Genomic DNA, 55,670 nt, shown 5'->3' with positions numbered 1-55,670 from the left:
TGGTCCTGCACGGCCTGCAGTTCAGCTTTGTAGGCGTCCCCGTTGGCTTTGAAGGCGTCGGCGTTCTCCGGGTCCAGTTCCGTGAAGGCCTTCACCATGTTGTCCACGTAAATCTGCACGTTCACCGGCGACATCCACGCATGGGGGTTGGGCTTGCCCTGGTAGGAGTCCTCACTGATGGGCATCACCTGCACGCCCTCGCTCACCACGGCGTGCAGCACGTCGAGGCCTTCGACGAACTGCCCGAACCACGCTTCCAGGTTAAGCCCGTTGTCCAAAATGAGGTCCGCTTTGGAGGCCTTCCGGATGTCCCCCGGGGTGGGTTCGTAGCCGTGGATTTCCGCGCCGGCCTTGGTGATGGACTCAACCGTTAGCTTGTCCCCGGCCACGTTCCGCGCGACGTCGGCCAGCACCGTGAAAGTGGTGAGGACCACCGGCTTGCTGTCGTTTCCGCTACCTGCGGCGCCCTCCCCGCAGGCAGTGAGCAGAAGGGAAAGAACGACGGCGGCTGCCGCAGCGGCACATAAGCGCACCTGGGGAGAGCGGCTTCTTCGGGCGGCTACTTTGGCGCACCGAAACGGAAGTTTAGGCATACCGAACATTCTAGGCGAGGCGCGATTCCCCCGGCAACGCCGGATAGGCTGAAACCATGGCCATCGCACACCGGATACCACCCCCGCCACAGCCGCAGCTCTACCGGTTTTCAGCCCTGGATGTGGTGGCTATCGTCCTTTACGTGGCTCTTGCCGGGTTCTTTACCCTTGCCGGTGAAGTGCTCGCCCCCTTCCTGCGGCAGGTAGCCCCGACACCCGCAGCGGCCTCCTACGCAACCAACCTGCTCTTCTATGCCTCGGTGGGCCTGTTGGCATTCGTGGCGGCCCGCCGGGTGGTGTGGCGGGACCTGCGTGTGCTGGCGACCCGTCCGTGGTTCACGCTGCTGATGATTCCGGCCGCAATTATCGCCATGATGATCCTTTCCGCTGTAGCGGTTGCGGTGTCCGGCAACGTCCAGACCTCGGAAAACCAGGCCGGGCTCCAGGCGTTGATGCAACAGGTGCCCGCGTGGCTGATGGTCCCGCTGCTGGTGGTGGTAGGCCCGTTCGTGGAGGAGTTCATCTTCCGGCACCTGCTGATCGGCAAGCTGAGCCGGCGTGTGAATATCTGGGTGTGCTGTGTTTTGTCCGTGGTCCTGTTCGCTGCCCTGCACATCGTGGGACAGGAAGAGCTGACGCTCACCGTCCTGATGCCCTATCTGGCCATGGGCGCAACCCTGGTGTTTTTGTATGTCTGGACGGGCAGGAACCTGATGTTTGCCTACTTTGTCCATGCCGCGAAGAACCTGCTGGCTGTGCTGTTTATCTACGCCATCCCACCGGAGTTCTACGAACAGCTCCAGCAGGTTCAGGCCTGATTGCCACCTACCGCAGGAGCACCTGCCACCGTACCGTGGTGGGATGGGACTGAACATCCAGATTGTCGTTGACTGCAGGGATCCGCACTACCTCGCCGAGTGGTGGGCGGAGTCGCTCGGGTGGGCGGTGGAACCGCAGGATGAGGGCTTCATCCGCTCCATGATCGACCAGGGTTTCGCCACGGAGGACCAGACAACCGTCCACAACGGCAAGCTGGTGTGGCGCACCGGCTGCGCGATCCGGCCGCCCGAGGAACTTGAAGCAAAAGCCCCGGAACGGCGGCTCCTCTTCCAGACGGCGCCCGAGGATAAGACGGTCAAGAACAGGGTGCACTGGGACATCAACCTGGCGGGCCGGGACAAGGACGAGGTGCGCCGGGAACTAGAGGCCCGGGGCGCCACGTTCCTCTGGACAGCCAACGAGGGCCCACATGTCTGGCACACGATGGCGGACCCCGAGGGCAACGAGTTCTGCATCAGCTGACCTCGATTACTAGACTTGGACGGTGAACAACCAAATTCCCGCCTCGGTGTCCGACGTCTTCGATCCAACCCGCTGGCGCGTTGTGTCCGGCTTCGGCGACTTCCAGGACATGACCTACCACCGGCAGGTGGAGCGGGACGCCGACGGCGGATGGGTGCGTGACCTGCCCACGGTGCGGATTGCTTTCAACCGCCCCGAGGTCCGCAATGCTTTCCGGCCGGGAACAGTGGATGAGCTCTATCGGGCCATGGACCACGCACGGATGTCCCCTGACGTCGCCACGGTGCTGCTCACCGGGAACGGCCCCTCCCCCAAAGACGGCGGCCACTCCTTTTGTTCGGGCGGGGACCAGCGGATCCGGGGCCGGGACGGCTACCGGTACGTAGTGCAGGATGAAGCCAACGGCGAGGCCCGGGAAAGCATCGACCCCGCGCGGGCCGGGAGGCTTCACATCCTGGAGGTCCAGCGGCTGATGCGCACCATGCCCAAGGTGGTCATCGCCGTCGTCAACGGCTGGGCGGCGGGGGGCGGGCACTCCCTGCACGTCGTCTCCGATCTCACCATCGCCTCCCGCCAGCACGGCAAGTTCAAACAAACGGACGCCACCGTCGGCAGCTTCGATGCAGGCTACGGCTCCGCCCTGCTGGCCCGCCAGATCGGGCAAAAGGCCGCCAGGGAGATCTTCTTCCTGGCCCGCGAATACTCGGCGGAGGACATGGTCCGGATGGGCGCCGTCAATGAGGCCGTGGACCACGAACGCCTTGAAGAGGTGGCCCTGGAATATGCCGCCGATATCGCCCGGCAGTCTCCGCAGGCAATCCGGATGCTCAAATTCGCCTTCAATCTTGCCGACGACGGCCTGGCGGGCCAGCAGGTATTCGCAGGCGAAGCCACCCGGTTGGCTTATATGACGGACGAAGCGGTGGAGGGCAAGGAAGCGTTCCTGGAGAAACGCGATCCCGACTGGTCCAGCTTCCCGCACTACTTCTAAGGCAGGACCGGCGATGACCACCAGGCAACAAAACACGGAAGCCCAAAACAACGAACCGCTTCGAACAGGCGCACCCAACAGCGGCATCCTTGATATCGACCCTGCCCTGAAGGCACTGGCCGCCGCCCTCCACGGCGAGGGCCCCGCCGTCGAACTGTCCGTTGGTGAGAACGGCGCCCTGGTTGTGGGCCATGTCGAAACTCCAGGCTGTGATGACGCCGTTGCCGTGGTGCGCACCTCCGGTTCCACGGGAACGCCCAAAGCCACTGTGTTGACGGTGGAATCTCTGGCCGCGTCCTCGATGGCAACTGCCCTGGCGCTCAAGGGTGAGGGCCAGTGGCTCCTGGCGCTGCCCGTCCAGTACGTTGCGGGCATCCAGGTGCTGGTGCGTTCGCTGTTCGCAGGCACCCGCCCCTGGGTAATGGACATGTCAGGCGGCTTCACGCCCGAGGCGTTCACCGCCGCCGCGCAGGAACTGACGGACAAGATCCGCTTCACCTCCCTGGTTCCCACGCAGCTTCAGCGCCTCCTCGACGCGCCGTCCCCGGAGACCCTCGCAGTGCTCCGCCGCTTCAACGCCGTCCTGTTGGGCGGCGCTCCTGCCCCGGCCGCGCTGCTGTCCGCGGCCAGGGACGCCGGCGTCAGGGTTATCACCACCTACGGTTCGGCCGAGTCCTGCGGCGGCTGCATTTACGACGGCTTCCCGCTTGAAGGGGTGTCCGTCCGCGTTGAGCAGGACGGCCGCATCCTGCTCGGCGGCGACACCATCGCCGCCGGCTACCTGGAAGCGCCGGACGAGGCGGGCAGCACCTTTTTCGAGGAGGACGGCGTGCGCTGGTACCGCACCAGCGATCTTGGCAGCATTGACGACGACGGCCGGCTCACCGTCCTGGGCCGCGCCGACGACGTCATTATCACCGGCGGGGTCAAGGTTTCCGCGGCGCATGTGCAGGAGGAGCTGGAAAAGTCCGACGCCGTCGCCGCGGTCTTTGTGGCCGGCGTCCCGTCCGCGGAATGGGGCCAGGCCGTGGCGGCCTACGTTGCACTGGCCAACCCGCGGGCAGGCACCGGGGAGCGCACTGACCCCGCGGCGGGCCGGGAACACGCCGTCGTCCTTGAACAGGAATGGCGCCGGACACTCGGCATTCTGGCGCCCAAAACCGTCCTGGCCGCGTCCTCGCTGCTGATGCTGCCCAACGGCAAACCGGACCGGCTGGCCATGGCCGCTGAACTCAACGCCCTGCACCAGGGAAAGTAAAGTAGACCTGCACCACGTGGCAGGACCCCTCTCCTGCCGCCTTCCCAAAGTAACGCGAGGTACTGACCGTGGCTACAGCCGCACAATGGATCCAAGGCGCCCGACTCCGAACACTGCCGGCCGCGATCGCGCCGGTACTGATCGGTTCCGCCGCTGCGTATGAAATGGATTCGTTCCTGCTTTTCAACGCCATCCTCGCGGCTTTGGTGGCCCTGCTGCTCCAGGTGGGTGTCAACTTCGCCAACGATTACTCTGACGGCATCCGCGGCACGGACGACGACCGCGTTGGCCCGCTCCGGCTGGTGGGTTCAGGAGCCGCAAGCCCGGAACACGTGAAGCGGGCGGCGTTCGGCGCGTTTGCTGCCGCCATGGTCTTCGGGCTGATCCTGGTGGTAACCACCCAGAGCTGGTGGCTGATCCTGGTGGGGCTCGGCTGCGTGATGGCCGCCTGGGGCTACACCGGCGGAAAGAACCCGTACGGCTACATGGGCCTGGGCGACGTTTTTGTGTTTGTGTTCTTCGGCCTGGTGGCGACGCTGGGCACCACGTACACGCAGGCCGGGCAAATCAACCTGCCGGCCATCATCGGTGCTATCGGCACAGGGCTTATCGCCACCGCCCTGCTGATGGCCAACAACGTCAGGGACATCCCCACGGACACCCAGGCCGGCAAGAAGACCCTCGCCGTTCGGCTGGGTGACAAGCACGCCCGGGAGAGCTATGTGCTGATGCTTGCCGTGGCCATCATGCTGGTGGTGATCCTGGCCCCGGGGCGGCCGTGGATGCTGATCGTCCTGCTGCTGATTCCGGCGTGCCTGATGCCCGCGTGGCTAATGATCAACGGCCGCAAGCGCAAGAGCCTCATCCCGGTCCTGAAACAGACCGGCCTGATCAACCTCGGATACAGCCTGCTGTTCTCACTGGGCCTGGTACTGAGCCACGGCTTCTAGGTTGCCGGCCTGCCGCTGTAGGCGTTTGGGGTCCGTCGCGCTAGGAGCGTTTCGGGTCCTTGGCATCGTTGCTGATGGCGATGTCCGGATTGGCGTCCAGGAGCGCGTCCTCCGCGTGGGCGTCCTGGACCTCGCTGGCTGAACGGATCGGCTTGGCCTTGCCGGAGAAACGATGGTGGATGGCTGCGGCTGCCTCGTCACGCTGCTTCTGGAAAAACAGGTAGCTGACGGCGAATGCGATCAGTGCTGCACATATGACGGACATCAGCGCGCCCAGCTGCAACAGCATAAAAACCACGAACAGGGGCACGAACAGAGCAAGGCGGATCAGGGAATATTTCAAAAAGGCCACTATTCCAGTTTAGCCACCTCCCGCCCGGGGCCCCCGCGCCTGCTGACGATAGACTTATTTGCATGCTCCTCCGTGTGGCTTTGGCCGTCGCAGTCCTCGTCATCTTTGTGTATGGCCTTGTGGATGTGATCCGCACTGATGGACGCCTCACCCGGGGGATCTCCAAGCCGGCCTGGATTGTGGTCATGATTGTCCTGCCGGTACTTGGCGCCATTCTTTGGCTTCTGATTGGCCGCCCGCGGGGAACTTCCGGCCAGCAGCAGAGCCGGCGCCATCCCACCGCCCCGGACGACGACCCGGACTTCCTCCGCAACCTTGAGGCCCGGCGCCGCCAGCAGGCAGAGGCGGAGCGGCTCAAGAAGCTCAAGGACGAACTGGACGCCAAGGCGAAGGACCACGACGGCAAAGGCAGCGGCAAGGACAAGCACGAGACCGACGAACACGATACCGACGGACTGAAGTAGGAGCGTATGGCCCAGGAACCTGACGGAGAAGACCGGCTGCGGACCGCAACCCAAGGGGCCGCAGCCCCGCCTTCACCCGCAGGCCCGCCGGCGCCGCCGCCAAGGCCAGGGCTGTCCTACTCCGCACCGGCGCCCATCGCCGTGGTCCCGGCAGCTCCCCGCAGCATCAAGAATGCACGCACCCTCTGGCTCCTCAGCTTCGCAGCCGGGCTGGCCGTCCTGGTGGGATCCTTCCTCACCCGCGATTCGCATCTTGAACGCCTGCGGACGGTGGTGGAGCAGATGGCCCCCGGCGGCGACGCCGAAGCGGTCACTACGGCCACCGGCATCGTCTTTTGGGGCAGCCTGGCAGCTGTCCTCCTGGTGATCCTGCTGGAAGCCGCTATGCTCGGCGTCGTCATGGGACGGCAAGGCTGGGCCCGCTGGGCTCTGCTGCCGCTCCTCGCCGGGCACGTCATCGTCCTGGTACTGGCCTCCGCCTTCCTTGTTCCTGAAGGCGACGCCGGCAGTTATGTGGTTCTGCTGTGGGGACTCCAGCTCCTGCTGGCGCTCGTTGGGCTGGTGCTGTTCTTCATGCCTTCCGCCAACGCCTGGTTGAAATCGGGCCGGGATTAAGCCCGGCGCGGCCCGCCGTCCCGTTATGCGGGCTGGCGGGCCAACGGCAAGGCAGACTGGGCAACAATGCCCTCGCAGCTGCGGATAACCACCCGGCACGTGTCAAGGGCTGAACGGTCAGTCAACGGGTTTTCGGCCAGAGCCCGCCACCGCCCCAAGTAGTGCCGCGCCTCCGCCGCCAGTTGTTCCGGACCCGCATCCGGGTCGAGGCCAAGGCGGATGTGGGGTGCTGCGCCCCAGCCTCCAATGAGGCCCTCGGCTTCGTTCGCCAGCTCCGGGTCGAGCGCTACACCAGTGGTCCGAAGGGTTGCCAGCAGCCGCAGTTCCCGGAACTCATGGGCGTTCACCTGCAGCCGTTCGAGGGCAGCGGCCAGATGCCCTGTCCCCTCACGCGGGGATGTGCGCAGCAGGGTTTCCACCCCCACCAAAGCGGTCCTGGCCTTCAGTGCCTCGGCGCGGGCCTGGAACTGCCGGTTCAGCATCTCAAGCAGTGGATTCAGTCCGCTGCGCCGGGCCAGCTCGTGCGCCAGGGGCGTGGGCTCGGCAAATCCATTGCGGATGAGGACCACGGCCAAGCGGATGCCGAACAGGCCAAACCTTTCCAGCAGCGAGGCGCGGGCCGCCGTCGTCAGCCCTTCCGGGCAGGCGGCGGACCGCACAAACCGGTCCGCCGAGAGCAGCAGCTTTTCCCGGTCCACCCGTTCCATCCCGGCCAGCAGCTGCAGAGCCTCGAAGTCGGACTGCCGCAGGCTCCGTGCGCTTTGCGCCAGGAGCCCGGCCACGGGGACCACCCCCAGCGCCAGCTTCCGCAGGCTGTGGTCCTGGCGGTACCTGTCGGCGATCTCCCCGGCGGAGAGAAGGGAGTCAATACGCCCTGCTCCCACTTCATCGGCCCGGGAGAGAACCGCCAGGGCGTTGACTGTCCCGGACCGCCCTGCCTCGGTGTCCTTGAAGGATTCGAGGAAGCGGAGGTCGGAGGCGTGCATGTGGCGCATCAGGTAGATGATGGCGTCCGCCTCTGACGGGGTGTCTTCCGGAGTCAGGAAATTAGTGGACCGGGCAGACACGTCCCCGGAGAGCGAAGCTATGCCAGGGGTATCTATCAAGGTCATGTCCCGCAGGCCCGGGGAGGGCCACTCGACATCCAGCCTGTCCACCTCCTCGGCCAGGACGTTGCCCAGCACAAACACCAGGCGGCCGTCCACGCGCTTCACCGGGAGGCTGCGCGGTTCGCCTTCCACTGGGTACAGCGTGATCCTGGGGGTGTGGCCGTAGCGGTACCACGTAACGATGCGCGTGCACTCCCCCGTGTCCGTGGGAGCTATCTCTTCACCGAGGATGGCGTTCAACAGGGTGGACTTTCCGGCTTTCACCATCCCGGCAACGGCGATCCGAAGGGGTTCGGCCAGCCGCCGGGCATAACCCTGCAGGGCGGCCACAGCTGCAGGATCCTCACGGTAAACCTCCAGCGCCTCCTGGACCAGGTCCGCCGCTCCCGTGATTGTTGATCCCGTCATCCCACCGCCGCCACGGCCGAGGGCGCCGCGATGCGGGCTGCACCGGTTGATCCTGCATCGCCGGGACCGGCACTGTCAGCGCCGGCAGTGTCTGTGCTTCCAGTGTCCGGGCTGGCAGTGTCCGGGCTTCCAGTGGCCGGGCCGGCAGGCCGGAGGGCTTTCGCTGCGCTCGAGGCGACCTCGGCAGCCACTGCTTCGGCCGCCCGCGACAGGGCATCCACATTCTTAAGTTCTGCCTTGATCTCGCGGATGCGTACGTCCTTCTTCAAAGCGTACGTCGTGGCAGCCTTTTGGGCCGCAGCCACGGAATCCTGCAATGAGCGGTGGTGCTCGTCCGCGATCTCGGTGAAGTGGTCCCGCGTGGAGCGCTGGACCAGCCGCAGCCGGTCCTTCAACTGCTTGCCCACCTGGAACGTGACGTCATCCAGTTGCCGCCGGACCAGCGCCTTTGCCTCGCCCTGCCGGCGCTTAAGCCGTGCTTCCTTGTCCTCCCGGTAGGCCTTGCGGCCCAGCAACAGGCCGGCGCCCACGGAGAGCGGGTTGATCAGGGCCATTCCGAAGATGCCCGTCAGAAGGCCAAACATGAGCACGCCGCCGTAGGAGCCGCGCATGCCGATCAGCACCTTCTGCGCGGAGTTGATGCGGCCGTCATCGAGGACGGGCATGTCGTCCACGGGGTCCAGGGCGTCTCCGGTGTCGGAGACATGAAGGACGGGCAGGGTCACTTCCTCTGCGGCGAAGTGTTCGGCAACCTGGGTGGCCAGCCATTGGGCGCGCTCGTTGGTCCACACAAACGTGTCCGAGATGGCGGCCGCGGCGCACTCCTCCAGCCACTTCGAGAACTGGGGCCACGCGGGGCCGGGGTCGCCCTGGTCGATGGCGGTTTCAGCTTCGCGCTGGATGCGGCGCAGGCGGTCCCGAAGGTCGTACTCCATGTCGGCAATGAGGTCGCTGATGCCGTCGTTGAGCGTGATCTGCCACCGTGCGGAGCGCTTGCGGAGGTCGTCGGCTTCGGCCCGGGCCGCCTCGAGGCCGGCGATCATTTGCGGTGTCCGCTCCGGGTTTTCCAATGCTTCCAGCTCGGACTGCAGCGACAGGCGGAGGTTCTCGCACACAGAGAGCAGGTCCTGGCTGACTGAGCGCCGCTGAAGGCGCTCCGCCTTGCCCACAATCTCGTTGCGGATGTGGGTTATCAGCCCAGGGAAGCCGGACTCCGCGTTCAGTTCACCGTCCTGGAGGCGTGCCGCCTCGAGCCGGAGGTCGGAGGAAACCGAATACAGGGGGATGTCCTGGGCAACCTGTGCCAAGTGCCCCCGGTCAATCTCTTCGACGCGCCGCCAGTCCGGGTAGAGGTCAGTCTTGGACAGGACACCCACAACGCTGGGGGTGATCCGCATGGCCTGGCGAAGGAAGCGCAGTTCCGGTTCCGTGTACTCCTGCGAGGCATCGGAAACCAGCAGCATGGCGTCTGCAGTGGGAAGGGCAGTAAGGGTTGTCAGCGTGTGGGACGAATTAAGTCCCCCCACGCCCGGGGAGTCAATGATTGTGAGGCCGCCCGTTAGCAGCTTCCGGGGCAGGTAGACCTCACCTGCAACGAGTTTCTTGCTGTTTCCGGGGTTGCCCCGCTCGGAAACATAGTTGGCGAGATCCGCAATGGGAACAGGTTGGCGTTCGACGCCGGCCTCGTCGCCGGCGTCCGCGTCACCTTTGGGGACCAGGATGGCGGCCGACGCAGGGTCTCCGTAGCGGACAACCGTGGGGACTGAGGTGGCAATGTCGTCATCGACAGGACAGACCGGGGCATTCACCAGCGCGTTGATCAGCTTGCTCTTGCCTTGTTTGAATTCACCAACGACGATGACCCGGACACTGGGGTCCTTCAGCCTTCCCATTGCCTGGTCAAGGCGTTTGCGGAGATCGGCGCGGTCCCCCGCACCCACCAGCTCAAGGCCTTGCTGCACCAGCCGTACGAGTTGAGCCGCCGTCATCGGTGCCGACGGTCTTGCCTGTCCTGCTTCTGCCACAGCGTGTCCTTTACGTCAGGTCATGATCGGGAACGAGAGGTAAACCGAGGAGAGCCCGGCAGGAGGTGGATGCCTCCTGCCGGGCGCTTACTGTACCTCGGAATTGCTAGCCTGCGAAGGCGTCGTCGCCGGCGACTGCGATCTCGTTGTCCTCAACGTTCACGTCCACCTCGGTGTTGGTGGAGTTGTCCTCTGTGAAGGTGAGTTCGTTGTCAGCCACAACAACGTTGTCCTCGACGTTGGTGTAGTCGACGGTGTTGTCGGCAACCACCACGTTGTCCTCGATGTTGGTGTTGGTCTCAGTGGAGTTGTCCTGGAACGAATCCTGGATGTCAACGTCCACGTCGGTGTCGACGGAGTTGTCGTTGAACGAGTCGTTCAGCTCCACGTTGGTTTCGGTCTCGTTGAACGAGTCCTCGATCTCGACGTCGGTGTTGATGGAGTTGTCCGAGTTGTCCGTCAGCTCAACCGAGTTGTCGTTGAAGGAGTCCTCAATTTCGACATCGGTCTCGGTGGAGTTGTCCGAGTTGTCGTTGAACGAGTCATCGATGTCGGCATCAACATCCACATCGGTGTTGAAGGAGTCGTCGATCTCCGTGTTGCCGATATTGACGTCGCCGCCGGCGTTGACGGAGTTGTCCGTCGAGTTATCCGTCTTGGTCGAGTTGTCCGTGTTGTAGGAGTCCTCGATGTTGTTGGAGTCTTCTACGTCGGCGTCGTCGCCGGCAGCGATTGCGCGGTCACCGGAGGCAACGACGGAATCATTGTCGAACCACTGGTTGACGTCGCCGTCAGCCCAGATGTTCTGGTTGACGGACTGGTCGGTGATGGTGTCGCGGTCATCAACCGTCGTGGTGTACGAGTAGTTGTTGACAACGTGGTGAAGCTGCTGGACGGCGTGAGCGTGATCGTCGCCACCGGTGTTTCCGCCGCCGGTGTTTCCCCCGCCGTGGTGTCCGCCGCCGTGGTTGCCGCCACCCGTGTTTCCGCCGCCGGCGTTGGGTCCGGTCCAGGCCGTGTTGCCACCGGTGTTGTACTCACGGTCGAATGAGGAAGCGTTCACGGTGACCGGAGCGTAATCCAGAACAACCGGCATTGCGGCGTCCACGTCGGCTGAGCAAACCTTGCCCAGGCCGTGGTCTTCCAGAACCTTTTCCGGATCATCCAGGAAGTCCTGTGCAGCCTGACGGTCGCCGAAGAGGTGCATCAGGAACTGGACGAGATCGTTTGCGAGTGTCATTGGAATGTCCCCTAATTTCTTTGAGTTGCCCTTGGCCCGACTTCGTTGCCGGGCATGAATCAAACGTACGGTTCCCCTCCGGGACCGGGCATCGGGCCGTTTCCCCCTGCCGGCGGATACCCTGCCGGGGAACCGCCGGCCGTGCGATTAGGGGTATTAGGGGTTTAGTCCTGTTGGGGATTCTCGGCACCCAGGGCCAGGCGCAGCCTTGCCAGGAGATCCGAACGGTTCTCTGCACCGAGCCGGCGGCGCATCCGGGCAATGTGGTGTTCGGCAGTCCGGGGAGAGATGTAAATCGTCTCCCCGATCTCCCGATACGTTTTGCCCTCAAGGACCAGCCGGGCCACTTCCTTTTCGCGCTCGCTCAGCCCGGAACCGTCCGGCTGCATGCCGGTGGCCGGTTCGTTGCCGGACGCAGTCTGGGAGTCCTGCGCGCCGGAGGTTCCGTTGCCCGCCGAACTTCCCTGTGGGTGAAGGTCCCTGGCGCAGGACAACAGGCGCACCATGTCCTTGCGCTCCTCCGCACGGGCAGCAGCGTGTCCGGCCAGCCTTGCACCTTCCCAAGGCATTCCCACCCTGCCGAGGCCCCGCGCAGCCATTTCGACGTCGGCGGGCTGGAACCTGCGCGCCAGCACCGAAACCCACGCCTTGCCGGCGGCAGCAAGCACAACAGCCAGGTGGCTGTGCTGGGCGGCCCGCGCGAGTGCCGACGCATGCGGGGCCAGCTCCGCCGGGCTTTCACCCAGCAGTGCAGCCTGCACGCCGGCCCAGTGGAAGGGCACCGCCCACAGCGGTGGATCACCAAGGCGCTCCAGCAGCCGCTTGGCCTCGTCGAGGTAGTGCGCCACACGGCGGGTCTCGCGCAGCCGCGCAGCAGTGATCATCAGCTCACCCCACGGCAGCAGGCTGTACAGGTCTACGGACGTGTGCAGCATAGCCTCACGTGCCCGTTCCCAGGCCACAACCAGTTCAGCTATCTCGCCGTTGCGCCGGGCAAGGCCCACTTCCAGCGCTGCCCGCAGGAACTCATCCCTCGGCACCAAAGGCCAGTGGTTGGCTTTTGACGCCTCATTGATGGCCAACCTGGCGTCCTCGAGTTTGTCCTGCTGCATGGCCGACCACGCCTGAAGCAGGAAGAGCCGCGGCTTTGCGGCGTTACCGCCCTGCCCTGCAGCGGCTGCCGAGCGGCATACGGTTTCTGCCAGGTGCGGCTCGCCGCTGTGCAGGGCCATCAGCGCTGCGAGGGCGGCAGGAGTATCCGGAAGAGGAAGGGCTGTGCCGGTGGCATTGAGCATGTCAGAGGCATGGATCAGCAGCGGGAGCGCCTGCTGCGGATCCTGCCCCAGCGACTCGAGGATGCCCTTTCCCGTCTGGGTCAGCGCGGCGGCCAGCAGTGTCGGGGATGCCGGCGCATCGCTTTGGAACAGCGACTCCGCTCCGGGCCGGTTGCCGCAGCCAATCATGGCGACGGCGGCCAGCGGCGCCGAGGGTCCCAACCTGGAGGCTCCCAACCAGCTGTAGGCGTCGGCACTGCGTGCCAGCATTCCCCGCTGCGCCCAGACTGCTGACGCGACGTCCACTCCGCGGCGAACGTCCGGCGGTTCCGGACAGACCAGGAGGCTGTCAATGATGCGGGTGGCAGTGTCGAGGTCGCCGTCGGCCGCGGCCGCCTGGGCACGGCGGGCAGCGGTTGCTATCTCGTCAGCTCCGGCCAGGAGTGCCTCTCCGTAAAGCTGTGCGGCCAGAGCAGGATCATGCTCCAGAGCCTTGTCACCCCCGTGCTCCAGCTCAGCGGCAACGTGGGGGTCCGCCAACCCACCGCGGGCCAGCTCGCGGGCCAGGTCCCCCAGTGGCTGGCGGTCTGCCACATACAGGGATACAAGTTCACGCTGCAGTGCGTGCACCCTGGTAGTGGGCGCTACGTTCAGCAGGGCGTGCTGTGCCGGTCCCACGACGCTTCCGTCCGGAGAAAGCAGCCCGGCAGACTCTGCCCGTGCGGCCAGGGCATCGACGCTTTCCACCTCGCCGCCGTCGATTTTCCGCTGCAAATCTGCAGGCAAGGGTCCGGGCAGCACAAACCCAACCGACAGGGCCAGCAGAAGCTCGCGCACTGCTGCGTTCTCGCCCTTGAGCTGCCGGGCCATCTGCTCGGCAGCCTGGGGGCTTTGATGGTTCAGCTCCGGGTGGAACAGACCATGCACTTCCTCGCGCGTTTGATGACCAGCCATCCTAAACCGCCGGCTCGGAGTTGGTGATCGGCGCAGAAGCGGGAACCGTTTCCGCCGGAGTTACAGGGTCCGCAGGAGGCGGGTCCACCGGTGTCGGGTCCGCAGGAGGAATCGGAGTCGTTGCCGGAGGTTCTGTCACCACCGGAGGGTCGGTCACCACCGGCGGTTCAGTGACCACCGGCGGTTCTGTCACCACCGGAGGGTCGGTCACCACCGGAGGGTCGGTCACCACCGGAGGATTGGGGGTCGTCACCGGATCCGGAGTCGTCACCGGCGTGCCGGGGTCAGGAGTGCCAGGACCTGCCGGTGCCGGCTCCCCGGTTCCAGGGTTCGTTACGGGCGTCCCGGCGGGATCCTGAGTCCCGGCAGCTGCTCCGCCGCCGGCTGATCCGGTTGTACCGCCACCTGCAGCAGGGGCACCCGTGCCCGAACCGGCAGTTGCACCGCCTGTGGACCCCCCACCGGCTTGGCCGGAGCCTGTGCCGGCGCTGGACGACGGGCGGCTGGTGGGCGAGGCCTCCACGTCGAGGCCTGCCCCGCCTGCGGACGCGGCTTTCCTGTCCACGCCTGCTTCAATGCCGGCCACCGGTGCCCCGCCAGCTGCTGCAGCTCCCTGGCCCGGCCCGCTTCCCCCACCTATACCACCAGGGCCGGAATCGGTCCCCGGCGCGGCTTCCGCTTGCTGGCCGAGGATTGATGTGAGGCTGCTCAGGCCTCCCGGGCTCTGGGCGGCGGTGGCCGTGAGGACAGACACCAGGGCAGCCGCGGCTGCTATGGCCGTCAGCCGGACGGTTGGCTTTGGAGCATGCGCACCGCCGTGGGCGTGCCCATGGGCCGGTCCGGCAACCGCACCGGCGGCCGTCGCGCCTTTGCGTGACCAACTGGCCCGGCGTCCCGGCTTGTGATCGGCCGCGGCAAGAATCCCGACGGCGGTAAGGCCGGCTTCCGCAGGGCCCTTGCCGGGCGCCGCTTCCGGCGTCGGTTCCTTGGCTTCGGGAACTTCCGCACGTGCCAGAACTGCTGAAACTGCGGCGCCAAGGCAGATGGAAGACTTCGGATCGGCGTCGACGGCGATGGGCCGGTCCAGCTGTTCCGATATCAGCTGCGCCACGAGGGGAATCCGCGATGATCCACCGATGAGCAGCACGGCGGTCAGGTCCGCAGGCTTCAGTTCCATCTGGGCCAGTGATTGTTCCAGCGCGTCCACGGTGTCGCGGATGGGTTCCTCGATCAGCGCCTCGAACTCGGACCGTACCAGGCGGACCTGCTGCTGGACGCCGGGAAGAAGGACGGAGATGTTAGCCTCGCTGTCCGCCGAAAGCGCCTCCTTGGCTTCGACGCACTCCCGCCGCAGCCTGGCCAGCGCCCCGCGGACGCCCGCGTCCTCAGTGCTGAGCTTCGATAGGGCATCTCCGGTGTGCGCGGCGACGTAGCGGAACACTTCGGCGTCAAAGTCGGCGCCGCCCAGGTTCTCAATGCCCTCGGGGCGCCCCACCAGTTCAAATCGGCTGCTGCCGGCCTTCCTCAGTACGGCGGTGTCAAAGGTACCTCCGCCGAGGTCGTACACCGCGATGGTACTGCCGTCCTCCACCCGGACCTGGGAGGCGTAATAAAGTGCCGCGGCTTCCGGTTCGGTGACGAGGGTGACGTTCTTCAGGCCCCTGGCGGCCATGGCAGCGAGGATGACCGAGGTGCGGTGGCTGCCCCAGGCGGCAGGATGTGTGAGCACCACCGCCGACGGCGGCGCGCCCTCGCGCTCCTCGGCCAGGTCTGCCACCCAGCGGGCCATGGTGGCGAAAACATCCTCAGGGGGAAGTGACAGCTCCCCTACGGAGATTGGTACGGAGTCGCCCACCCTGCGCTTGAATTCGCGGACCACCCGCGCGGGTGAATCGAGGCCGCGGCGTTCTGCCGCCTCCCCCACCAGGATGGGCCCGTCCTCGGGGTAGTAGATAACTGAGGGCACCGCTGCCCCGCGGAGGCCCAACGGCAGGCCCTCAGGGGCAGGGGAAGATCCCTGGTCAAGCCGGGCAATCGCGGCAGCAGTGAAACTGGTGCCGACATCAATGGCGAGCACGTAGCTCATGGGTACCTCGGTGAAACTGGTGTTTCGCCTGCAAGCTTCATCACGGGCGGACTTCACCAAGGTAGCATCACGGCAGGACCGCGAACAGTCCTATTGCTACACCGAATTGTTATTCACGGAAAGTGTCCTTGCCCCTGGTGTTAAAGCCCTGTTCAGAGCCCGGAGTACGAATGCAGCCCGTTGAAGAACTGGTTGACAATGGTGAAATTGAAGATGACGCAGAGGTAGCCAACGATTGACAGCCAGGCTGCCCTGGTGCCTGTCCAGCCCCGCGTTGCCCGGGCGTGCAGGTAACCTGCATAGACAACCCAGATGACAAACGTCCACACTTCCTTCGTGTCCCAGCCCCAGAACCGGCCCCAGGCTTTTTCGGCCCAGATGGCCCCGAACATCAGGGTGAAGGTCCAGCCGATGAACGCGATGGCGTTGATCCGGTACGAGAGGTTTTCCAAGCTCAGGGCGGACGGCACCAGGCGCATGAAGCCCAGTTTGTCCGCACCGCCGGCGGCAACGGTCCTCAGCCGGCGTGCCTGCACGAGCTGCAGCGCGGACATCGCAAACGTCAGGGTGAACAACGCGGAGGAGAGCACCGCGATCGACACGTGGATGATGAGCCAGTAGCTCTGCAGGGCGGGAACCAGATGGCCTACAGGCGTCCAGTACGCAACGGAGGCGGCCACCAGCATGATGATGACCAGCCCCACCACGAACGTGCCGAGGAAGCGCAGGTCGCGGCGGATCAGCACCAGCAGGAACACGGCCACGGCCACGAAGGCGCCGGTGGTGAGGAATTCATACATGTTGCCCCAGGGCACCCGGCCCGCTCCCAGCGCGCGGGTCAGCACGCCGGCGCCGTGGATCAGCGCACCCAGGACGGTGAGGGCCACGGCCACCCGCGCGGGAGCACGACGCTCGCCGGCGTACCGCATGTCCGCGTCGGCGGTAACCACTCCTCCGGCCCCGCTGCCGCCTGAGCGGGCTGCGGACGACGTCGGGCGTTCAGCCCTGCCCGCAGGCCCGGCGAGCTGGGACTCAGTGCGGTCCCCGGCAGAGGCGCCGGCCGGCACCCTTGCCGGCTCTTCTGCCTGTGCCGCCTTCAGGTCAATAGCGCGCAGCGCCTTGCTGCTCTTGGCCAGGTCCCAGGCGAAAGCGATGAAGGCCACCGTGTAGGTGCCGGCAGCCAGCAGCATAAAGAGCTCGCTGTACTGGCCCATGGTCTCGTTGATTCCGTACGGCATTACTGGTCCTTTTCGGGCCCGGCGGGGCCTGCTGTGGTGGTGGCTCGGCCTGCAGTCGTGGCAGGGCCGTCGTTATTATCGCGCGCGCTGCTGGGAGTTTGTTGTGCGGATGCCGGTCCGGCCGCGGCGGGGTCGATATGCCATTCACCGGACAGCAGTTTCCGCACTGCTTCGGCTTCGGCGGCAAGCCGGTGGTCCTCACCGCGGGCCAGGAGCCCGTACTCCACCATGGTGGAGCCGTCTGCGTTGGTGCCTGTGCGGACCCAGACGCGGCGGCGGTTGACGTAGAGCGAAAGAATCAGGCCTGCGACGGCGAAGAGCGCGAAAATCAGGGCGTAGAGCTGGCCGGGGTTGTGGTGGATGTCCACGCCGATGTAGCGCTTCACGCCGTCAAAGCTGATGCTGCCTTTGCCGTCGGGCAGCGTGTAGCTGCTCCCCGGCGCAAGGGTAATGCCGCCGGCGTCGAGGTTCCTTGCGTTAAGGGGGGTCAGGTCCTGCACATCCAGCTCGAAGACGTTCTGCGGGGAGCCGTCGTTCAGGCCAAGGTCGCCGTAGTAGGAGTTCAGCGTCAGCTGCGGGTTGAAGAGTTCGGGATCGCCGCTGAAGGACACCCCCTGATCCGAAATGAAGGCCGTAGGCAGGAAGAACCCGGCAAAGCCCAGCTGGTCCGGCTTGGCGTCCGGCACCTTGATCACCACTGAGGAGTAGTAGTTGTCCCCCTGCAACTTAGCCACCACCGGACCCTGCATGGCCACGTTGCCTTCACCGTCCCGGATGGTCACTACGGGAGCGTACCCATTGCCGGTCAGGTAGATGCTGGTGCCGCCCAGGGTGACGGGATCGTTAACCTTCAGGATCTCTTTCCGGGCAGGCGCGTCGGGGTTCTCCTTCGTGGTTACCGCGGCGGAGAAGTCGATGGGCTGGCCCACCTTGCCCTCGGACTCGCGGTCGAACGTGATGTCGAAGTTATCCAGCTGCACTGAGTAGGGCTCGAGCTGGCCCGACTGGAAATTGGTGCCCGGCGTGAACTGGTCATAGCCCACCAGGGTGTTCACAAACGTGTCGCCCTCCACCAGGATCCGCTGGCCGCTGTAGCCGAACAGGCCACCGACGGCCACGGACACCAGGACTCCGATCAGGGACGTGTGGAACACCAGGTTCCCCACTTCCTTCGCGAAACCGCGCTCGGCGCCCAGCGAAGGACGCTCGCCGCCGCTGTCCCGGACCTCCACGCGGTAGCCACGGTTCTTCAGCACCCCGGCGGCGCTGTTGATGGCGTCCGACGCCGGGATCCCGGCGTCGGACGGAATGACCAGGGTGCCGTACTCCGGGAGGCGGGACAGCCGTTGGGGGGTCCGCGGCGGCTGGGAGCGCATTGCCTTGTAGTGGGCGATGGCCCTAGGCACCACACAGCCGATGAGGGAGATGAACAGCAGCAGGTAGATGGCTGAGAACCAGGCCGAGGAGTAGACGTCGTACAGCTGGAGGGTGTCCAGCAGCTTGCCGTAGTCCGGGTTGTCCTTGATGTACTGGGTGACCACGGACGGGTTGGCCGGCCGCTGCGGGAAAAGCGAGCCCGGGACTGCGGCGACGGCGAGCAGCAGCAGGAGGAACAGTGCTGTGCGCATGCTGGTCAGCTGGGTCCAGGCCCAACGGAGCATGCCCATCGGCCCCAATACCGGCAGTGCTGCCCCAGCCTTGGCCTCTGACAGCTTGGCGCCACCCACCGGGTCCGAAGTCTTCTTCTCTACGTTCACGCGCTCGCTCATCAGATTGGCAACTTCACATCGGTTTGGAACCAGTACTGCAGGCCGGTCACCCAGGTCCCCCAGACGCCGCTGGCCATCAGGAGCCCAAGGACCACCAGGATGCCGCCGCCTATGCGCTGGATGGCGAGGCGGTGCCTGCGGAAGAACGCCATGACACCCATCCCCCGGCGGAGCGCCAGGGCAATGAGCAGGAAGGGAATTCCCAGCCCGAGGCTGTAGACGAACGCAAGGAACGCGCCCTTGGCGGCGGAGGACCCGCCGGAGAGGCTCAGGAGCTGGACCGCTGAATAGGTGGGTCCAATGCACGGTGCCCAACCGAGTCCGAACGTCAGGCCCAGAAGCGGCGCTCCCCACAGTCCGGCCGGCGGTTTGGCGTGAATTTTGGCGTCGCGCTGCAGCCAGCTGAAGCCGCCCATGAACACCACACCCATAACGATCACCAGGATGCCCAGCACCTGCGTGATCCAGGCATTCTGCGAGCCGGTAATCAGGGTGCCCAACTGCCCGAACGCCCCGCCGAGCAGGACAAAGATCACGGAGAAGCCCAGCACGAACAGCCCGATCCCAGCCAGCATCCGGCCGCGCTTTTGCTTCTCCAGGTCCACACCGCTCAGGCCGGTGACATAGCCGAGGTAGCCCGGAACCAGGGGCAGGACGCAGGGGGACAGGAAGGAGACCAGCCCGGCCAGCAGCGCCACCGGAATGGCAAGGAGGAGCGAGCCGTTGAGGATGGCTTCGGCGAAGGGGCTGTTCACGGGTCCGCCGCTACTCTGCCACGGCTGCAGCGATGAGGGCTTTCAGGGTGCCCTTTTGGATTTCGCCCAGGACGCGGGAAGCCACGCGCCCCTGCTTATCCAGCACCAGGGTGGTGGGGACGGCGCCGGGGGGAACCAGCCCGCTGACGGCCAGCAGGACGCCGCCGTCCTTGTCGTCAAAGCTGGGGTAGGTCAGGTTGAAGGACTTCTCGAAAGCTTCCGCGGTGGCCTTTTCGTCCCGGAGATTGACCCCAAAAAACTGCACGCCCTGGGGTTTGAATTCCTGGTGAAGTTCCTCAAGGATGGGCGCCTCCACCCTGCACGGTGCGCAGGCGGCGAACCAGAAATTCAGGACGGTGACCTTGCCCTGAAAGTCGGCAGGCGCAACCGCCGTGCCGTTGAACAGCGTGCCGTTGATCTGAACGGCAGACTTCCGGTCGTCACCAGCGAACTCCGTGACGGAGCCGTCGCCAGCCACGTAGTTCTTGTTGTCCCCGGCCCTTGCCTGCTCTGCGAGGGCGTCCTCCTGGGCACAGGCCGAAAGGCCCAGGGTGAGCGCGGTCAGGGCGAGGCCACCGGCAGCGAGTACGCTGCGGCGGGAGGTGACGGGCAGTCCGGGCCTGCCCCTGGTGGTGGAACTGTCAGTCACTTCTAGGCTCCAGGGGTGCTCGCCGCACCGGGAAGAAGGGACGCCGCGGGTTCGCTGTATTTGACGCGCACAAGGGTGCCGTCGTCGTCGAACACCAGTGACGTGATGGAGGTGAGCGTGCACTCGCGCTTGCGCGGATCGTGCCACAGCGGCTTGCCTTCCGCGCTGAGCCGGGTAGCCCAGATGGGAAGCTGGTGGCTCACCATAATTGCTTCCGGGCCTTCTACCCCGAAGTCGCCGGCAGCCAACTCGATAGCACGCAGGCGCGCTTCCTGCGCCGCTTCCATGACTCTTGCCGCCTGCTGCTTGTAGGGCTCGCCCCATGATGGCCGGAGGGGGTTGACCAGCCGCGGCCAGTGCTTGGGCCTGCGCAGTTCGGCCTTGGAGACCTTCATGCCCTCGAAGTAATTCTCTGCCTCGATGATCCGCTCCTCCGTATGGATTTGCAGGTGCAGGGCGTCCGACGTCGGCCGGGCAGTTTCCTGCGCACGGTCCAGCGGCGAGGCGGCAAGGTAAGTGATGCGGGCACCGTTGTCGGCGCGCTGCCGGAAGTGCTCAGCGAGGGTGCGTGCCATCTCCTGCCCCAGTTTCGAGAGGTGGAATTCGGGCAGCCTTCCGTACAAAACGCCGTCGGGATTATGGACCTCGCCGTGGCGGAGCAGGTGGACAGTGGCTTGGGGCATGTTTACCAGTTTCTCAAAGATGGCGTGCGATCCGAAATCTTCTGCGCATGCTTTCTACAAAGAGTAGAACCGAAGTTCTTGAAGAAATGTTCCGAAGCAGGGAACAAAAGATGCAAATGCATGTTTATACTGGATGCAGCAGTTAGTTGATACTTCAACAGATGAAGTTTCAACACCTCGGAACCAGCGAACACCTCAAGGAGCAACATCATGGCACTTCCCGCAGACGTCACCACCGGCACCTGGACCCTGGACAATTCCCATAGCGAAATCGGCTTCACTGTCCGCCACGCCGGAATCAGCAAGGTCCGCGGCCAGTTCAAGGAAGCAGCAGCAACCCTGGAACTCGGCCAGGACGTGGCAGACACCAGGATCAACGCCACCATCCAGACGGCAAGCTTCGACTCCGGTGACGCCAACCGCGACGGCCACGTCCGCGGTGAAGACTTCTTCGATGTCGAGACGTTCCCCGAGATGTCCTTCGTCTCCAACGGACTCGTCGCCAAGGGCAACAGCTACGAACTGACCGGCGACCTCACCATCAAGGGTGTCACCCGCCCCGTCACCCTGGAGACCGAGTTCAACGGTGTGGCCGTGGACCCGTTCGGCAACACCCGCGCCGGTGTCTCCGCTGAGACCACCATCAGCCGCAAGGACTTCGGCCTGACCTGGAACGCCGTCCTCGAAACCGGCGGTGTCCTGGTGAGCGACAAGGTTGCCATCAATCTCGAACTCGCCTTCATCGCTCCCGCAGCGTAGTTCCTGCGCACCTTACTGACGGCGCCCCGGCACCGGCTTCAGCCGGCACCGGGGCGCTACCTTTTAAGCCCGCCCTTGCAGGCCCAGGGCTACAGTGATGGCCATGAGCAACTTTGACAGCACCAGGCCCCGCAACGGTTTCGCCGGCATGTTCTCGGTGGCCGGGCTCCCCACCGAGCTCAAAGTCTCGTTCTGGATCTGGTTCGTCGGCGGACTGCTGGGCCTTCTTGGCGGAATGCTGGGCATGCTTGCCTCGCTGGTGCTTTTTGCCGCAGCACCCGGTGCGGCGGTTGGGGTTCTCCTGCTCATGCTGCTGGCGGCCGCCGTCGGGGCCGCGCAGATCGTCTTTGCGCTCAAGATGAAAGAGGGAAAGCAGTGGGCCCGGCTGGCCCTCACGGTGTTGACGGGCGTCACCCTGCTTTTGGCCCTTACCAATGTGGCGATGGGCGTTGGCCAGGGCGGCAACTGGGCCGGCTTCCTGATCAGCCTGACGGCAACGGTCCTGCTCTGGCTGCCCAACCCGCAGGCCTGGTTTGCCGCGGTGGGAAACGAAGGCCGGGAACGCAGCCGCTAACGGGGTGAATACCGCCCTGGAATGACTCATCTGCTGCCCGTGCGGGGGTACGGTGGACTTAAGCCATGCTGGGGGTAGGGCAGAGGACCGAAACCCGGCAGCCTACCAGAACCCGACACGCCAAAGGACAGCCCATGAGTAACCCTCCCGTCCCGCCTCCCGTGCCCAACGATCCGGAGCAGGGAAACCAGCAGCCGCGTTACGGGCAGAATCCGCCGCAGTACGGCCAGAACGCTCCCCAGTACGGGCAAAACCCGCCGCAATACGGGCAGAACCCGCCGCAGTACGGCCAGTCCAGCGCACCACAGTATGGGGAAAACACTCCGCAGTATGGCCAGAACCCGCCGCAGGCTCCGGGCTTTGGCCAGCAGCCGTACGGGCAGCAGCCATACGGCCAGTCCCCCTACGCCCAGTACCCGTCGGAGCAGCCGCAGCCCACGGGCAGCAACGGAGTGCCGCAACTGGTCAACATCTCTTTCTGGCTGCTGATCGCCTCCGCCGCGATCTTCGTCATCTCCATGCTCACCGGACTCACGCAGCTGGACGACCCGGTGTTCCGTCAGACCTTTGAGCAGCAGGTGGAGGGCTCCGGAGCGGGCGTCTCATACGAGGACATCAAGGGCGTCATCGCCGGCACCCTGGTGGTGTTCGCGATCCTGGGCGCAGGGCTCTACCTGTTGGTGGCCTTCTTCATCCGCAAAGGAAAAAACTGGGCCCGCATCCTGGGTACCGTCTTTGCGGCGCTGTCCATCTTCGGCCTTTTCGGTGTCCCGAGTTTCGGAACCCTCGGCACCCTCCTGGGGATCGCCGCCATCGTCCTGCTCTACCTGCCGGCAGCCGCCCCGTACTTCCAGAAGCGGCAGCCTTTCGCCAACCCTTACGGCGGCGGCATGGGCAACCCCTACGGCCGATAAACCGCACACTTCCCGCACCAGCGGGCGTGGGTCCCGGAACCGCTTGAAGCCTAGGCGGTCTGCCCCGGGGCCTGCGCCCGCTGTGCGTGGTAAGCCAGGATCTGCAGTTCTGTGGCCATGTCCACCTTGCGGAGGTTAACCCCCTCCGGCACCTGGAGCATCACGGGCGCGAAGCTCAGGACACTGCGGACACCGGCGGCCACCACTCGGTCGCAGACATCCTGTGCGACGGCGGCCGGCAGCGCCAGCACCACCATGTTTGCCCCGGTGCGGTGCAGCACTGTTTCCAGGTCGGCCACGTCACTGACGCGCAGCCATCCCACTTCGTTGCCCACCACCATCTGGTCGGCGTCAAAGATGGCAACGACGTCGAACCCCCGCGATTCGAAGCCGCCGTACCGTGCCAGGGCCTTGCCAAGGTTGCCCGCGCCTACGATGGCGACCTTCCAGTCGTGCGTCAGCCCGAGCGCAGCGGCGATGTGGCGGCTGAGGTACTGCACCTCGTACCCGACGCCGCGGGTCCCGTAGGAGCCCACGTGGGAGAGGTCCTTGCGCAAGGTAGCTGAACTGACGCCTGAGGCTTCGGCAAGGGATTCCGAGGAGACGCGTTCCACTCCCTCGGCGAGCAGGGTGTTCAAGGCACGCAGGTAGAGCGTCAGCCGGGCCACCGCTGCGGGTGGAATCTGTTTGGCCGGCGTACCCGTGGTGTCCGGAAGATCCGGGACAGCCTGGGGAGTTGGATCCAGCGAAGCCACCAGCCCCTCCCTCGCATCGCGTTGTGACTCCACTCTAGAGCCCTCCGGCCAATGCCAACAAAGCAGCTGTCCATGGGACATGCGCGCTCACGGTACTGAATCCCTATTGCGCCATGGCCCGCTGAAGCACGCGTTCCAGCCGGACTTCATCGATCTTCCAGAAGTCCCGCTGCACGCCGTCCACCAGCACCACCGGAATTTCTTCGGCGTAGCGGTCTCGCAGTTCCGGCTGGTGGTCCACCAGCTCTTCCGTCCACTCAAGCCCCAGCGAGGCAGTCACCCGGCCGACGGCGCCGCGCGCTTCTTCGCAGAGGTGGCAGTCAGCTTTGGTGATCAGGACGACGCGTGGTGTGGCCATGGCTTAACCGTAGCCCCGTTGTCCGGGGCCGGCGACGCCGCCGCCTGCCCTCTGCCCTCTGCCTATTGACTAGACTCGGCTTTATGCCCGAGGAGAATTACGTCGCCGTAGTCACCAAGCCGGTTGTGGCGCCGCAGCCCGGCGAGGCAGCGTTCTTCGATGTGGACAACACCCTCATGCGCGGCGCCAGCCTCTTCCACGTAGCCCGCAAGATGCACCAGCGCGGAGCCTTTACGCTTGCCCAGGCCGCCGGGTTTGCCTGGAAGCAGTTCAAGTTCGTGGCCCGCGGTGAGAACATGGACGACGTCCACGCAGTCCGCGACTCCGCACTGACACTGGCCGCCGGCATCACGGTGGACGACGTCAAGGCCCTCGGCGAAGAGGTCTACGACGAAATGATCGTTTCCCGGATCTGGCCCGGCGCCAAGGCACTGGCCGAGCAGCACCTCCGCGTGGGACGGCGGGTCTGGCTGGTCACGGCGACCCCCATCGAAGTTGCCACCGTGATTTCGACCCGCCTGGGACTGACCGGAGCACTGGGAACCGTCGGGGAGATTTCCGAGGGCATGTACACCGGCCGTTTGGTGGGAGACATCCTGCACGGCTCCGCCAAGGCCCTGGCCGTCCAGGCAATCGCCGACGCCGAGGAGCTCGACCTCAAAGGCTGCTGGGCCTACAGCGACTCCTACAACGACATTCCGCTGCTCACCCTGGTGGGCCACCCGGTGGCCATCAACCCGGACGCCCGCCTGCGCCGCCACGCCCGCGACAACAACTGGCCCGTCTACGACTTCCGTTCCGGCCGCCGCGCGGCCACCTTCGGGCTAAAGGCGGCCACCGCCTGCGGCGCCGTCTACGGAGTCTGGAAAGGCTTTGGCCGCATCCGCGGCCCCCGGATCTGAGTCTTGGCCTGCCCTTAAAATGGAAAGCCCGCCGCCTCGGAAGGCGACGGGCATTTCCACGCTGTTCGAAGTATCTCTACTTCTTGTTGCGGCGCTGGTGACGGGTCTTGCGAAGCAGCTTGCGGTGCTTCTTCTTGGCCATACGCTTGCGACGCTTCTTAATAACTGAACCCACGAAAGTTCCTCACAAACTAGATGCAGTACCTGTCTGATGGAAAGTGTTCGTGGACAGAGCTACGAACTGAACAACTGACAGATTCTTACAATGACGTAAAACGTTCCTTAACAGGGTAACGCCTATCGGGAGGGGCTTCTGACCGGACGTCCTCCCATCAGCGGAAATACGGCTTTTGCGACGCCATGGCCTCAGGCGGTTTCCGTGTGCCCGTCCACTACGGCGCCTTTGAGGTACTGCTCCACGGCGGTTTCGGGTACCCGGTATGAACGGCCGAAGCGCACAGCCGGCATGTCGCCGGAGTGGACCAGCCGGTAGACGGTCATTTTGGAGACGCGCATGACCTGGGCTACTTCAGCCACGGTCAGGAACTTTGCGGTGGAAAAGTTCTGTTCTGCCGACATTTCCCTATTTTCCTTTGCTGACGGATGGACAACAGTGACCCCAGGTACGTGCCAATGCGGTGTATCCGATGCTGAGCCATCCACCAACCACTTCTAGATACTCTAGATGTTCCTGTGGCCAATGTGAAAGACTGGACACCGTCAATTTGCTCGGGCGCCTACCTCCTGCGCTTGCGCGCGGAGGCTGCCAGCCGGTCCAGCACCGAGAGCGAAACGTCCCAGTCCATGCACGCGTCCGTCACGCTCTGCCCGTAGACGAGCTCCGACCGGCCGGCTGCGTGCTCGACAACGTCGAGCTTCTGCGCTCCGCCTACCAGGAAGCTTTCCAGCATGACCCCTGCGATGGCTTGACCCGACGCACCGCCCTCCTCGAGCTGGTCGCCGATTTCCAGCGCCACCTCGGCCTGGCGGTGGTGGCTTTTGCCGCTGTTGGCATGGCTGGCGTCAATGATCAGGCGTGGGTTCAGCTGCTTGCCCGCCAGCTTCGCCGAAGCGGCCTGGACATCTGCGGCAGAGTAGTTGGGCCCCTTGCGTCCGCCGCGGAGGATCACGTGGGTGTCCGGGTTTCCGGCGGTGGCCACCAGCGCGGCCCGGCCGTCACCGTCGATGCCGAGGAAAGACTGGGCCGCCGCGGCCGCACCGCAGGCGTCGATGGCGACCTGGAGATCGCCGTCGGTCCCGTTCTTGAAGCCAATGGGCATGGAGAGGCCGGAGGCGAGCTGCCGGTGGATCTGGCTTTCGGTGGTGCGGGCCCCAATTGCTCCCCAGGAGATGAGGTCTGCCATGTACTGCGGGCTGATCGGTTCAAGGAACTCCGTGGCGGTGGGGAGTCCGAGGGCGGTGACCTGTTGCAGGAAGTGCCGTGCCGTCCGGAGTCCGGTGACCATCTCGTGGCTGCCGTCCAGCCGCGGATCGTTGATCAGGCCCTTCCAGCCCACCGTGGTGCGGGGCTTCTCGAAGTAGGTCCGCATCACGATCAGCAGGTCTTCCTTGTGCTTCCCGGCCTGGCCAGCCAGCCGCCGTGCGTACTCCAGCCCCGCCTCGGGATCGTGGATGGAGCAAGGACCCACGATCACCAGCAGGCGGTCATCCACACCGTCCATGATGGCGCGCACTTCGTCACGTCCGCGTTCGACGACGTCCGCCACCCGGGCGTCCAGCGGCAGTTCGGTAATGAGTTCCTGCGGAGTGGGCAGCGCAGTGAACTCACTGACGCGCAGGTTAGAGGTGGATTTTGCCGCGGCTTCGGGCTTGCCGGCGGTGGTGTTTGCGGGGGCTGTCGCGGTGCTCATGTTCGGGTCCTGTTCCAGATAGGAGCGGGCCCAGTCAGAACCCGCCGGAGAAACGGCGAAGGGCAGAGAATAATCTCTGCCCTGTTGGCTCTGAAGGAAAGTTGGATGCGTGTCAGTTAGACGCGGGCCCCTCCAGAGCCAACGAAAAATACGCATACCAACGGTTTATCATGCCTAGAACCATAACCGCAGGCCACCGCGGCCGACAAGTGTTACGTTGCGTCACGGGACATGCCCGCCACGAGTTCCGCGTGCTTTTGGTCAGTCAGCCGGTACCAGTACATGATCCCCACCGATGCCAGCACCAGAATTCCGGGCAGCAGTCCCGCCGCGGCCTTGATGGCCAGGGTTGCGGCGTCGGACTGCTGCGCCGTGCCCGAGGCGTAGCCGCCCCACGCCAGGGAGAAGGCTACGAGGCCGGCGCCGAAACCCATGCCCAGTTTTCTGGTGGCGGCCAGGAGCGCGTAGTTGATGCCTTGGACCCGGACGCCGGTTTTCCACTCCCCGTATTCCACGGTGTCGGCGATCAGCGCCCACGTAACGATGCTGACGGAAGCTGAAGCGAGGAGCCCCAGGACGAGGCCCGCCAGGCCGAGCAGTGGCGCGTCCGCCGGGGCCAGGAAAACCAGCACGCCGCCCAGCGCCCCGAATCCCCCGCCGACGCTGTAGACCGCGCGCTTGCCCCACCGTGCCACGGGCCGCGGAATCAGCACGGCCAGCGTAAGGGTGATGACTACTTGCGCGGCGGCCATGACGGGGAACAGGTCTACCCGGGAGAGGACATCGCGGAGGTAGTAGAACTGGGAGGCGCCGGTGGCCGAGGTTCCGGTGACAAAAAGGACAGAGCTGACGCAGAGAATCACCAGCGGGGAATTTGCCTTCAGTGCCGCAATGCTCTGGGCAAGCGTGATTTTGGGGACGTTTCCGGGAACCTGCTCAACGCAGACGGTGCCCGTGAAGATGTACAGGAGCGAGCCCAGGACGGCGAAGGCCAGGGTAAGCCACGTGAAGATCTGCTGCATGTCCTGGCCGGCCCCAAGGAGCGGCGCGACAAAGAAGCCGAGGGTGGCTCCTACCGACAAGCCGCCAATGGTCCGGGCGCCGCCGAGCCTGGCGCGGTCTTTGGCCTCCTGGGTCATGGCGCCCACCAGGCAGCCGTAGGGGACGTTGACCATGCTGTAGGTAAGGCAGACAAGTCCGTAGGTGCAGGACGCGTAGAGCAGTTTCATGGCCGGATCGACGTCCGGGACATGAAACACCGCCACGCTCAACAGCAGGGGAACGAACCCGAACATCAAAAACGGGCGGAATTTCCCCCAACGTCTACTGTGGACGCGGTCTACGATGCGGCCGGCGGCCACGTCCGTGAAGGCGTTAAATATCCGCGCCACCAGCAGCAGTGTTCCTGCCGCCGCCGCCCCAATGCCCGCCACGTCGGTGTAGTACACCAGCAGGAACATGTTCCCGGTGCTGATGATCATGCTGTTCGCGGCGTCGCCGGCTCCATAGCCGAAAACGCTGAGCCTGCTGAGTTTCTTCATTGCGTCCTTGGTCCCACCGCCCCAGAAACCGTTTTCTCGGGCCAACAGGAGGAACTTACCCCAATACTTTGCGTCGAAACAGCAGCTGCCTCGTCCGGTGGTGTTCCTGGCCGCCTTCATGGTTGTTGCGCCATCGGAATAGTGCAGGACCGCGGGGATGGATTTGTACCGGTCACGGTGGCGCGCCGGGACGGAAGAGTGGCGGCGATACCGGGGCGGGCGGTATCGCCTGAGGCTACAGCCGCGAGAGCTCCGGCACGAAGACCTGCAGAGGACTGCTGGCCGCCACCAGGGACCGGAGTTCACCAAGGCCGCCGTCAACGGCACCCGCAGCGCGGGCTTGCACCAGGACATTGCCAAGCGCCGTCGCTTCCACAGGCCCTGCAACCACCTTCCTGCCGGTGGCGTCCGCGGTGAGCTGGCAAAGCAACCGGTTCTGCGAACCGCCACCCACCACGTGCACCACATCCACAGAACGGTCAGCGAGCCGCTCGGCGTCGCGAATGGTGCGGGCATAGCCGGCGGCCAGGCTGTCCATGATGCAGCGGGTGATGGCAGCCGGATCGTCCGGCAGTACATCACCTGCACGGCGCACAAAGGCCAGGATGCGCTCGGGCATGCCGTCCGGGGCGATGAAGCAGGGATCGTCCGGATTGATTTGCGGCCCGCCCGGTGGCAGTGCGGCCGCTGCGACCAGCAGGGCGGTGAGATCGGGCCGGAACCCTTCCTGCGCCCACGTCCGTTGGCACTCGCTGAGGAGCCAGAGTCCACCCATGTTGCGCAGGTAGCGGACGGTGCCGTCCACGCCGCGTTCGTTGGTGAAGTTCGCTTCGCGGCTGGCCTCAGTGAGGACGGGGTGTTTAAGTTCGAGCCCCACCAGTGACCAGGTACCGGAGGAGATGTAGGCGAAGTTCTCCCCGTCCTTGTCCGCTGTCGCGGGGACGGCAGCAACGGCTGAGGCTGTGTCGTGCGACCCGACAGCCACCACCTTTGTGTCCTGCGGCAGTCCCACCTGGGCGGCCATGGCCGGCAGGAGGGTGCCGACAGTTTCGCCGGGCTGGATCAGCGGTGGGAACAGATCCTTCCGCAGGCCCAGGGCGGTGAGGAATTCAGTGGCCCACTCCCCCGCGACGGCGTCAAAGAGGCCGGTGGTGGAGGCGTTGGTGGCCTCGGTACGGCGGACCCCGGTCAGGAGGAAGGCAATCAGGTCAGGGATGAGCAGCGCCTGAAGGCCGTCGAGGTTCTTCTCGGCGGCCAGCTGGTAAATGGTGTTGAACTGCAGGAACTGCAGCCCGGTGGTGCCGTACAGGCGTGCAGGGTCCAGCTTCCGGTGCACGGACTCGACCGCTGCCCTGCTGCGGTCGTCCCGGTAGCTGAACGGCCGGGCAACCAGCTTTCCGTTCACGTCCACCAGACCGTAATCCACCGCCCAGGTGTCAATGCCGATGCTGGCAATGCTTTCGCCCTGCACGGCAGCGACGGCGGCCGCGGCACGGAGTCCCTCTAGCACCTCAGCGAACAGGGCGTTGAAGTCCCAGCGCAGGCCGCCGTCGATCTGCACCACGCCGTTGGGAAAGCGGTGCACAACTTCCAGGGCGACGCTGCCGCCGCTGACCCGGCCCAGGATGACCCGGCCGGAGGAGGCGCCGATGTCGACGGCGGCAAAGGTGCTGCCGCCGTCGACACCGGTGAGGGATGTGCTCATCGCAGGAAGGCTGCAGCCACTCCGGCGTCCACGGGGATGTGCAGGCCGGTGGTGTGTGACAGTTCGTTGCTGGTGAGGACGGCGGCGGCGTTCGCCACGTGCTCGGGCAGGACCTCGCGCTTGAGCAAGGTGCGCTGGGCGTAGTACTCGCCCAGCTTCTCCTCGTCCACGCCGTACACCGCGGCACGCTTGGCGCCCCAGCCGCCGGCGAAGATGCCGGAGCCGCGGACCACGCCGTCGGGGTTGATTCCGTTGACGCGGATGCCGTGCTCACCGAGTTCGGCTGCGAGCAGGCGGACCTGGTGGGCCTGGTCCGCCTTGGTGGCGGAGTAGGCGATGTTGTTCGGGCCGGCGAACACGGAGTTTTTCGAGGAGATGTAGATGATGTCCCCGCCCAGGCCTTGGGCAATCATGACCTTCGCGGCGGCCTTGGCCACCAGGAAGGAGCCCTTGGCCATGACGTTGTGCTGCAGGTCCCAGTCCTTTTCGGTGGTTTCCAGCAGCGGCTTGGAGATGGACAGGCCGGCGTTGTTGACCACCAGGTCCACACCCCCGAAGGCCAGCACAGCGGCGTCGATGGCGGCAGCAACCTGGGCTTCGTCGGTGACGTCAGCCTGGACACCGATGGCAACATCCGGGCCGCCGAGCTCTTCGGCAACCTTCTCCGCGTTCTCCAGGTTCAAGTCAGCAATGACCACGCAGGCACCTTCGGCGGCAAGGCGGGTGGCGATGGCCTTGCCGATGCCGGACGCCGCGCCCGTGACAAGGGCGATGCGGGTTGCGTGGGACTTGGGCTTGGGCATCCGTGCCAGCTTGGCTTCCTCCAGCGCCCAGTATTCGATTCGGAACTTCTCGGATTCCTCAATGGGGGCGTAAGTGGAGATCGCCTCGGCGCCGCGCATCACGTTGATCGCGTTGATGTAAAACTCGCCGGCAACGCGGGCCGTCTGCTTGTTCGCGCCGAAGGAGAACATACCCACGCCGGGGACCAGCACGATGGCCGGGTCCGCGCCGCGCAGCGCCGGGCTGTCCTGGTCTGCGTGGCGGTCGTAGTACGCCTGGTAATCCTCGCGGTAGGCCGTGTGAAGTTCTGTGAGCCGTGCGATTGAGTCCTCGACCGAGGCGTCCGCGGGCAGGTCCAGGATCAGCGGCTTGACCTTGGTGCGCAGGAAGTGGTCCGGGCAGGAGGTGCCAAGGGCGCCCAGGCGCGGATGTTCGGCGGCTTCAAGGTATTCCAGTACGACGGCGTCATCGCTGAAGTGCCCCAGCTGCGGTTTGTCTGTGGAGGCCAGGCCGCGGATGACGGGTGCCAGGGCTGCGGCCTTGGCGCGCCGCCCTGCCTCCGGCAGTGCTGCGTAGCCCGGGAGCTTGGCGCCGAAGGGCTCGGCCTTGCCGTTTTCCTCGATGTACTTCTCGGCCTGTTCAATGATCCACAGCGAGTTCTGCTCGGCTTCTTCGCTGGTGGCGCCCCAGGCGGTGATGCCGTGTCCGCCCAGGATCGTGCCGATGGCCTGCGGGTTAACTTCCTTGATCGCGGCGATGTCCAGGCCCAGCTGGAACCCGGGGCGGCGCCAGGGAACCCAGACCACCTTGTTGCCGAAGATCTTGGTGGTCAGGGTCTCGCCGTCCACAGCAGTGGCGATGGCAATGCCGGAGTCCGGGTGCAGGTGGTCCACGTGTGCGGCGTCCACCAGGCCGTGCATGGCGGTGTCGATGGACGGCGCTGCGCCGCCCTTGCCGTGCAGGCAGTAATCGAACGCTGCCACCATCTCGTCTTCACGCTCAACGCCGGGGTAGACGTTCTTCAGCGCGTTGAGCCGGTCCAGGCGCAAAACGGCAAGGTTCTCCGCCTTGAGTGTGCCGAGATCCCCGCCGGAGCCCTTAACCCACAGCAGCTGGACGTCCTCACCCGTGACCGGGTCTTTCTCGGCGCCTTTGGCGGAGGTGTTGCCACCGGCGAAGTTGGTGTTCCGCTTGTCCGCACCCAGGCGGTTGGAACGCGAAATCAGGTCTTCAACAGTCTTGTTGCCTGTGTTCTGCATGGTCATTCTTATGCGCCCCATCCGGCTTGCTGGCCGCCCACGCGGTCCTCGTTGATCTTCTTCTGGTAACCGCTGGCCTTAAACGCTGCCAGCGGGTCCGCGGGCAGGCCGCGGGATTCCCGCCACTCGGCAAGGACCGGGCGGACGTCGGTGTAGAACGCATCGTTGAAGATGCCGTTGGCGGCCAGGACGTCCCCGGAGCGCTGCGCTTCTGCAAGGGCTTCCGTATCCACCAGCAGGGCGCGGGCGGTCATTTCCTGGACGTTCAGGACCGAGCGGATCTGGCCGGGGATCTTTTCCTCCAGGTTGTGGCACTGGTCCAGCATGAGCGCCACGCCCGAATCCTGGCCGTAGCCGCCGCCCCGGATCACTTCATGCATGATGCGGAACAGCTGGAACGGGTCAGCCGCACCGACAATCAGGTCATCATCAGCGTAAAAGCGGGAGTTGAAGTCGAACGAGCCGAGCTTGCCCAGGCGCAGCAGCTGCATCACGATGAACTCGATGTTGGTGCCGGGAGCGTGGTGTCCGGTGTCGAGGCAGACAAACGCCTTCTCACCGAGCGCGAGGGTCTGGGCGTAGGAGGTGCCCCAGTCGGGAACATCGGTGTGGTAGAACGCCGGTTCAAAGAACTTGTATTCGAGCACCAGGCGCTGCTCGGCGCCCAGGGCGGCATAGATTTCCTGCAGGGATTCGGCAAGGCGGTCCTGGCGGCCGCGGATGTCATCCTGGCCTGGGTAGTTGGTGCCATCAGCAAGCCAGATCTTCAAGTCCTTCGACCCCGTGGCGTGCATGATGTCGATGCAGTCCAGGTGGTGGTCGATGGCGCGCCGGCGCGCCGTCTCGTTCGAGGACGTCAGCGACCCGAACTTGTATTCATCATCCTGAAAGGTGTTGGAGTTGATGGTGCCAAGGCCCACGCCCAGCCCCGCGGCGTATTCCTTCAAGGCGGCGTAGTCATCCACCTTGTCCCACGGGATGTGCAAGGCAACAGTGGGTGCCAGACCGGTCAGCTCGTGCACCTTCGCCGCATCCGCAAGCTTTTCCTGCACGGTGCGCGGGGTGCCGGGCGTCCCGAAAACCTTGAATCGGGTACCGGAATTTCCATAAGCCCACGAGGGGACCTCGATGGCAAGCTCCTCGAGCCTGCCCAGCGCCGTTGCTACGTTATTCATGATGGTGGTTCTTTCCCGGTGTCTTGTTGGGCTGTGGTCTGGTTGCTGTGGTCTGGTTGGTGTTGACGTTTCCCGGTGCGGTCCCGCTGCTGGAGAGCCCGGTGGTGTCAGCGAGCGGAGGACTCTGCCGCCGCCAGCTGGCTGTCGAGGTTAAAGACTTCCTCGAGGACCTGGAACCCCTCGTCGGGCGCCTGGTCGGTGTTCTCGAAAAGCTTGGCCATTTCCGCCTGCCAGCGGGCGTTGACGTCCGCGAGGGCCATGCGGGACCGGGCGGCGTCGAAGTCGTCGCATTCCAGGTAGCCGATCAGGAGCCCGTCTTCGCCGAGGAACAGCGAGTAGTTGTTCCAGCCAGCTTCCTTAAGGGCCCGGAGCATCTCCGGCCACACGGCAGCATGGCGGCGGCGGTATTCGTCCATCAACGCCGGCTGGACGGAGGAACGGAAGCACACCCTCATGTGGAACTCTCCTGAACTCGCAAATCTTTGAATCGTTTCATTGTTACGATTCAACGTACTCTTGTACTTGAGCAGGTGTCAAGCATTCCTGGCCCTGTTCTTCAGTAAAACCGGGAAGCGCAGTTGCCCGGCCCACAAGCACGGAGAAACATGAACCGCTCAGCCAGCATCAAGGACGTAGCAACCCATGCCGGTGTGGCGGTAGGCACGGTTTCGAATGTCCTGAATTACCCGGACAGGGTCTCGCAGAGGACAAAGGAACGGGTGCTGCGCGCCATCGACGAACTGGGTTTCGTGCGCAACGATGCCGCCCGCCAGCTCCGCGCCGGCCACAGCCGCACCATTGGCCTGATCGTCCTGGACGTGGGAAACCCGTTCTTCACCTCCGTGGTCCGGGCGGCCGAAGATGCCGCCGCCCTCCAGGGCAGCGCGGTGCTGCTGGGCGACAGCGGGCACGACGCCGGCCGGGAGGCCAACTACATCGACCTCTTCCAGGAGCAGCGCGTCCAGGGCCTCCTGATTTCCCCCGTGGGCGATGTCACCGAACGCCTGAACCTCCTCCGCGAGCGCGGCGTGCCCACCGTGCTGGTGGACCGGCTCGCTGACGAGGAAAAGTTCAGTTCCGTGGCCGTTGATGACGACGCCGGCGGGTACCTGGCCGCCCGGCACCTGCTGGATACCGGCCGTCGTCGGCTCGCCTTTGTGGGCGGCTCCACGTCCATCCGGCAGGTGGCGGACCGGTTGCAGGGCGCCCAGCGGGCGGTGAAGAAGGAGCCGGAGGCGACGCTGGAGGTGCTGGTCTCCGAGGGCCAGACCGTCCTGGCCGGCCGAAGCGTCGGCAATTCGCTGGTGGAGCGGGAGCGCGGCGAGCTCCCCGATGGAATTTTTTGCGCAAACGACCTCCTGGCGCTCGGCGTTATGCAGTCGCTCGCCATGACGCACACCTTCCGGATACCGCAGGACATTGCGTTGATCGGCTACGACGATATTGACTTCGCCGCCTCCGCCGTGGTTCCGCTCTCCTCCATCCGGCAGCCCACCGAGGCCCTCGGGAGGACGGCAATCGAACTCCTGGCTGAAGAAGTCGAAGCCCAGTACCCCCGGCACCGCGCGGTCATCTTCACCCCGGAACTGGTGGTCCGGCAGAGCACGGCCGCAAAGCCGGCGGGCTGACCGGCTGCTTTGGGGCGGACTAATTCAAGACACCGAGCCGGCCTGCTGCAGCCACTGCATGGAGTCCGTCCTGGAGGTGAAGAAGCGGGTGGGGCACGGCGGAACGTGCACGCCCAGGAAAAAGTTCGCCAGGATCCTGTCCACCGGGCTGGAACCCAGCAGCGCGATCCGGTTCGCCGCACAGGGGACGGAGAACACCGAACGGGCCGCCCTGGTGACGTTTTCCGTGGTGGCCATGTCCACCAACATCGGGAAAGTGCTGTCACCTGCTATCTCGTTCACAGCCGCCATGGCCGCCTGGGCGTCATGATGTTCTATGCGGACTTGCGGCTCCCAGATAAGGTGGATGACGCCATCGGAGCGCAACTCCACTGTGCCCTTGCCACCATTGACCACTACCGGCTCCATGCCAGTCTCCCTCCCAGTGCAGACTCACCTATTCTGCTCCTATTTGACCGGGCAGCGCTGTTGCCTCTTCTCACAGCCCGCCCACAGGCTCCCCGAACCGCAGGCACAGTGCATCCTTGTAAGAAAGAGACATGACACAACGAGCGAGGCGACCATCCGCCCTTATTGTCGTGCTGGGAATTGATGGTGCAGGTAAAACATCTGCCGCACAGGCAGTGAAGGAACTTTTCCCACGGACGCCCGTACTGGTCCTGGGCAACTACTCGGGGCGGAAAACCATCTCTGCCCTGGCCCACCGCTTTCACGTGCCCCTGCCTGTGCAACTGGCGGACGTCCTTGAAACCGTTGTCCGGGTCTTCAACGTCCTGATCAACCACCTGCGCGCAGCGCGCTTTGACGGGCTGGTCATCATGGACAGGCATTTGTACTGCCAGCTGGCACTGCGGAAAGCCCGCGGCATCCGTCGCCGCCGGATGCTCGAAGCCCTGCTGGGGGTACTGCCCAGGGCGCAGGCAGTGGTGTACTTCGACATTCCGGCGGAGCTGGCGTACGAACGGATTGCCCTTAGGGCTGAAGACCAGGAACACCTGGAGGACCTCCAGCGGTTCCGGAAGGCCTACCTGGAGCTGCCCTGGTACCCAAGCTTTGCCGTTATTGACGCCGGCGGCAGTGTTGCAAGCAGTGCGCAGCAGCTGCAGCAGATCATCGCCGGGGCATTGCCCTCTTCGGCGGCCCTCCCCGAGTAACGCCGCGCCGGAAATCTCTTGTGGCCAACACCGCGGCTGCCCTTGTGGCGCGGGGGTAGCAGAAGCAAGGATTGGTTATGGATGACCTGCGGCACACAGCCAGACACCTGCTGCAGCGCAAGGACCTCGGCCTGATCGATCTCTGGATCCTCTACTGGAACCACGGCGGGCACTGCCACCCCTTTGACTTTGATGCCTTCATCCATGAAGTCATGCCCGCCGCCTGGTTCGATATGGATGCCCTGGAGTCCGCGGTCCAGGAACTATCTTTGGAAGCCGCGGCCTGACCCCGGCCTGCCTTTGGAGGTTAGGGGTTCCGCCCTGCTGGGTACGTACCAGCGGAACCGTATACGTACCCGAGGCGGATTGGAGCAACACATGCAGCATGGATCAAGGGGACGGCGACTGCTGGCGGCCGCCGGCAGGGGTGCGGTGTGCGGCCTTGCCGGAGTAGCGGCGATGACAGCCGCCGAGAAGGCCGAACAGCTTGTCACCAAGCGGCCCAATTCCTACGTGCCGGCGCGGACTCTCCTCGCGCTGCTGGGCAGGACTCCCGGACAGGCGGAGAAACCTTTGGTGTGGAACCACGTCATGCACTGGGGTACCGGGGCAGTTTTGGGATCACTCCGCGGCATGTGGGCCGCAACAGGGATCCGGGGTACCCTGGCCAACACCAAGCACACTGCTGTACGGCTCGCCTTTGACCAGACCCTTGAAAATGCCACCGGCATGGGGGCTCCTCCCACCACCTGGACTCCCCGGGAGCAGGCTGTTGATGTGCTGCATAAAGCCGTCTACTCCATTGCCACGGGTGTCGCCGCGGACCGCTGGATCCCGCCCCTGCTCGAGTCCCGCAAAGGAACCACCAGCCATTAGGGCGGGCGGTGGCTGAATCGTGCCTTCCCGACGCAGTTTCCTGCTGGGGGCGGGAGCGGTGGCGTTGGCTGCGGCGCTGCCGGCCTGTTCAGGAGAAGAAATGGAACGTCACAAGGAAACGGCACTGAATTCCGCGGCCTTGCCTGCGCGGCCAGGAAGCGGGCCCGGGGAGCCGCCTGCCGCCGGGCAGCAGGTTCTGGGCCCGGAACCTGTGCGGGACACCGTGCTCTATGTTCCGTCCGGGCTGCGGACCGGCCAGCCGGCTTCACTTATCCTCCTGCTCCACGGAGCCGGCGGCGAAGCTGCGGGAGGCTTGGCGCTGCTGTCCGCCCACGCAGAAACAGAAGGCATCGTTTTAGCTGCACCCTCTTCCCGGGCTTCAACGTGGGACGGCATCAGAGGCGCCTTCGGCCCTGACGTACGGACCATCAACCGCGCCCTCGAACGGATCTTCCAACTGGTTTCGGTGGAACCGGGCCAGGTCGCCGTGGCCGGTTTTTCGGACGGGGCTTCCTACGCACTGGCCCTTGGTTTGGCCAATGGCGACCTGTTTTCCAGGGTCCTCGCCTTCTCACCGGGATTTGTCCCCCCGGTCCCACGCACCGGCAGGCCCCGAATCTTCGTTTCGCACGGAGACAACGACGCCGTCCTGCCGGTCGACCGCACCAGCCGCCGCCTTGTGCCCGTGCTTCAGTCCGACGGCTACGACGTCACCTACCGGGAGTTCCCCGGCCCGCACACGGTACCCGAAGGCATTGCCTTGGAAGCCGTCAACTGGCTCGGTTGGCGAAAGTCAGGACACCGCTAAAGCTGCTCCACCAGGTTCCGGTACGCCGCAAAGAGCGCTCGTGCACAAGTTGCAGGTGGCTGGACGTGAGGGGTGTTCCTGCCGCACACTAGTTCCGGGAAAGCGCTTGCCGCACTGGCGCTGATACACGTGCCCTGTCCGGGCGGATTGGAGCACCATGGAAACGCCAACCGGCACAGTCGCCACGACCATGCGCGGGGACCACCACGCATCAGTGACGGCAGCCCTGCAAGCTTCCACCGGAGCCGGCGCGGAGCACCGTCCCGCGCCGGCTGCACGGGTGGCGCTGGTAGGCGTCCACGGCTTCGGCACGCAGCACCTGCGCAACCTGGAACGCCTTCAGGCGGCCGGCGTCGTCGAACTCGTTGCCGTCGCTGACCCCAATCCCCCTGCTCCCGGCTCAGTCCCCGGGACGACCATTGTGTTTCCGGCATTGGCCGAACTGCTGGCAGGGACCAGCGGGCTGGATGTCATTATCGTTGCCACGCCCATTCAGACCCATGCCCCGCTTGGCCTCGCGGCACTGGCGACGGCGGCAGACCTCTACCTGGAAAAGCCGCCGGTCGCGTCGCTGGCGGACTTCCACCAGCTGTGCGATGCCGCCGCAGCCAACGGCCGGAGTGTCCAGATCGGGTTCCAAAGCCTGGGCTCCCATGCGCTCACAGCCATCGAAAAGCTTCTCGCGGACGGAACCATCGGTACCCTCCAGGGCATCTCGGCTACCGGTCGCTGGGTCCGGGACCGGGCCTACTACAAGCGGTCCCGCTGGGCGGGGAAGCGGACCATTGACGGCGTGGACGTGGTGGACGGCGTGGCCACCAATCCGCTGGCGCATGCGGTGGCCACAGCCCTGAGAATTGCCGGGGCCCGCACCACTGCGGACATCGCTTCCCTGGAAACCGAGCTTTACCGCGCCAACCAGATCGAATCGGACGATACCTCCGTGATCCGGATTCGGACCAGCTCCGGACTGCCCATCACCTGCGCGCTCACCCTCTGCGCCACGGAGTCCGTGGAGCCTTACGTTACCCTTCAGGGCTCAAAAGGCTCGGCCGTGTTCCACTACACCGAGGACCGCCTCACAGTGGAAACAGCGGAGGGGCGTTCGGAAGAGATCTTCGGGCGGGACGACCTGACGGAAAACCTGCTGTCCCACCGCAACAGCGGCACTCCGCTGATCAGCCCGCTCCTGCACAGCGGCGCTTTTATGCTCGTCCTGGAAGCCATCCGCACCGCGCCTTTGCCGGCGCCCATCAAGGAGGCGTACGTCCGTTGGGAGGGTGAGGGAGATGCCGCGCATGCGGTGGTGACCGGCATCGAGGAGGCCTTGGAGCATGCAGCCGGGCAGCATGCCACCTTCAGTGAACTGGGGTTGCCCTGGGCTGTAACGGCACCCCACTCCTTAGGACTGCCAGTCTCCTGACTTGTCCGGCACCCCGCGGGTTGACCGGTCGCGGGCCCGCGCGACAGGCTACGGCTTTGTGGCGGATGAAGGCGAGGGGCCGCTGCGGCGGGCATTCAACCACAGCAGCAACCCGATCACCGCTGCGGACAGCATGCCCAGCGCGCCGGTGGCCACGAGCCCCAGGCGCACCCCGAACTGCTCCGTCAACCAGCCGGCCAGCAGGCCGCCCAGGGCGTGCCCGCCCAGGAGCAGGGGCAGGTACAGGGCCATAACGCGGCCCCGGATTTCCGGGCCGGCCTCCAGCTGCACGGCGGTGGCGGCGCTGGTCAGGAACAGCAGGGTCATCAGGCCCACCACCACCAGCATCACCGTGAAGAGGTGAATGTTGGGCATCAGGGCCGCAACCAGCTGGGTGAGGCCAAAAAAGCCTGCGGCGAGCACTATCCCCTTCCGGCCCAGGCTCCGCAGACGCGCTGCCAGCAGTGCACCGGCAAGGGCGCCGAGCGCACTGACGGTGTTGAACAGCCCGAATCCCTCAACCCCGTTGTGCCACACGCGTTCGGCGAAGGCGGCCAGCACCACGGGCCCGTTCATGCCGAACATTCCCAGGAGCCCGGCCAGGGCAATGATCAGCAGCAGCGAGGGCCGTTCGCGGACGTAGCGGAACCCGGCCAGGAGCTGGCCCCGGCCCCGTTCGGCCGGGATACTCGGATGCAGCTCGGCCGGGCGGATGGCGGCGATCAGGGACAGTACAAGCAGGCACAGCAGTGCGTTGGCGGCAAACGCCGCGGCTAAACCAACTTGCGAGATTACTATTCCAGCCAGCGCGGGCCCTGCCATCGCACCCAGTTGGCCGATCGCGTTGTTGATGCCGATAGCGGGCCTGAGGGCGGAGTCACCGACGACTTCATTGACGAACACGGCAATGGCAGGCTGGTTGATGGCCGACGTCAGGCCCAACGCCACGCAACTGGCATAAACAGCCCAAACGGTAATGGTCCCGCTCGCAGCCCACGCCGCGAGGGCGACGGCGAGGAAGGCGATGACAGCCTGGCAGACCATCATGATGCGGCGTTTGGGAAACATGTCCACGAGCAGGCCGCTGAGGGGCCCCACAATCAGCATCGGAAGGAACTGCAGGGCAACTGCCACGCCTACGGCGGCGGGGCTGCCGGTCAGCTGCAGCACCAGCCAGTCCTGGGCCAGCCGTTGCATCCACACCCCCACGCCGCCGGTGAACACCAGAGCCAGGAAGAGGCGGTAGTTGCGCTGCTTCAGGGGCTGGTACCACGGGGGTTGGCCCGTCGAAGGGATGAGGGACTGTTCGGAACGCTGGCGGTCGGAAGACACGTCGGACTCAACTCAAATAGGAATGGGCAAACCAGGGGTGTTCGCAGCTGTTCAGGCGCGGGTGGACCGCAGTTTCACCGCTGCGGCGGCGAGGATCAGGGTGCCGGGAACCACCACGAAGAGTGCGGCAAGCATCCAGACGAACACCACTGCCCCGAAGAGCGCAGCGGCGAGCAGGAGGGACCCGGTCCAGTCGTTGAGGGACAGTGCCTGGCCGGTCGCGAGTGCGGAGCCCCAGGCGCTGCCGGCCTCGGCCCGGGAGCCGGCAAAGTCAGCCCATGCGGCTGTGGTGCGCAGGAGAAGGATCGCGGCCCCGGCAGCAAGGACCAGGGTGGCCGGCAGGACCACTTCCCGGCCCGGCAACTGCCCCACCCAAGCGAGTAAGAGGTTAAGGACAATCACGACGGCGGCAACCGCCGTCGTAATTCCCAGCTTCCAGCTGCCGGGCAGGGCAGCCTTGAAGGTGTCCCAGAGGCCGCGGACGGAATCGTCGCGGCCCGAAAGGTGCCGTTCCAGGTGGGTGATCCCCGCCGCGTACGCAGCGGGGATGGTCACCAAGGGAATGGACAGCACCAGCACCAGCACTCCGGCCAGGAGGGTCTCGGAGAACAGCGCGAAGCGGTTCACCGGAACGGGTTCGTGGTGGTCGGGGGCTGGGGTGGTGCTGTCCATGACACTCATTTTCTGTCTCGGTTTCCGTCAGCCCTTGAGGCCCTGGGTGGAGACGCCTTCGACGATGTAGCGCTGGAACACCAGGAAGAAGATCAGTACCGGCAGCAGGGCCAGGACGGACATGGCGATCATGGCGCCGTAGTCCGAGGACTGGGTCTGGTCCACGAAGAGCCGCAGGGCCAGGGGCAGCGGGTACTTTTCCGGGGTGTTCAGGTAGAGCAGCGGGCCAAGGAAGTCGTTCCAGCTCCAGATGAAGGAGAAGATCGAGGTGGAGATCAGGGCCGGCTTCATCAGCGGCAGCATGATGGAGGTGAAGATCCGGACGTGGCCGGCGCCGTCGATCCTTGCGGCCTCGTCCAGCTCACCGGGCAGGTTGCGCATGAACTGGACCATGAGGAACACGAAGAACGCGTCGGCGGCGAGGAACTTTCCGATCAGCAGCGGCACGTAGGTGTCCACCAGGCCGAGCTGCTGGAACACGATGTACTGCGGAATGATCACCACGTGGAACGGCAGGAGCAGGGTGGCGATCATCATGCCGAAGAAGATACTGCGGCCGGGGAACTTGATCCGGGCAAACGCATACGCTGACACGCTCGCGGAAAGGATGGTTCCCACTACGGCGCCGATGGCCAGGATCAGCGAGTTGGTGAAGAACTGCAGGGTGGATACCCCGCCAATGCCTTCCATGGCCGTGACGAAGTTATCGAAGCTGAAGTTGCTCGACCACAGCGAGGTGTTCGCGCCGCCGATCTCGGAGTTTGGCTTGAACGAGGAGGCGATCATCCACAGGCCCGGGTACAGGACCACTGCAGTCAGTCCGAGGGCCACCACATGGAAGAGGGTGCTCTTGGCCCGCTTGGCCCCGACAGATTCAGACTTCGGGTTGTAGTGCGGCACCTGCGCGTCCGGGATGGACTGGGTGGGGGTTGCCATGGTTGTCATTTTGCATCACCGCTGTAGTGGACCCAGGACTTGGACGTGCGGAAGAAGATCAGGGTGATGATGCCGACGACGATCACCAGGAGCCAGGCCATCGCTGAGGCGTAGCCCATCCGGAAGTCGCTGAAGCCCCGCAGGTACAGGTAGAGGGTGTAGAAGAGGGTGGAACCGGCCGGGCCGCCTTCACCGTTGGAGATGATGTAGGCCGAGGCGAAGATCTGGAACGCGTGGATGGTTTCCATCAGCAGGTTGAAGAAGATCACCGGGGAGAGCATGGGCCAGGTGATGTTGAAGAACTTACGTACCGGGCCTGCACCATCCATGGAAGCAGCCTCGTAGAGGTCCGCCGGGATCTGCTTGAGGCCGGCCAGGAAGATCACCATCGGGGCACCGAACTGCCAGACGGTCAGCAGGATGAACATCGGCATGGTCATGGACGGGTTGCCCACCCAGCCGCCGAGGTTGATCCCGAAGAAGGACAGGCCCTGGTCCACCGGACCGGCGTCGCCGAACATGGCCTTCCAAACGATGGCGATGGAGACGGAGGCTCCGATCAGGGACGGGGCGTAGAACGCGGAGCGGTAAAAGCCCTGTCCGCGTCGCTTGCTGTTCAGCAGCATGGCCACTGCCAGTGCCGCGGCGAGCTTGAGCGGGGTACCGAACACCACGTAGCCCACGGTCACGCCCACGGACTGCAGGAACCGTTCGTCCTGGAAGAGGGTGGTGTAGTTCTCCAGGCCGATCCACTTGGGCGGATCGAAAAGGTTGTAGTTGGTAAAGGACAGGTAGAGCGAGGAAATCATGGGCCCAACAGTGAGGGCGATGAATCCCAGCAGCCAGGGCAGCAGGAAGGTGTAGCCGGCTCGGGCATCCGCCCCGCGCTGCCGCGACTTGCGCGGCAGCGTGGGAGTGGAGGACGCCGAACGCCTGCTCAATGTTGGGCTTTGAGTCACGAGTTCAATCCGTCAGTTTGTGATCGTCGGGCAGACAATACGCTGCTCAGGCGTTCTGCTTGATGAGGTCTTCGGCTTCCTTGAACCAGGCGTCCGCTGCACCGTCGATGGTCAGCTTGCCGTAGTTCAGGTCCGAGCTGACGCGCTTGAAGGAAGCTTCAAGGGTTCCGAAACCGACGATGGGCGGCTCGGGCGCGTCCTTGAGGTACTGCTCGATGGACTTCTCGTAGTCCACCACGAGCTTGTCGGTACCTTCGAAGGTGGTGCCGTCCCGCTGGGTCTTGGACGCCGGCACACCGCGGGAGGTCTTGAAGATCTGGCCCACCTCGGGGTCGTTGACCATGAAGTCGATGAAGCGGGCGGCAGCATCCTTGAACTTGGTCTTGGCGCTGGCAACCATCAGCATGGACGGCTTCAGGAACAGGCCCAGGTTGTCCGCGTCATCAGACGGAACGGGAACAAGCTTGAGTTCCTTCGCGCCGCTGTCCGCAAGGTAGCCGGCCATGAAGTTGTCCCAGGTGACTTCCGAGGCGGTGACATTGGAACCGAAGGCGGACTTCGGCGCCAGCTGGGTGACGCGTTCCTCGGAAGCGATGGCGGGAGTGCCACGGAGGCCGGCGGTGGTGTTCCACCACTTCTTCATGTCGTCCTTGGTGAAGCCGAGCTTGCCGTCTTCGGTGAAGGCCTCGATGTTGTTCTGGCGGAGCCAGATGTTGAACATCCACCAGATACCGGTGTAGTCCGTGGAACCAAACAGGGCGCCGTTGCTCTTGGTGCCAACCTCGGTGAGGAAGTCGTTGAATTCCTTGTAGGTCCACTTGCCGGTGGGCTCAGCGATGCCCAGGGAGGCCAGCTTGGCGGGATCGTAGTAAACCGCGAAGGCGTTGGTGCTGGTGGGGATGCCGTAGGTCTTGCCCTTGATCTGGCCCGAAGGCAGAAGGGACTTCTCAAACGCGTCCGTGTTGATATTGACGGTGCCGAGGTCCAGGAGCTGGTTGCGCTGGCCGTAATCGCGCAGGTAGGAGAGGTCCCACTGCATGACGTCCGGCAGGCCGCCGCCGGCGGCCTCGGTGGCACGCTTCTGCCAGTAACCGGCGAAGTCGGTGAAGTTTCCATTGACCTTAATGTCCGGATTCTTCGACTCGAACAGTGCGATGGCCTTGCGGGTACGCTCTGCGCGGTCGTCATTGCCCCACCAGGTGTAGTTAATGGTGACAGGCTTCTCGGCCGAGCCGGTCTCGCCGGCGCTGGTGCTCGCGCCTGTCCCACAGGCCGCCAGCGCCGCGGCAGATGCGGTGCCTACGGCTACGGTGGTGAGGAAATTCCTTCTGTTGATCATGAGAGCCTCCTTGCTCGATGTGTGCAACCCCAATCGCCCGACCTACAACGCGAGTAGTGAGCTGGCTTACACGGCTTCTGAAACGATACAATATCGGCATTCACCAAAATGGGCAAGCGTTTTCCAGAGAACTGACTTTCCAGCCAGATACATCCTCCCAGCAGACAAAGGAGTCCCATGACTTTGCAGGAAACCTCCAGCCCGGCCAGCGTCTGGAACAACATCGAAGGTATTGCCTACGGGGGCGACTACAACCCCGAACAGTGGCCGGTCAGCGTCCGGCTGGAAGACCTGGAGCTGATGCAGGAAGCCGGAGTGAGCTTCCTTAGTGTCGGCATCTTTTCCTGGGCACTGCTGGAGCCCGAAGAGGGCAAGTACGATTTCGGTTGGCTGGACGAGGTGATGGACAACCTCGCCGGTATCGGCGTGAAGGTGGCCCTGGCTACCGCCACGGCCGCTCCCCCGGCATGGCTGGTACGGAAGCATCCGGACATCCTGCCCGTCACGGCGGACGGAACCGTGCTGGGACCGGGCTCGCGGCGGCACTACTCGCCGTCGTCGGCCGTTTACCGCCGCTACGCACGCGGCATCACGCGTGTGCTGGCGGAGCGTTACAAGGACCATCCGGCCTTGGCGCTTTGGCACGTGGACAACGAGCTGGGCTGCCACATCTCAGAGTTTTACGGCGAAGAAGACGCCGCCGCTTTCCGCTCCTGGCTGGAGCGGCGCTATGGAAGCATCGCGGCGCTCAACGCAGCCTGGGGCACAGCTTTCTGGTCCCAAAACTACGGGTCCTTTGAGGAGATCCTGCCGCCCGGGGTTGCCCCGTCCACCCTGAACCCGGGCCAGCAGCTGGACTTCCAGCGCTTCAACTCCTGGGTCCTCATGGATTTCTACCGTGATCTTGTTGCCGTCCTCCGCGAGGTGACTCCCGGGGTCCCCTGCACCACCAACCTCATGGCCTCCAGTGCCACCAAGTCCATGGACTACTTTGACTGGGCCAAGGACCTGGACGTCATTGCCAACGACCACTACCTTGTGGCCGCCGATCCTGAACGGCAGATCGAACTGGCGTTCAGTGCGGACCTCACCCGCGGCATTGCGGGCGGCGACCCGTGGATCCTGATGGAACATTCGACGTCGGCCGTCAACTGGCAGCCGCGCAACCAGCCCAAGATGCCGGGGGAAATGCTGCGCAACTCGCTGGCCCATGTGGCACGCGGGGCCGATGCGGTGATGTTCTTCCAGTGGCGGCAGAGCTTCGCGGGCTCGGAGAAGTTCCACTCGGCCATGGTGCCCCACGCCGGGCGGGAGACCCGCGTGTGGCGCGAGGTGGTTGACCTCGGCACTGCCCTTAAGCGGCTGGCGCCGGTGCGCGGGTCACGGGTCGAAGCGCGGGCGGCAATTGTGTTCGACTACGAGGCCTGGTGGGCGAGTGAAATCGACTCGAAGCCGAGCCAGGACGTGAAGTACCTGGACCTTCTGCGCGCCTTCCACCGGTCATTGTTCCTGCGTGGCGTGTCCGTGGATCTGGTTCACCCGTCCGCCGCGCTTGAGGGTTATGACCTCGTCCTGGTGTGCACCCTGTACTCGGTCACCGATGCAGCCGCTGCCAACGTTGCCGCGGCCGCTGCTGGCGGCGCCACCGTGTTGGTGAGCTACTTCAGCGGGATCGTGGACGAGAAGGACCATGTGCGGCTCGGCGGCTACCCGGGCGCGTTCCGGGAACTGTTGGGTGTTCGTGTGGAGGAATTCCATCCGTTGTTGGCCGGCGGGCAGCTGAAACTGAGCGACGGCGGCGTTTCGTCCATCTGGAGCGAGCATGTACACCTCGCCGGCGCCGAAGCGGTCCAGACCTTCACTGAATATCCCCTGGAGGGCGTGCCGTCGCTGACCCGGCGCCCGGTGGGCGACGGGGCGGCGTGGTACCTCGCCACGTTCCCGGACCGGGACGGTATCGAGGCGGTCGTGGACCGCCTGCTGGAGGAATCCGGCGTCACTCCCGCGGCCGTTGCCGATCCGGGCGTGGAGGTGGTCCGGCGGCGCTCGGAGGACGGCCGCAGCTTCCTGTTCGCCATGAATCACTCCCGTACGGCCGGTGCAGTGCAGGTTTCCGGCGTTAACCTGCTCTCCGACCAGCCGTTTGATGGGGTTGTGCCTGCCGGCAGCGTTGTGGTGGTTGCCGAGGACTGACCCTTACTGCTGGGGCGCCATCGCACACCCTTTTGGTTCCTGCGGCGGCGCCCTGCGCCATTCTCGGGCGTTCTTGAGAGATTGTACGTACGACGACGGCGCTTCCTCCGCTGCCTCTTCCCACCAGCCACCAGGCAAACGTAGGCGGAATGGCATGACGCGATGTTTTCCACCCTGGGAAATGGTCTCCGTGGCCGTAGCGGCCGCCCTTAAACAACTCCGTCCCGGCAGGAACCCAAAGGTTCCCACCGGGACGGAGCTGCCGCCCGCCGTCGGACGTTATGGGGAGGCATCCCCCACAACGTCCAAAGCGGTGTTGTTGGCTGCGTGAAATCTAGCTGCTGATAGCGGACGCCATCTCGGCGTGTGCCTTCTTGCCCGCTTCCTCCGTGGAGAGCCGTTCGAAGAGAACCTCGGAAGTGTAGCGCTTGATGATTTCCTGGATGGCACCGGCACCCTTCGGCGGCGGCGCGGGAGCCTCACCAAGCTCATCCTTGATCTGGTCGATGAACTTGACCACCTTGACGTCCGCAGGGGTCAGCTTGGATTCGATCGCTGCCCGGACATCCGAGTTCGGGTACACGCCGCGGTCGGCGAGGAGGGTTTCGCCGGCTTTGACGTTGTTGGTGAGGAAGTTGATGAACTTTGCGGTTTCCTCCGGGTGCTTGGTGCGTGAGGAGGCTGACCAGAACTGTGATGCTTTGTACCAAAGCCCGGCATCAGCGGCGGATCCGGTTTTGGTGGGGAAGCGCAGGATCTTCAAGTCGGCCCCGGATGCCTTTTCCAGAGCAGGAGCCTGGTTGGACCACCAGAAGGCCATGCCGTTCTTGCCGGTGGCAAGTCCGGACTGGTCAAGCGGAGCGGCTTCAGCTTCCACTACCTCGGACGCTGTGGGGACCGCCTTGTTCTCGCTGAGCTGCTTCAGGAATTCCCACCATTCGGCGATGTCACCCGGTTCAAATCCCAGCTTGCCCTCGGAGGTGTACAGGGACTTGCCGTTCTGGCGGAGCCAAACACCGAGGGAAGCCTCATCGGTGCCGTAGGCGGCGGCGCCGTATGTACCCTTCGGGGACTTCTCCGTGATCTCGGTGGCAATTTTTTCGAAGTCGTCCCAGGTCCACTTGGAGTCGTCGGGCAGCGGGACACCGGCAGCTTCGAAGACCTTCGGGTTGGCCAGGATGGTGGCGGCGTTGATGCCTGCCGCAATGCCGGTCAGTCCGTCCTCGCTCTTGCCGGCGTTGAGCGCCGCTTCGTCGAGCTTGGAGGTATCGATCTCGTACTTGGAAAGGTCAAGGAGGGCACCGCGGCTGGAATACTCGGTGATGTACTTCTCGTCCATCTGGATGATGTCCGGCGCATCATTCGCGGCCACTTGGGTGGCCAGCTTGTCCCAATAACCACTCCAGTCGCCGAACTCGGGCTTGATCTTGATGTTCGGGTTTTCGGCCTCGAACTGCTTGATGGCTTCCTGGGTCAGCTGGGCACGCTTGTCGCCTCCCCACCAGGAGAAGCGCAGCTCGACGGGACCATCGGCGCTCTCGGAAGCCGCTCCCCCGCCACAGGCACTCAAGGCCATAACGACGGCGGCAGCCGCTGCTACGAGGCCGGTCTTACGTAGCGGACGGCGTGCGCCCTTGGACGGTGTATCTGCCGATGGCTTGGCAGCAGACGCAGGGCGGGGATAAAGCGGCACTGGGTACTCCGATCTTCTTTGATCATGGGTTGATCAGGTGCGAGGGGATGATGATGGGGAACGAACCAGGAGCGGGAGGGAAAGCGTGAAGGCGGGAAACCGCTTTCTGGAGCTAATACTACAAGTCCTAAACTTGTCTTACAAGGAGTTTCTGTCGACTGTTTTGAGCGGGTGGAGACGCCCCGCCGAGTACCGGGCGCGTCCACCGCACCTTGGCCGGCAGAAGCCCGCCGGCCAAGGCTAACCGGGCAGGGGCTATTTGATGCCTGTGGTGGCGATGCCCTTGATGAGGAACCGCTGGCCGAAGAGGAACACCAGGAAAACGGGCAGGAGGGACACGATGGACATGGCGAACAGGGAGCCCCAGCTCGTGGCGGACTGTGAGTCCACGAAAGCCCGGAGCGCAACGGGGACGGTGAACATGTCCGGGTCCGTCAGGTAAATTAAGGCGCCGAAGAAGTCGTTCCAGGTCCAGATGAAGGTGAAGATGGTGGTGGTGGCCAGGGCCGGGACCATCAGGGGCAGGATGACGCGCAGGAAGATGCGGGGGTGGCCGGCGCCGTCAATCCTGGCGGCTTCGTCCAGTTCGCGGGGAATGCCGCGGATGAACTGGACCATCAGGAAGACGAAGAACGCTTCGGTTGCCAGCAGTTTGGGCACGATCAGCGGCCAAAAGGTGTTTACCCAGCCGATCTGCGAGAACAGGATGTACTGCGGGACGATCACCACGTGGAACGGAAGCATGATGGTCAGCAGCATGATGCCGAACAGCAGCTTCTTGGCAGTGAACTGCAGCCGGGCGAAGGCATAGGCGGCCATCGAGCAGGAAATCAGGTTGCCCAGGATCGAGCCGATCACCACGATGGCGGAGTTGATCATGTAGTGCCCGAAGGGGTGGGTCAGGGCCGACCAGCCTGAGGTGTAGTTACTCATCTCCAGGCTGTTCAGCCACAGGCCAGGCTCGCGGAAGATCAGCTCGTTGGGACGCAGCGAGGACACCACCATCCACAGCAGCGGGTAAATCATCAGTACCCCGGCCAGGATGAGGATGGCGTGTTTCATCAGTGCTTTGCTGCGCTGGGCCCGGCTGAAGGCCAGGGTGCCGCGGGACTCACGGACTTTGGGCTTGCGGCGGTGCGTTGGCTTGCCGGGACCGGCGGACTTCTTGTCCGCAGTGGGCAGCGTCTCCAGGTTAGTCGTCATAGAAAACCCAATACTTAGAAGCGATGAAGTTGATGGCGGTGAAGATGCCGATGATGACCAGCAGGAGCCAGGCCATCGCGGAGGCGTAGCCCATATCGAACTGCCCGAAGCCCTTTTGGTAGAGATACAGGGTGAAGAACATCGTGGAGTCCGAGGGCCCGCCGTTGCCGCCGGAGACGATGAACGCCTGGGTGAACGACTGGAACGAACCGATGATCTGCAGCACCAGGTTGAAGAAGATGATCGGGCTCAGCATCGGCAGGGTAATCCGCCAGAACTGCTGGAGGGTAGTGGCGCCGTCAACCTTCGCGGCCTCGTAGTACATGGTGGGGATCTGCCGCAGCCCGGCCAGGAAAATGATCATGGGGGCACCGAAGGTCCACACGTGCAGCAGGATGATCGAACCAAGAGCGGTGCTCGGATCTGAGATCCAGCCCGGACCCTGGATGCCGAACATCGCCAATACCTGGTTGACCAGGCCGGTGGTGCCGAAGATCTGCTTCCACAGGATGGCAACGGCTACGGACCCGCCCAACAGGGACGGCAAGTAGAAGACCGAGCGGTAAAACGGCAGTCCGCGCAGGCCCTTATCCAGGACCAAAGCGATCAACAGCGCCACGGCGAGCTGGAGCGGAACACCGATGAACACGTAGGCGAAGGTCACCCCGAGCGAGTTGTGCAGCCGCGCGTCAGTGAGCATCCGGGTGAAGTTATCCAGCCCCACCCATTCGGGCGGCTGAAGGAGGTTGTAGTCCGTGAAGGACAAGTAAAGGGACATCAGCATGGGGCCGATAGTGATCGCGATCAGGCCCACCAGCCACGGCAGCAGGAAGATGTAGGCCGCCTTGTTATCGCGACTGTTGGCCTTCTTCTCCTCAGCGGTGGCTTTACCCTTCCGCCGGGAGATAGAGCTGAGTTCACTGATGGCGCTCACTGCGGCAACCCCGTTCCGTACGGCAGGCCCGCTGCAGCCGGCTTTCCAGCCGGGCGCGGTGCCCTGGGTATGTGCTTAGCGGCCATGTGGTCTCCTTTGGTCATCGTGGCCTCCACGTTTTGGTATCGCCGGAGCGATTTGGGGACGCGCGCCACTCCGGCTGCGCTTCTGTCACAAGTGGACCAGGAGTGGCGATCATCCGGTGTTTCCGCCTTGTCGGTGGTCCGGATTCAAATGCGGCTCCGTACAAAAGTAAACGGTTTCTTGACTCTTGTATAGCCCTTTGTTAGTTTTTGAGAAAGCGTTTTCTGCATCGTGTGCAGACCGATGCGAGAACGCACGCTGAGGGACAGGACACTGATGTTAGTCTCCGATAAGTCTTTGTGGCTGACCGTACACAATGCAGCTTGGCGCCGGCTTCGACTGGCTGCGGAAGAGCAGCCGGAATATTGGCAACGTGGGCCAGCCACGCAGCGCTACCCCTATAACAACTTGAGAACAGGAGGCAGGCCATTGAACAGTCTCGCTCCACCGGCCATCGATGCCCGGCCGGCGCGGCCCAGCGCCATCCCCGGTTACGGGGACTGGCCTGCCTACACTCAGCAACGCCCCCGGTACCAGGCCGCCACTCCGGCGGCGCAGGAACTGGCAGACGCGCTCGGGGTGCCGGGCGCGCCGCAGCGACCGGACGTGAGAGTGCACTGGCAGGAGACGTACGACGGCGTCACCACCTCCCAGCTCAGCTGGGAGGTGGGTTTCGGCCCCCGGACTACGGCCTGGCTGATAAGGCCGGCCGGCAGTACGCATGCCCTGCCCGGCGTCCTTGCCCTGCACTGCCACGGCGGGAACAAATTCGGCGGCGCGGACCGGCTGGTGGAGCTTCCGAAGTCCCATCCTTCCGCGGAAAACGCACGGGCAGGGCACTACGACGGGCGTGCCCTCGCCACCGAAGTCGCCCGGCGGGGCTTCGCCGTCCTCGCGCACGACACCTTCGCCTGGGGCAGCCGCCGCTTCGACCTCTCCACTCCCCCGTGGCGGACCGCTTCGGCCCTGGAGGCGAGGCAGGCCCAGTGGCGGGAGGACGGCGTCGTGCCTTCCGATGCGGATGAATACAACGCCGCCGCTGCGTTCCACGAGGAAACTGTGGCCAAGACGGCCGGCCTGCTGGGCACCAGCCTGGCCGGCATGGTGGCCCATGACGACCTGGCTGCCCTGGAGGTCCTCGCCGGACTGCCCGGCGTGGACCAGGACCGGCTGGGCTGCATCGGGTTCTCCGGTGGCGGTGGCCGCTCCCTGGCGCTTGCCGCGCTCAGTCCACGGATCCGCAGCTACGTGGTGACGTGCATGATGACCACTTTCCAGTCACTTCTTCCAGCCCACCTGGACGCCCATTCCTGGCTGCTGCAGACGCCGGGATTGTGGCGCCTGGGTGACTGGCCGGAGCTCACGGCAAGTTCGGAGGCCAGCCAACTCCTGGTTCAGTACGCCCTGGCCGATGAGTTGTTTCCCGAGGACGGCATGCGCGAAGCCCACCGCATCCTGGAGTCGCTGCACCCGCATGGGAGCTACACCGGAAGCTTCTGGCCGGGCGGCCACGTTTTCACGGCCCCTATGCAGGAGGAAGCGCTCGACTTCCTGTCCGCCGCGCTGCACCGCGGGCAGCGCAACGCGTCCGGCGCTGCAACTGCCGACACCAATGACTTCCAAACCACCTTCAGCCCTCAAGGAACAACCTGATGACTCAACAGTCCGCCACCGCGGAAAATCCCACCCGCCCGGCCGGCCAGACTGCTCCAGGCACTGAGGCGGCAGCTATCAAACCGTCGGCTCTTCCGCGGATAGCCCTGGTGGGCGTCCACGGTTTCGGGGAACGCCATCTTGCCAACCTGGCCCGGCTCGAGGAAGCCGGCGCCCTGAAGTTGGTGGCGGTGGCCGATCCCAATCCGCCGGCGGAAGGACAGCTTGCCGAGCCGGTAGCTGTCTTCGAAGACCTGGCGCAGCTGCTGACAGCGGACCCGGGTGTCGACGTCGTTATTCTTGCCACACCCATCCAGACGCACGCACCCCTGGCCCTCGCGGCCTTGGCTGCCGGCAAGGACGTTTACGTGGAGAAGCCGCCGGTGGCGTCCCTCAGCCAGTTTGATCAGGTGCTGGCAGCTGCCAGCGCTGGCGGGCAGCTGGTCCAGGTGGGCTTCCAGAGCCTTGGGTCCCACGCGTTGCCTGCCATCCGGAACCTGGTGCAAGCCGGCAGAATTGGTGATGTCCTCGGCTTAAGCGCGAGAGGCCAGTGGGTGCGAAACAAGGCCTATTTCAAACGTTCCCGGTGGGCCGGAAAGCGGAGCCTCGACGGCATCGATGTGGTGGACGGTGTGGCTACCAACGCACTGGCCCACGCCGTGGCCACCGCCCTCCGCATGGCCGGGGCACACACGCTCGCGGACGTGGAGTCGGTGGAGACGGACCTGTACCGGGCGCACGGGACTCAAAGCGATGACACCTCCATCATCCGCGTCCGAACCACCGGGGGCACCACACTGCTTTGCGGACTGACTCTGTGTGCCCCGGTGCAGGAGCCGCCCTCCGTCACGGTGCATGGAACCAGGGGCGAGATCACGTTTTTTTACACCGAGGACGAGGTGGTCATCACCACTGCCGGCGGCGAGCGCCGGGAAACCTTTGGCCGCAGCGATCTGCTGGAAAACCTTTTGGAGGCCCGGTCCACGGGCGCCCCGTTGCTGTGCTCATTGGAAGAGACCGGCGCGTTCACCAAGGTCTTGGAGGCCATCCGCACCGCGCCCGCCCCGCAGGCCATCAGCCCGGACCACATCACATGGGAAGGCGACGGCGACGACGCCCATCCGGTAGTGCAGGGAATTGGCCCCTTGATCGAGCGGGCCGTCAAGGCGCAGGCCACGTTCGCTGAGCTGGGCGTGCCGTGGGCCCGGGAACTGTCCTCGGTCCGGACGTTGACGCTGGACGGCAAGCCGGTGGCGGAGTACCAGGACGGCCGCCGCATTCGCGCCGTTTCTTCACCGCGTCCTTACCTGCACCCGGTCCGGACCCTCCGGGGCACCGTGGTGACGGACCACCAGCCGCTGGACCACGTGTGGCATCTAGGTGTGGGGGTGGCCCTGCAGGATGTGGACGGCGTCAACTTCTGGGGCGGCCGGACCTATACCCGGGAGGCAAGCCAGTATGTCTGGCGCGCGGACCACGGGAGCATCAGCAGCACCGCGCTGTCGGTTGCAGAAACAGACGCAGGATCTGACGGCCAGGGCGGACGGCTGCAGGAGACCCTGAACTGGAACGGCCCCGACGGCATCCCGGTTTTGGTTGAGGACCGGACCTGGACGTGGTCCGGCCTCAGCTCGTCCGCTTGGCAGCTGTCCCTGCATTTCGCCCTCTCCCCTGCCGGTGACCGGCCAGTCAGCCTGGGCAGCCCCGGCTCCAACGGCCGGCACGAAGGCGGGTACGGCGGATTCTTCTGGCGGCTGCCCGCTTGTGACGGTGCCAAGGTGTGGACATCCGCCAGCGCCGGGGAAGCCGGAGTGCACGGCTCCGTGTCGCCATGGCTGGCTTGGGCCGGAACGTTCGCGGCCGGGGATCTCCACGACGGGTCAGATGGGGCCGGCACACCAAACGGCAGCGCCACCCTCGTTTTTGTAGCCGCCGAAGGTTCCACCGACCCCTGGTTCGTCCGGGTGGACGGTTACCCGGGGGTGGGCCAGTCCTTGGCCTGGGATACCCCCGTCATCGCTGAACCGGGCGTTCCAGTGCAGCGCAGCATCACCGTTTTTGTGGCCGACGGCATTCTGGGCACGGCAGACGTCGAAGCATTGATCAACCGGCAGGGGAACCGCTCATGAGCCAGACAACAGCAGACAACTCACAGCTTCCGGGCGGAGGGAGCGGAACCGCGATGCTGGACCCGGTTCCAACAGAACCCGTTCCGGCTCCAGCCCTCCGTGTGGCCCCCGCCTCCGTAGCGGACCGCGCCGTCAAACGGCGCCGTGTGCTCGATATCCTCGACGCCAAGGGCCAGGATTCCCTGTTGCTTACCACCAACACTGCGCTGACCTGGTACTTGGACGGAAGCCGCATGCACATCAGCCTGGCCGGCGATCCCATCGCGGCAGTCCTCGTGGACCGCGACGCCGACCATCTGGTCACGTTCAACAATGAGGCCGGGCGCATCGCCGCCGAAGAACTGCCGTCCGGAGTAAACCTCCATTCGGTGCCCTGGTACGGCAACCTGCACGAGGCAGCGGCCGCCGTCGGCACTGCCCGAGGTTCCACACCGCTGGCCGAAGCAGCAGTAGCCGCTGAGCTGCGCGCAGCCCGCCAGCAGCTGCTCCCGGCCGAGAGCGCACGCTATTCCGGCCTCAGCGCAGACGTCGCAGCCATCATGACGGACGTCCTCTCCGCGGCCCACCCCGAAACCACCGAATTTGAGCTGGTATCTGCCCTGGCCGCCAGGGTTGTCGCCGCCGGAGCCGAGCCCTTGGTCCTACTGTGCAACGGCAGCAGCCGCAGCGGTTTCCGGCACCCGCTGGCCACCCACTCGCCCCTGGGCCGCCGCGCCATGGCCGTAGTGTGCGCACGCAGGGACGGCCTCGTGGCCAACATCACCCGCTGGGTAAGGTTCGACGCCGGCACCCCGGAAGAGCGCGACGCCGAGGCCCGCATCGCCGCCGTGGAAGCCGACATTTTCGACGCCACCGTCCCCGGCACCCGGCTGGACCGCATTTTCAACGAGATCCAGGCAGCCTACCTGCGGCATGGTTTCGGCGCCGGGCAGTGGGAACAGCACCATCAGGGCGGACCGGCCGGGTATGCAGGCCGCGACCCCCGCGTCACGGCGGCCGCCACGGACACGGTGGTCCCCAACCAGGCCTTCACCTGGAACCCGTCAGGCCCTGGCGTCAAGATCGAGGACACCGTCCAGCTCACCGAATCGGGCCTGCAGGTCCTAACGGTGGATCCGCGGTGGCCGGTTGACACCGTCAACGGGCTGGCACGGCCGGTTACCCTCCAGCTGTAGGCAACCCTCTTGCAGATACTGCAGGAAAACACAAAACGCTCTCTCAGTCGTAGCCGTAGTCCCGGCACCGACTGAACTGGTCCCCTGAGGTTGGACTGGCTAAGTGGGATTCTAGGCCGCGAGGGCCTGGGCCCGGTATTGCACCGGGCTCAGGCCCTTGAGCTTTGTG

Annotated in this window: 52 protein-coding genes and 1 pseudogene (1 of these 53 running past the window's edge); 22 read left to right on the top strand and 31 right to left on the bottom strand. The window is 64.9% G+C overall.

The features are described 5' to 3' along the window. Window positions 1-593: the 5' portion of a metal ABC transporter substrate-binding protein gene (locus AC5RVN_RS15200; protein ID WP_494138468.1), read on the bottom strand. Its footprint begins 394 nt before the window's first position; 593 of the gene's 987 nt are visible here — the first part of the coding sequence; its start codon is at window positions 591-593; its stop codon lies beyond the left edge, outside the window. Window positions 594-649: 56 nt separating this feature from the next. Here AC5RVN_RS15200 and AC5RVN_RS15195 point away from each other — a divergent pair, with 56 nt between their 5' ends. From AC5RVN_RS15195 to AC5RVN_RS15175, 5 genes are all read left to right on the top strand, one after another. Then, window positions 650-1,411: a CPBP family intramembrane glutamic endopeptidase gene (locus AC5RVN_RS15195; protein ID WP_494138467.1), complete on the top strand. Its 762-nt coding sequence runs from the start codon at window positions 650-652 to the stop codon at window positions 1,409-1,411. A 43-nt stretch (window positions 1,412-1,454) separates the two neighbouring features. Then, window positions 1,455-1,895, top strand: coding sequence for a VOC family protein (locus AC5RVN_RS15190; RefSeq protein WP_494138466.1), 441 nt, complete (start codon window positions 1,455-1,457; stop codon window positions 1,893-1,895). 22 nt (window positions 1,896-1,917) lie between these two features. After that, window positions 1,918-2,886 (top strand): 1,4-dihydroxy-2-naphthoyl-CoA synthase, encoded by a 969-nt coding sequence (locus AC5RVN_RS15185; RefSeq protein WP_494138465.1) that lies wholly within the window; start codon window positions 1,918-1,920, stop codon window positions 2,884-2,886. Between the two features lie 13 nt (window positions 2,887-2,899). Next, on the top strand, window positions 2,900-4,144 hold the full coding sequence (locus tag AC5RVN_RS15180) for an AMP-binding protein (protein ID WP_494138464.1): 1,245 nt from the start codon (window positions 2,900-2,902) through the stop codon (window positions 4,142-4,144). A gap of 68 nt (window positions 4,145-4,212) precedes the next feature. Further along, window positions 4,213-5,094, top strand: a complete 882-nt coding sequence (locus tag AC5RVN_RS15175) for a 1,4-dihydroxy-2-naphthoate polyprenyltransferase (RefSeq protein WP_494138463.1) — start codon at window positions 4,213-4,215, stop codon at window positions 5,092-5,094. Window positions 5,095-5,134: 40 nt separating this feature from the next. Here the strand turns inward: AC5RVN_RS15175 and AC5RVN_RS15170 are convergent, their stop codons facing one another. Then, on the bottom strand, window positions 5,135-5,446 hold the full coding sequence (locus AC5RVN_RS15170) for a DUF4229 domain-containing protein (RefSeq protein WP_494041516.1): 312 nt from the start codon (window positions 5,444-5,446) through the stop codon (window positions 5,135-5,137). 62 nt (window positions 5,447-5,508) lie between these two features. On the opposite strand from AC5RVN_RS15170, the gene AC5RVN_RS15165 reads away from it, so the two are divergent. Together AC5RVN_RS15165 and AC5RVN_RS15160 are read left to right on the top strand one after the other, a co-directional pair. Then, window positions 5,509-5,910, top strand: a complete 402-nt coding sequence (locus AC5RVN_RS15165) for a PLD nuclease N-terminal domain-containing protein (protein ID WP_494105320.1) — start codon at window positions 5,509-5,511, stop codon at window positions 5,908-5,910. Window positions 5,911-5,916: 6 nt separating this feature from the next. After that, entirely contained in the window at window positions 5,917-6,525 is a 609-nt protein-coding gene (locus tag AC5RVN_RS15160) for a hypothetical protein (RefSeq protein ID WP_494105321.1), read from the top strand. A 23-nt stretch (window positions 6,526-6,548) separates the two neighbouring features. Here AC5RVN_RS15160 and AC5RVN_RS15155 read toward each other — a convergent pair whose 3' ends face one another. From AC5RVN_RS15155 to AC5RVN_RS15110, 10 genes are all read right to left on the bottom strand, one after another. Continuing rightward, window positions 6,549-8,042 (bottom strand): dynamin family protein, encoded by a 1,494-nt coding sequence (locus AC5RVN_RS15155; RefSeq protein ID WP_494138462.1) that lies wholly within the window; start codon window positions 8,040-8,042, stop codon window positions 6,549-6,551. After that, on the bottom strand, window positions 8,039-10,030 hold the full coding sequence (locus AC5RVN_RS15150; protein ID WP_494138572.1) for a dynamin family protein: 1,992 nt from the start codon (window positions 10,028-10,030) through the stop codon (window positions 8,039-8,041). Before AC5RVN_RS15150 ends, AC5RVN_RS15155 begins: the two co-directional genes overlap by 4 nt. 142 nt (window positions 10,031-10,172) lie before the next feature. After that, window positions 10,173-11,306 (bottom strand): IniB N-terminal domain-containing protein, encoded by a 1,134-nt coding sequence (locus AC5RVN_RS15145; protein ID WP_494138461.1) that lies wholly within the window; start codon window positions 11,304-11,306, stop codon window positions 10,173-10,175. Window positions 11,307-11,470: 164 nt separating this feature from the next. Continuing rightward, complete coding sequence (locus tag AC5RVN_RS15140; RefSeq protein ID WP_494138460.1) at window positions 11,471-13,534, bottom strand: LuxR C-terminal-related transcriptional regulator; 2,064 nt, start codon at window positions 13,532-13,534, stop codon at window positions 11,471-11,473. 1 nt (window position 13,535) lies between these two features. Further along, entirely contained in the window at window positions 13,536-15,620 is a 2,085-nt protein-coding gene (locus tag AC5RVN_RS15135; protein WP_494138571.1) for an Hsp70 family protein, read from the bottom strand. Between the two features lie 152 nt (window positions 15,621-15,772). Next, the gene (ccsB, locus tag AC5RVN_RS15130; protein ID WP_494138459.1) at window positions 15,773-16,858 is read right to left on the bottom strand and encodes a c-type cytochrome biogenesis protein CcsB; all 1,086 of its coding nucleotides are present in this window, start codon (window positions 16,856-16,858) and stop codon (window positions 15,773-15,775) included. After that, on the bottom strand, window positions 16,858-18,627 hold the full coding sequence (gene resB, locus AC5RVN_RS15125; protein ID WP_494138458.1) for a cytochrome c biogenesis protein ResB: 1,770 nt from the start codon (window positions 18,625-18,627) through the stop codon (window positions 16,858-16,860). Before resB ends, ccsB begins: the two co-directional genes overlap by 1 nt. Further along, complete coding sequence (locus AC5RVN_RS15120) at window positions 18,627-19,382, bottom strand: cytochrome c biogenesis CcdA family protein (RefSeq protein WP_494041507.1); 756 nt, start codon at window positions 19,380-19,382, stop codon at window positions 18,627-18,629. The genes resB and AC5RVN_RS15120 overlap by 1 nt, the downstream gene beginning before the upstream one ends. A 10-nt stretch (window positions 19,383-19,392) precedes the next feature. Beyond that, window positions 19,393-20,031: a TlpA family protein disulfide reductase gene (locus AC5RVN_RS15115; RefSeq protein ID WP_494138457.1), complete on the bottom strand. Its 639-nt coding sequence runs from the start codon at window positions 20,029-20,031 to the stop codon at window positions 19,393-19,395. Between the two features lie 2 nt (window positions 20,032-20,033). Continuing rightward, the gene (locus AC5RVN_RS15110) at window positions 20,034-20,714 is read right to left on the bottom strand and encodes a histidine phosphatase family protein (RefSeq protein WP_494138456.1); all 681 of its coding nucleotides are present in this window, start codon (window positions 20,712-20,714) and stop codon (window positions 20,034-20,036) included. A 210-nt stretch (window positions 20,715-20,924) separates the two neighbouring features. Between AC5RVN_RS15110 and AC5RVN_RS15105 the strand changes: the two genes are divergently transcribed. The 3 genes from AC5RVN_RS15105 (at window position 20,925) to AC5RVN_RS15095 (ending at window position 22,961) form a co-directional block, all read left to right on the top strand. Beyond that, complete coding sequence (locus AC5RVN_RS15105) at window positions 20,925-21,473, top strand: YceI family protein (protein ID WP_494041504.1); 549 nt, start codon at window positions 20,925-20,927, stop codon at window positions 21,471-21,473. 103 nt (window positions 21,474-21,576) lie between these two features. Next, window positions 21,577-22,047, top strand: coding sequence for a hypothetical protein (locus tag AC5RVN_RS15100; protein ID WP_494041503.1), 471 nt, complete (start codon window positions 21,577-21,579; stop codon window positions 22,045-22,047). 134 nt (window positions 22,048-22,181) lie between these two features. Next, window positions 22,182-22,961: a hypothetical protein gene (locus AC5RVN_RS15095; RefSeq protein WP_494138455.1), complete on the top strand. Its 780-nt coding sequence runs from the start codon at window positions 22,182-22,184 to the stop codon at window positions 22,959-22,961. A 50-nt stretch (window positions 22,962-23,011) separates the two neighbouring features. On the opposite strand, the gene AC5RVN_RS15090 is transcribed toward AC5RVN_RS15095, so the two are convergent. Together AC5RVN_RS15090 and AC5RVN_RS15085 are read right to left on the bottom strand one after the other, a co-directional pair. After that, window positions 23,012-23,716 (bottom strand): redox-sensing transcriptional repressor Rex, encoded by a 705-nt coding sequence (locus tag AC5RVN_RS15090; RefSeq protein WP_494041501.1) that lies wholly within the window; start codon window positions 23,714-23,716, stop codon window positions 23,012-23,014. Between the two features lie 103 nt (window positions 23,717-23,819). Further along, window positions 23,820-24,074, bottom strand: a complete 255-nt coding sequence (locus tag AC5RVN_RS15085) for a glutaredoxin family protein (protein ID WP_494041500.1) — start codon at window positions 24,072-24,074, stop codon at window positions 23,820-23,822. A gap of 83 nt (window positions 24,075-24,157) precedes the next feature. Between AC5RVN_RS15085 and AC5RVN_RS15080 the strand changes: the two genes are divergently transcribed. Then, the gene (locus AC5RVN_RS15080) at window positions 24,158-24,976 is read left to right on the top strand and encodes an HAD family hydrolase (RefSeq protein ID WP_494041499.1); all 819 of its coding nucleotides are present in this window, start codon (window positions 24,158-24,160) and stop codon (window positions 24,974-24,976) included. Between the two features lie 76 nt (window positions 24,977-25,052). On the opposite strand, the gene AC5RVN_RS15075 is transcribed toward AC5RVN_RS15080, so the two are convergent. The 8 genes from AC5RVN_RS15075 to AC5RVN_RS15040 form a co-directional block, all read right to left on the bottom strand. Continuing rightward, complete coding sequence (locus AC5RVN_RS15075; RefSeq protein WP_003792170.1) at window positions 25,053-25,151, bottom strand: 30S ribosomal protein bS22; 99 nt, start codon at window positions 25,149-25,151, stop codon at window positions 25,053-25,055. 191 nt (window positions 25,152-25,342) lie between these two features. Beyond that, a complete protein-coding gene (locus AC5RVN_RS15070; protein ID WP_494041498.1) occupies window positions 25,343-25,555 on the bottom strand; it encodes a helix-turn-helix domain-containing protein in 213 nt (70 codons plus the stop codon). Between the two features lie 158 nt (window positions 25,556-25,713). Then, the gene (locus tag AC5RVN_RS15065) at window positions 25,714-26,847 is read right to left on the bottom strand and encodes a 3-deoxy-7-phosphoheptulonate synthase (protein ID WP_494138454.1); all 1,134 of its coding nucleotides are present in this window, start codon (window positions 26,845-26,847) and stop codon (window positions 25,714-25,716) included. A gap of 212 nt (window positions 26,848-27,059) precedes the next feature. Next, complete coding sequence (locus tag AC5RVN_RS15060) at window positions 27,060-28,388, bottom strand: glycoside-pentoside-hexuronide (GPH):cation symporter (protein ID WP_494138453.1); 1,329 nt, start codon at window positions 28,386-28,388, stop codon at window positions 27,060-27,062. Window positions 28,389-28,623: 235 nt separating this feature from the next. Further along, window positions 28,624-30,093: a rhamnulokinase gene (locus AC5RVN_RS15055; protein ID WP_494138452.1), complete on the bottom strand. Its 1,470-nt coding sequence runs from the start codon at window positions 30,091-30,093 to the stop codon at window positions 28,624-28,626. After that, window positions 30,090-32,141, bottom strand: coding sequence for a bifunctional aldolase/short-chain dehydrogenase (locus tag AC5RVN_RS15050; protein ID WP_494138451.1), 2,052 nt, complete (start codon window positions 32,139-32,141; stop codon window positions 30,090-30,092). The genes AC5RVN_RS15055 and AC5RVN_RS15050 overlap by 4 nt, the downstream gene beginning before the upstream one ends. A gap of 2 nt (window positions 32,142-32,143) precedes the next feature. Further along, a complete protein-coding gene (gene rhaI / locus AC5RVN_RS15045) occupies window positions 32,144-33,310 on the bottom strand; it encodes an L-rhamnose isomerase (protein ID WP_494041493.1) in 1,167 nt (388 codons plus the stop codon). A gap of 107 nt (window positions 33,311-33,417) precedes the next feature. Next, window positions 33,418-33,765 carry an L-rhamnose mutarotase gene (locus AC5RVN_RS15040; RefSeq protein WP_494041492.1) on the bottom strand — a complete coding sequence of 116 codons (348 nt, stop codon included), beginning with the start codon at window positions 33,763-33,765 and terminating at the stop codon, window positions 33,418-33,420. Between the two features lie 150 nt (window positions 33,766-33,915). Here AC5RVN_RS15040 and AC5RVN_RS15035 point away from each other — a divergent pair, with 150 nt between their 5' ends. Then, complete coding sequence (locus AC5RVN_RS15035) at window positions 33,916-34,938, top strand: LacI family DNA-binding transcriptional regulator (RefSeq protein ID WP_494138450.1); 1,023 nt, start codon at window positions 33,916-33,918, stop codon at window positions 34,936-34,938. Between the two features lie 24 nt (window positions 34,939-34,962). On the opposite strand, the gene AC5RVN_RS15030 is transcribed toward AC5RVN_RS15035, so the two are convergent. After that, on the bottom strand, window positions 34,963-35,346 hold the full coding sequence (locus tag AC5RVN_RS15030; RefSeq protein WP_494105337.1) for a DUF7793 family protein: 384 nt from the start codon (window positions 35,344-35,346) through the stop codon (window positions 34,963-34,965). A 131-nt stretch (window positions 35,347-35,477) separates the two neighbouring features. Between AC5RVN_RS15030 and AC5RVN_RS15025 the strand changes: the two genes are divergently transcribed. The 6 genes and pseudogenes from AC5RVN_RS15025 to AC5RVN_RS15000 all read left to right on the top strand — a co-directional run bounded on the left by AC5RVN_RS15025 (window position 35,478) and on the right by AC5RVN_RS15000 (window position 39,199). After that, complete coding sequence (locus AC5RVN_RS15025) at window positions 35,478-36,092, top strand: AAA family ATPase (RefSeq protein ID WP_494041489.1); 615 nt, start codon at window positions 35,478-35,480, stop codon at window positions 36,090-36,092. Between the two features lie 77 nt (window positions 36,093-36,169). Further along, window positions 36,170-36,379 carry a hypothetical protein gene (locus tag AC5RVN_RS15020; protein WP_494105338.1) on the top strand — a complete coding sequence of 70 codons (210 nt, stop codon included), beginning with the start codon at window positions 36,170-36,172 and terminating at the stop codon, window positions 36,377-36,379. A 91-nt stretch (window positions 36,380-36,470) separates the two neighbouring features. Beyond that, the gene (locus AC5RVN_RS15015) at window positions 36,471-36,968 is read left to right on the top strand and encodes a hypothetical protein (protein WP_494041487.1); all 498 of its coding nucleotides are present in this window, start codon (window positions 36,471-36,473) and stop codon (window positions 36,966-36,968) included. 19 nt (window positions 36,969-36,987) lie between these two features. Further along, window positions 36,988-37,047: pseudogene (locus AC5RVN_RS15010) on the top strand (twin-arginine translocation signal domain-containing protein); the annotation flags it as partial. A 21-nt stretch (window positions 37,048-37,068) separates the two neighbouring features. After that, window positions 37,069-37,776 carry an alpha/beta hydrolase-fold protein gene (locus AC5RVN_RS15005; RefSeq protein WP_494138570.1) on the top strand — a complete coding sequence of 236 codons (708 nt, stop codon included), beginning with the start codon at window positions 37,069-37,071 and terminating at the stop codon, window positions 37,774-37,776. Between the two features lie 157 nt (window positions 37,777-37,933). Continuing rightward, on the top strand, window positions 37,934-39,199 hold the full coding sequence (locus tag AC5RVN_RS15000) for a Gfo/Idh/MocA family protein (protein WP_494138449.1): 1,266 nt from the start codon (window positions 37,934-37,936) through the stop codon (window positions 39,197-39,199). Window positions 39,200-39,247: 48 nt separating this feature from the next. On the opposite strand, the gene AC5RVN_RS14995 is transcribed toward AC5RVN_RS15000, so the two are convergent. From AC5RVN_RS14995 to AC5RVN_RS14975, 5 genes are read right to left on the bottom strand one after another with little or no spacing between them, the layout of a single operon-like run. Beyond that, window positions 39,248-40,531 (bottom strand): MFS transporter, encoded by a 1,284-nt coding sequence (locus tag AC5RVN_RS14995; protein ID WP_494138448.1) that lies wholly within the window; start codon window positions 40,529-40,531, stop codon window positions 39,248-39,250. Window positions 40,532-40,582: 51 nt separating this feature from the next. Continuing rightward, entirely contained in the window at window positions 40,583-41,212 is a 630-nt protein-coding gene (locus AC5RVN_RS14990) for a Poxvirus protein I5 (protein ID WP_494105341.1), read from the bottom strand. An 18-nt stretch (window positions 41,213-41,230) separates the two neighbouring features. Then, a complete protein-coding gene (locus tag AC5RVN_RS14985) occupies window positions 41,231-42,148 on the bottom strand; it encodes a carbohydrate ABC transporter permease (RefSeq protein WP_494041483.1) in 918 nt (305 codons plus the stop codon). Further along, window positions 42,145-43,098, bottom strand: a complete 954-nt coding sequence (locus AC5RVN_RS14980; protein ID WP_494041482.1) for a carbohydrate ABC transporter permease — start codon at window positions 43,096-43,098, stop codon at window positions 42,145-42,147. The genes AC5RVN_RS14985 and AC5RVN_RS14980 overlap by 4 nt, the downstream gene beginning before the upstream one ends. Window positions 43,099-43,144: 46 nt before the next feature. After that, window positions 43,145-44,437 carry an ABC transporter substrate-binding protein gene (locus tag AC5RVN_RS14975; RefSeq protein WP_494041481.1) on the bottom strand — a complete coding sequence of 431 codons (1,293 nt, stop codon included), beginning with the start codon at window positions 44,435-44,437 and terminating at the stop codon, window positions 43,145-43,147. Window positions 44,438-44,614: 177 nt separating this feature from the next. Here AC5RVN_RS14975 and AC5RVN_RS14970 point away from each other — a divergent pair, with 177 nt between their 5' ends. Further along, entirely contained in the window at window positions 44,615-46,630 is a 2,016-nt protein-coding gene (locus tag AC5RVN_RS14970; RefSeq protein ID WP_494138447.1) for a beta-galactosidase, read from the top strand. A gap of 334 nt (window positions 46,631-46,964) precedes the next feature. On the opposite strand, the gene AC5RVN_RS14965 is transcribed toward AC5RVN_RS14970, so the two are convergent. The 3 genes from AC5RVN_RS14965 to AC5RVN_RS14955 form a co-directional block, all read right to left on the bottom strand. Continuing rightward, window positions 46,965-48,323, bottom strand: a complete 1,359-nt coding sequence (locus tag AC5RVN_RS14965; RefSeq protein ID WP_494041479.1) for an ABC transporter substrate-binding protein — start codon at window positions 48,321-48,323, stop codon at window positions 46,965-46,967. 255 nt (window positions 48,324-48,578) lie between these two features. Further along, on the bottom strand, window positions 48,579-49,526 hold the full coding sequence (locus AC5RVN_RS14960; RefSeq protein WP_494041478.1) for a carbohydrate ABC transporter permease: 948 nt from the start codon (window positions 49,524-49,526) through the stop codon (window positions 48,579-48,581). After that, entirely contained in the window at window positions 49,516-50,460 is a 945-nt protein-coding gene (locus AC5RVN_RS14955; RefSeq protein ID WP_494041477.1) for a carbohydrate ABC transporter permease, read from the bottom strand. Before AC5RVN_RS14955 ends, AC5RVN_RS14960 begins: the two co-directional genes overlap by 11 nt. A gap of 513 nt (window positions 50,461-50,973) precedes the next feature. On the opposite strand from AC5RVN_RS14955, the gene AC5RVN_RS14950 reads away from it, so the two are divergent. The 3 genes from AC5RVN_RS14950 to AC5RVN_RS14940 are packed head-to-tail and all read left to right on the top strand — an operon-like array spanning window position 50,974 to window position 55,501. Continuing rightward, window positions 50,974-52,197: an acetylxylan esterase gene (locus tag AC5RVN_RS14950; protein WP_494138446.1), complete on the top strand. Its 1,224-nt coding sequence runs from the start codon at window positions 50,974-50,976 to the stop codon at window positions 52,195-52,197. Beyond that, complete coding sequence (locus AC5RVN_RS14945) at window positions 52,197-54,326, top strand: DUF6807 family protein (protein WP_494138445.1); 2,130 nt, start codon at window positions 52,197-52,199, stop codon at window positions 54,324-54,326. The genes AC5RVN_RS14950 and AC5RVN_RS14945 overlap by 1 nt, the downstream gene beginning before the upstream one ends. A 53-nt stretch (window positions 54,327-54,379) precedes the next feature. Beyond that, window positions 54,380-55,501 carry a M24 family metallopeptidase gene (locus AC5RVN_RS14940; RefSeq protein WP_494138569.1) on the top strand — a complete coding sequence of 374 codons (1,122 nt, stop codon included), beginning with the start codon at window positions 54,380-54,382 and terminating at the stop codon, window positions 55,499-55,501. The last annotated feature ends 169 nt before the right edge of the window (window positions 55,502-55,670 follow it).

Source organism: Arthrobacter sp. sptzw32, assembly GCF_059089735.1.
Note: the sequence above shows the minus strand (reverse complement) of the source record. Positions and strands in the feature narration are given on the sequence as shown.

Excerpts from the sequence above, each read along its gene's own strand:
- AC5RVN_RS15050 (WP_494138451.1), bottom strand. The coding sequence starts at position 32,141 with ATGACCATGCAGAACACAGGCAACAAGACTGTTGAAGACCTGATTTCG.
- AC5RVN_RS14975 (WP_494041481.1), bottom strand. The coding sequence starts at position 44,437 with ATGATCAACAGAAGGAATTTCCTCACCACCGTAGCCGTAGGCACCGCA.
- AC5RVN_RS15095 (WP_494138455.1), top strand. The coding sequence starts at position 22,182 with ATGAGTAACCCTCCCGTCCCGCCTCCCGTGCCCAACGATCCGGAGCAG.
- AC5RVN_RS15160 (WP_494105321.1), top strand. The coding sequence starts at position 5,917 with ATGGCCCAGGAACCTGACGGAGAAGACCGGCTGCGGACCGCAACCCAA.
- AC5RVN_RS15065 (WP_494138454.1), bottom strand. The coding sequence starts at position 26,847 with ATGAGCACCGCGACAGCCCCCGCAAACACCACCGCCGGCAAGCCCGAA.
- AC5RVN_RS15085 (WP_494041500.1), bottom strand. The coding sequence starts at position 24,074 with ATGGCCACACCACGCGTCGTCCTGATCACCAAAGCTGACTGCCACCTC.
- resB (WP_494138458.1), bottom strand. The coding sequence starts at position 18,627 with ATGAGCGAGCGCGTGAACGTAGAGAAGAAGACTTCGGACCCGGTGGGT.
- AC5RVN_RS15195 (WP_494138467.1), top strand. The coding sequence starts at position 650 with ATGGCCATCGCACACCGGATACCACCCCCGCCACAGCCGCAGCTCTAC.
- AC5RVN_RS15035 (WP_494138450.1), top strand. The coding sequence starts at position 33,916 with ATGAACCGCTCAGCCAGCATCAAGGACGTAGCAACCCATGCCGGTGTG.
- AC5RVN_RS15070 (WP_494041498.1), bottom strand. The coding sequence starts at position 25,555 with ATGTCGGCAGAACAGAACTTTTCCACCGCAAAGTTCCTGACCGTGGCT.
- AC5RVN_RS15180 (WP_494138464.1), top strand. The coding sequence starts at position 2,900 with ATGACCACCAGGCAACAAAACACGGAAGCCCAAAACAACGAACCGCTT.
- AC5RVN_RS15100 (WP_494041503.1), top strand. The coding sequence starts at position 21,577 with ATGAGCAACTTTGACAGCACCAGGCCCCGCAACGGTTTCGCCGGCATG.
- AC5RVN_RS15080 (WP_494041499.1), top strand. The coding sequence starts at position 24,158 with ATGCCCGAGGAGAATTACGTCGCCGTAGTCACCAAGCCGGTTGTGGCG.
- AC5RVN_RS14985 (WP_494041483.1), bottom strand. The coding sequence starts at position 42,148 with ATGACAACCATGGCAACCCCCACCCAGTCCATCCCGGACGCGCAGGTG.
- AC5RVN_RS14970 (WP_494138447.1), top strand. The coding sequence starts at position 44,615 with ATGACTTTGCAGGAAACCTCCAGCCCGGCCAGCGTCTGGAACAACATC.
- AC5RVN_RS15165 (WP_494105320.1), top strand. The coding sequence starts at position 5,509 with ATGCTCCTCCGTGTGGCTTTGGCCGTCGCAGTCCTCGTCATCTTTGTG.
- AC5RVN_RS15040 (WP_494041492.1), bottom strand. The coding sequence starts at position 33,765 with ATGAGGGTGTGCTTCCGTTCCTCCGTCCAGCCGGCGTTGATGGACGAA.
- AC5RVN_RS15155 (WP_494138462.1), bottom strand. The coding sequence starts at position 8,042 with ATGACGGGATCAACAATCACGGGAGCGGCGGACCTGGTCCAGGAGGCG.
- AC5RVN_RS15135 (WP_494138571.1), bottom strand. The coding sequence starts at position 15,620 with ATGAGCTACGTGCTCGCCATTGATGTCGGCACCAGTTTCACTGCTGCC.
- AC5RVN_RS15000 (WP_494138449.1), top strand. The coding sequence starts at position 37,934 with ATGGAAACGCCAACCGGCACAGTCGCCACGACCATGCGCGGGGACCAC.
- AC5RVN_RS15110 (WP_494138456.1), bottom strand. The coding sequence starts at position 20,714 with ATGCCCCAAGCCACTGTCCACCTGCTCCGCCACGGCGAGGTCCATAAT.
- AC5RVN_RS15015 (WP_494041487.1), top strand. The coding sequence starts at position 36,471 with ATGCAGCATGGATCAAGGGGACGGCGACTGCTGGCGGCCGCCGGCAGG.
- AC5RVN_RS15020 (WP_494105338.1), top strand. The coding sequence starts at position 36,170 with ATGGATGACCTGCGGCACACAGCCAGACACCTGCTGCAGCGCAAGGAC.
- AC5RVN_RS14990 (WP_494105341.1), bottom strand. The coding sequence starts at position 41,212 with ATGAGTGTCATGGACAGCACCACCCCAGCCCCCGACCACCACGAACCC.
- AC5RVN_RS15060 (WP_494138453.1), bottom strand. The coding sequence starts at position 28,388 with ATGAAGAAACTCAGCAGGCTCAGCGTTTTCGGCTATGGAGCCGGCGAC.
- AC5RVN_RS14960 (WP_494041478.1), bottom strand. The coding sequence starts at position 49,526 with ATGACGACTAACCTGGAGACGCTGCCCACTGCGGACAAGAAGTCCGCC.
- AC5RVN_RS15140 (WP_494138460.1), bottom strand. The coding sequence starts at position 13,534 with ATGGCTGGTCATCAAACGCGCGAGGAAGTGCATGGTCTGTTCCACCCG.
- AC5RVN_RS15145 (WP_494138461.1), bottom strand. The coding sequence starts at position 11,306 with ATGACACTCGCAAACGATCTCGTCCAGTTCCTGATGCACCTCTTCGGC.
- AC5RVN_RS15005 (WP_494138570.1), top strand. The coding sequence starts at position 37,069 with ATGGAACGTCACAAGGAAACGGCACTGAATTCCGCGGCCTTGCCTGCG.
- AC5RVN_RS15055 (WP_494138452.1), bottom strand. The coding sequence starts at position 30,093 with ATGAGCACATCCCTCACCGGTGTCGACGGCGGCAGCACCTTTGCCGCC.
- AC5RVN_RS15105 (WP_494041504.1), top strand. The coding sequence starts at position 20,925 with ATGGCACTTCCCGCAGACGTCACCACCGGCACCTGGACCCTGGACAAT.
- AC5RVN_RS15190 (WP_494138466.1), top strand. The coding sequence starts at position 1,455 with ATGGGACTGAACATCCAGATTGTCGTTGACTGCAGGGATCCGCACTAC.
- AC5RVN_RS14945 (WP_494138445.1), top strand. The coding sequence starts at position 52,197 with ATGACTCAACAGTCCGCCACCGCGGAAAATCCCACCCGCCCGGCCGGC.
- ccsB (WP_494138459.1), bottom strand. The coding sequence starts at position 16,858 with ATGCCGTACGGAATCAACGAGACCATGGGCCAGTACAGCGAGCTCTTT.
- rhaI (WP_494041493.1), bottom strand. The coding sequence starts at position 33,310 with ATGAATAACGTAGCAACGGCGCTGGGCAGGCTCGAGGAGCTTGCCATC.
- AC5RVN_RS15150 (WP_494138572.1), bottom strand. The coding sequence starts at position 10,030 with ATGACGGCGGCTCAACTCGTACGGCTGGTGCAGCAAGGCCTTGAGCTG.
- AC5RVN_RS15030 (WP_494105337.1), bottom strand. The coding sequence starts at position 35,346 with ATGGAGCCGGTAGTGGTCAATGGTGGCAAGGGCACAGTGGAGTTGCGC.
- AC5RVN_RS15025 (WP_494041489.1), top strand. The coding sequence starts at position 35,478 with ATGACACAACGAGCGAGGCGACCATCCGCCCTTATTGTCGTGCTGGGA.
- AC5RVN_RS14940 (WP_494138569.1), top strand. The coding sequence starts at position 54,380 with ATGCTGGACCCGGTTCCAACAGAACCCGTTCCGGCTCCAGCCCTCCGT.